The 56,754-nt window shown below is 74.6% G+C and carries 46 protein-coding genes, 4 tRNA genes and 1 pseudogene (1 of these 51 cut by a window edge); 31 read left to right on the plus strand and 20 right to left on the minus strand.

Annotation, left to right across the window (positions count from 1 at the left end; genetic code table 11):
- Positions 1-103: 103 nt before the first annotated feature.
- Positions 104-766, minus strand: a complete 663-nt coding sequence (locus tag ACZ6NC_RS24765) for a TetR/AcrR family transcriptional regulator (RefSeq protein ID WP_465735948.1) — start codon at positions 764-766, stop codon at positions 104-106.
- A gap of 196 nt (positions 767-962) precedes the next feature.
- Between ACZ6NC_RS24765 and ACZ6NC_RS24770 the strand changes: the two genes are divergently transcribed.
- Positions 963-1,532 carry a hypothetical protein gene (locus tag ACZ6NC_RS24770; RefSeq protein ID WP_465735949.1) on the plus strand — a complete coding sequence of 190 codons (570 nt, stop codon included), beginning with the start codon at positions 963-965 and terminating at the stop codon, positions 1,530-1,532.
- A 447-nt stretch (positions 1,533-1,979) separates the two neighbouring features.
- On the opposite strand, the gene ACZ6NC_RS24775 is transcribed toward ACZ6NC_RS24770, so the two are convergent.
- Positions 1,980-2,624, minus strand: coding sequence for a response regulator (locus ACZ6NC_RS24775; protein WP_465735950.1), 645 nt, complete (start codon positions 2,622-2,624; stop codon positions 1,980-1,982).
- Positions 2,625-2,649: 25 nt separating this feature from the next.
- Positions 2,650-3,918 carry a sensor histidine kinase gene (locus ACZ6NC_RS24780; RefSeq protein ID WP_465735951.1) on the minus strand — a complete coding sequence of 423 codons (1,269 nt, stop codon included), beginning with the start codon at positions 3,916-3,918 and terminating at the stop codon, positions 2,650-2,652.
- 328 nt (positions 3,919-4,246) lie between these two features.
- On the opposite strand from ACZ6NC_RS24780, the gene ACZ6NC_RS24785 reads away from it, so the two are divergent.
- The 8 genes and pseudogenes from ACZ6NC_RS24785 (at position 4,247) to ACZ6NC_RS24820 (ending at position 11,122) form a co-directional block, all read left to right on the plus strand.
- Positions 4,247-4,807 (plus strand): GlcG/HbpS family heme-binding protein, encoded by a 561-nt coding sequence (locus tag ACZ6NC_RS24785; protein ID WP_465735952.1) that lies wholly within the window; start codon positions 4,247-4,249, stop codon positions 4,805-4,807.
- Positions 4,808-4,988: 181 nt separating this feature from the next.
- Entirely contained in the window at positions 4,989-5,405 is a 417-nt protein-coding gene (locus ACZ6NC_RS24790; protein ID WP_465736029.1) for a PPOX class F420-dependent oxidoreductase, read from the plus strand.
- A gap of 44 nt (positions 5,406-5,449) precedes the next feature.
- A complete protein-coding gene (locus ACZ6NC_RS24795) occupies positions 5,450-5,872 on the plus strand; it encodes a YunG family protein (protein WP_465735953.1) in 423 nt (140 codons plus the stop codon).
- A 79-nt stretch (positions 5,873-5,951) separates the two neighbouring features.
- Positions 5,952-6,878 (plus strand): annotated as a pseudogene (locus ACZ6NC_RS24800) (NAD(P)-dependent oxidoreductase); the annotation flags it as partial.
- Positions 6,879-6,989: 111 nt separating this feature from the next.
- On the plus strand, positions 6,990-7,547 hold the full coding sequence (locus ACZ6NC_RS24805; RefSeq protein WP_465735954.1) for a GNAT family N-acetyltransferase: 558 nt from the start codon (positions 6,990-6,992) through the stop codon (positions 7,545-7,547).
- 79 nt (positions 7,548-7,626) lie between these two features.
- Positions 7,627-8,178, plus strand: coding sequence for a flavodoxin family protein (locus tag ACZ6NC_RS24810; protein ID WP_465736030.1), 552 nt, complete (start codon positions 7,627-7,629; stop codon positions 8,176-8,178).
- 343 nt (positions 8,179-8,521) lie between these two features.
- The gene (locus tag ACZ6NC_RS24815; RefSeq protein WP_465735955.1) at positions 8,522-9,745 is read left to right on the plus strand and encodes an LPXTG cell wall anchor domain-containing protein; all 1,224 of its coding nucleotides are present in this window, start codon (positions 8,522-8,524) and stop codon (positions 9,743-9,745) included.
- Between the two features lie 150 nt (positions 9,746-9,895).
- Positions 9,896-11,122: a hypothetical protein gene (locus ACZ6NC_RS24820; RefSeq protein WP_465735956.1), complete on the plus strand. Its 1,227-nt coding sequence runs from the start codon at positions 9,896-9,898 to the stop codon at positions 11,120-11,122.
- A 53-nt stretch (positions 11,123-11,175) separates the two neighbouring features.
- Here the strand turns inward: ACZ6NC_RS24820 and ACZ6NC_RS24825 are convergent, their stop codons facing one another.
- Positions 11,176-11,922 carry an aquaporin gene (locus tag ACZ6NC_RS24825; protein ID WP_465735957.1) on the minus strand — a complete coding sequence of 249 codons (747 nt, stop codon included), beginning with the start codon at positions 11,920-11,922 and terminating at the stop codon, positions 11,176-11,178.
- A gap of 197 nt (positions 11,923-12,119) precedes the next feature.
- Between ACZ6NC_RS24825 and ACZ6NC_RS24830 the strand changes: the two genes are divergently transcribed.
- Complete coding sequence (locus ACZ6NC_RS24830; protein ID WP_465735958.1) at positions 12,120-12,896, plus strand: MerR family transcriptional regulator; 777 nt, start codon at positions 12,120-12,122, stop codon at positions 12,894-12,896.
- A 52-nt stretch (positions 12,897-12,948) separates the two neighbouring features.
- Here the strand turns inward: ACZ6NC_RS24830 and ACZ6NC_RS24835 are convergent, their stop codons facing one another.
- On the minus strand, positions 12,949-14,001 hold the full coding sequence (locus ACZ6NC_RS24835; RefSeq protein WP_465735959.1) for a helix-turn-helix domain-containing protein: 1,053 nt from the start codon (positions 13,999-14,001) through the stop codon (positions 12,949-12,951).
- A 236-nt stretch (positions 14,002-14,237) separates the two neighbouring features.
- Between ACZ6NC_RS24835 and ACZ6NC_RS24840 the strand changes: the two genes are divergently transcribed.
- Positions 14,238-14,921, plus strand: a complete 684-nt coding sequence (locus ACZ6NC_RS24840; protein ID WP_465735960.1) for an RNA polymerase sigma factor — start codon at positions 14,238-14,240, stop codon at positions 14,919-14,921.
- Positions 14,918-16,354 (plus strand): hypothetical protein, encoded by a 1,437-nt coding sequence (locus ACZ6NC_RS24845; RefSeq protein ID WP_465735961.1) that lies wholly within the window; start codon positions 14,918-14,920, stop codon positions 16,352-16,354. The genes ACZ6NC_RS24840 and ACZ6NC_RS24845 overlap by 4 nt, the downstream gene beginning before the upstream one ends.
- 165 nt (positions 16,355-16,519) lie before the next feature.
- On the opposite strand, the gene ACZ6NC_RS24850 is transcribed toward ACZ6NC_RS24845, so the two are convergent.
- Together ACZ6NC_RS24850 and ACZ6NC_RS24855 are read right to left on the minus strand one after the other, a co-directional pair.
- Positions 16,520-18,022, minus strand: coding sequence for an aminopeptidase P family protein (locus tag ACZ6NC_RS24850; RefSeq protein WP_465736031.1), 1,503 nt, complete (start codon positions 18,020-18,022; stop codon positions 16,520-16,522).
- Between the two features lie 141 nt (positions 18,023-18,163).
- Entirely contained in the window at positions 18,164-19,669 is a 1,506-nt protein-coding gene (locus tag ACZ6NC_RS24855; protein ID WP_465735962.1) for a PP2C family protein-serine/threonine phosphatase, read from the minus strand.
- A 597-nt stretch (positions 19,670-20,266) separates the two neighbouring features.
- Here ACZ6NC_RS24855 and ACZ6NC_RS24860 point away from each other — a divergent pair.
- Positions 20,267-20,908, plus strand: a complete 642-nt coding sequence (locus tag ACZ6NC_RS24860; RefSeq protein WP_465735963.1) for a bifunctional DNA primase/polymerase — start codon at positions 20,267-20,269, stop codon at positions 20,906-20,908.
- 218 nt (positions 20,909-21,126) lie between these two features.
- Here ACZ6NC_RS24860 and ACZ6NC_RS24865 read toward each other — a convergent pair whose 3' ends face one another.
- From ACZ6NC_RS24865 to ACZ6NC_RS24880, 4 genes are all read right to left on the minus strand, one after another.
- A complete protein-coding gene (locus ACZ6NC_RS24865; protein WP_465735964.1) occupies positions 21,127-22,113 on the minus strand; it encodes a DUF5926 family protein in 987 nt (328 codons plus the stop codon).
- Positions 22,114-22,224: 111 nt separating this feature from the next.
- Positions 22,225-22,626 carry an ATP-binding protein gene (locus ACZ6NC_RS24870; RefSeq protein WP_465735965.1) on the minus strand — a complete coding sequence of 134 codons (402 nt, stop codon included), beginning with the start codon at positions 22,624-22,626 and terminating at the stop codon, positions 22,225-22,227.
- Positions 22,627-23,102: 476 nt separating this feature from the next.
- A complete protein-coding gene (locus ACZ6NC_RS24875; protein ID WP_465735966.1) occupies positions 23,103-23,945 on the minus strand; it encodes a glycerophosphodiester phosphodiesterase family protein in 843 nt (280 codons plus the stop codon).
- Positions 23,946-24,029: 84 nt separating this feature from the next.
- Positions 24,030-25,517 carry a purine-cytosine permease family protein gene (locus tag ACZ6NC_RS24880; protein ID WP_465735967.1) on the minus strand — a complete coding sequence of 496 codons (1,488 nt, stop codon included), beginning with the start codon at positions 25,515-25,517 and terminating at the stop codon, positions 24,030-24,032.
- Between the two features lie 395 nt (positions 25,518-25,912).
- On the opposite strand from ACZ6NC_RS24880, the gene ACZ6NC_RS24885 reads away from it, so the two are divergent.
- The 8 genes from ACZ6NC_RS24885 to ACZ6NC_RS24920 all read left to right on the plus strand — a co-directional run bounded on the left by ACZ6NC_RS24885 (position 25,913) and on the right by ACZ6NC_RS24920 (position 35,294).
- The gene (locus ACZ6NC_RS24885; protein ID WP_465735968.1) at positions 25,913-27,721 is read left to right on the plus strand and encodes a S1C family serine protease; all 1,809 of its coding nucleotides are present in this window, start codon (positions 25,913-25,915) and stop codon (positions 27,719-27,721) included.
- A gap of 68 nt (positions 27,722-27,789) precedes the next feature.
- A tRNA-Ser gene (locus ACZ6NC_RS24890) sits at positions 27,790-27,877 on the plus strand.
- 196 nt (positions 27,878-28,073) lie between these two features.
- On the plus strand, positions 28,074-29,189 hold the full coding sequence (locus ACZ6NC_RS24895; protein WP_465735969.1) for a peptidoglycan-binding protein: 1,116 nt from the start codon (positions 28,074-28,076) through the stop codon (positions 29,187-29,189).
- Positions 29,190-29,284: 95 nt separating this feature from the next.
- Positions 29,285-30,115 carry a MerR family transcriptional regulator gene (locus tag ACZ6NC_RS24900; protein WP_465735970.1) on the plus strand — a complete coding sequence of 277 codons (831 nt, stop codon included), beginning with the start codon at positions 29,285-29,287 and terminating at the stop codon, positions 30,113-30,115.
- A 63-nt stretch (positions 30,116-30,178) separates the two neighbouring features.
- Positions 30,179-31,462 (plus strand): MFS transporter, encoded by a 1,284-nt coding sequence (locus ACZ6NC_RS24905; protein ID WP_465735971.1) that lies wholly within the window; start codon positions 30,179-30,181, stop codon positions 31,460-31,462.
- A 287-nt stretch (positions 31,463-31,749) separates the two neighbouring features.
- A complete protein-coding gene (locus ACZ6NC_RS24910; RefSeq protein WP_465735972.1) occupies positions 31,750-33,114 on the plus strand; it encodes an FAD-binding oxidoreductase in 1,365 nt (454 codons plus the stop codon).
- A gap of 492 nt (positions 33,115-33,606) precedes the next feature.
- Positions 33,607-33,936 (plus strand): hypothetical protein, encoded by a 330-nt coding sequence (locus tag ACZ6NC_RS24915; RefSeq protein ID WP_465735973.1) that lies wholly within the window; start codon positions 33,607-33,609, stop codon positions 33,934-33,936.
- 587 nt (positions 33,937-34,523) lie between these two features.
- Complete coding sequence (locus ACZ6NC_RS24920) at positions 34,524-35,294, plus strand: pyridoxine/pyridoxamine 5'-phosphate oxidase (RefSeq protein WP_465735974.1); 771 nt, start codon at positions 34,524-34,526, stop codon at positions 35,292-35,294.
- A gap of 132 nt (positions 35,295-35,426) precedes the next feature.
- On the opposite strand, the gene ACZ6NC_RS24925 is transcribed toward ACZ6NC_RS24920, so the two are convergent.
- Positions 35,427-36,518: an EamA family transporter gene (locus ACZ6NC_RS24925; RefSeq protein ID WP_465735975.1), complete on the minus strand. Its 1,092-nt coding sequence runs from the start codon at positions 36,516-36,518 to the stop codon at positions 35,427-35,429.
- A gap of 152 nt (positions 36,519-36,670) precedes the next feature.
- On the opposite strand from ACZ6NC_RS24925, the gene ACZ6NC_RS24930 reads away from it, so the two are divergent.
- Together ACZ6NC_RS24930 and ACZ6NC_RS24935 are read left to right on the plus strand one after the other, a co-directional pair.
- Entirely contained in the window at positions 36,671-37,549 is an 879-nt protein-coding gene (locus ACZ6NC_RS24930; protein WP_465735976.1) for a DUF1906 domain-containing protein, read from the plus strand.
- A gap of 78 nt (positions 37,550-37,627) precedes the next feature.
- Positions 37,628-38,941 (plus strand): hypothetical protein, encoded by a 1,314-nt coding sequence (locus tag ACZ6NC_RS24935; protein ID WP_465735977.1) that lies wholly within the window; start codon positions 37,628-37,630, stop codon positions 38,939-38,941.
- 23 nt (positions 38,942-38,964) lie between these two features.
- Here ACZ6NC_RS24935 and ACZ6NC_RS24940 read toward each other — a convergent pair whose 3' ends face one another.
- The gene (locus ACZ6NC_RS24940; RefSeq protein ID WP_465735978.1) at positions 38,965-39,162 is read right to left on the minus strand and encodes a hypothetical protein; all 198 of its coding nucleotides are present in this window, start codon (positions 39,160-39,162) and stop codon (positions 38,965-38,967) included.
- Positions 39,163-39,391: 229 nt separating this feature from the next.
- On the opposite strand from ACZ6NC_RS24940, the gene ACZ6NC_RS24945 reads away from it, so the two are divergent.
- Positions 39,392-41,053, plus strand: a complete 1,662-nt coding sequence (locus tag ACZ6NC_RS24945; protein WP_465735979.1) for a long-chain fatty acid--CoA ligase — start codon at positions 39,392-39,394, stop codon at positions 41,051-41,053.
- Positions 41,054-41,134: 81 nt separating this feature from the next.
- Here ACZ6NC_RS24945 and ACZ6NC_RS24950 read toward each other — a convergent pair whose 3' ends face one another.
- Complete coding sequence (locus tag ACZ6NC_RS24950; RefSeq protein WP_465735980.1) at positions 41,135-44,833, minus strand: hybrid sensor histidine kinase/response regulator; 3,699 nt, start codon at positions 44,831-44,833, stop codon at positions 41,135-41,137.
- 176 nt (positions 44,834-45,009) lie between these two features.
- Between ACZ6NC_RS24950 and ACZ6NC_RS24955 the strand changes: the two genes are divergently transcribed.
- From ACZ6NC_RS24955 to ACZ6NC_RS24965, 3 genes are all read left to right on the plus strand, one after another.
- A tRNA-Ser gene (locus ACZ6NC_RS24955) sits at positions 45,010-45,103 on the plus strand.
- 208 nt (positions 45,104-45,311) lie between these two features.
- Positions 45,312-45,387, plus strand: a tRNA-Arg gene (locus ACZ6NC_RS24960).
- A 31-nt stretch (positions 45,388-45,418) separates the two neighbouring features.
- Positions 45,419-45,494: transfer RNA gene (locus ACZ6NC_RS24965), tRNA-Arg, on the plus strand.
- Positions 45,495-45,551: 57 nt separating this feature from the next.
- Here ACZ6NC_RS24965 and ACZ6NC_RS24970 read toward each other — a convergent pair.
- Both ACZ6NC_RS24970 and ACZ6NC_RS24975 read right to left on the minus strand, forming a co-directional pair.
- Entirely contained in the window at positions 45,552-46,754 is a 1,203-nt protein-coding gene (locus ACZ6NC_RS24970; protein ID WP_465735981.1) for a globin domain-containing protein, read from the minus strand.
- A 10-nt stretch (positions 46,755-46,764) separates the two neighbouring features.
- Entirely contained in the window at positions 46,765-47,181 is a 417-nt protein-coding gene (locus tag ACZ6NC_RS24975; RefSeq protein ID WP_465735982.1) for a globin domain-containing protein, read from the minus strand.
- A gap of 337 nt (positions 47,182-47,518) precedes the next feature.
- On the opposite strand from ACZ6NC_RS24975, the gene ACZ6NC_RS24980 reads away from it, so the two are divergent.
- The 3 genes from ACZ6NC_RS24980 to ACZ6NC_RS24990 all read left to right on the plus strand — a co-directional run bounded on the left by ACZ6NC_RS24980 (position 47,519) and on the right by ACZ6NC_RS24990 (position 53,288).
- Positions 47,519-50,746 carry an Ig-like domain-containing protein gene (locus tag ACZ6NC_RS24980; protein ID WP_465735983.1) on the plus strand — a complete coding sequence of 1,076 codons (3,228 nt, stop codon included), beginning with the start codon at positions 47,519-47,521 and terminating at the stop codon, positions 50,744-50,746.
- A 185-nt stretch (positions 50,747-50,931) separates the two neighbouring features.
- Complete coding sequence (locus tag ACZ6NC_RS24985; RefSeq protein ID WP_465735984.1) at positions 50,932-52,236, plus strand: SPFH domain-containing protein; 1,305 nt, start codon at positions 50,932-50,934, stop codon at positions 52,234-52,236.
- Positions 52,233-53,288 (plus strand): C40 family peptidase, encoded by a 1,056-nt coding sequence (locus ACZ6NC_RS24990; RefSeq protein WP_465735985.1) that lies wholly within the window; start codon positions 52,233-52,235, stop codon positions 53,286-53,288. Before ACZ6NC_RS24985 ends, ACZ6NC_RS24990 begins: the two co-directional genes overlap by 4 nt.
- Before the next feature lie 93 nt (positions 53,289-53,381).
- On the opposite strand, the gene ACZ6NC_RS24995 is transcribed toward ACZ6NC_RS24990, so the two are convergent.
- The gene (locus tag ACZ6NC_RS24995) at positions 53,382-54,344 is read right to left on the minus strand and encodes an aldo/keto reductase (RefSeq protein ID WP_465735986.1); all 963 of its coding nucleotides are present in this window, start codon (positions 54,342-54,344) and stop codon (positions 53,382-53,384) included.
- Between the two features lie 151 nt (positions 54,345-54,495).
- Here ACZ6NC_RS24995 and ACZ6NC_RS25000 point away from each other — a divergent pair, with 151 nt between their 5' ends.
- Positions 54,496-54,696: a hypothetical protein gene (locus ACZ6NC_RS25000; RefSeq protein WP_465735987.1), complete on the plus strand. Its 201-nt coding sequence runs from the start codon at positions 54,496-54,498 to the stop codon at positions 54,694-54,696.
- Between the two features lie 42 nt (positions 54,697-54,738).
- Here the strand turns inward: ACZ6NC_RS25000 and ACZ6NC_RS25005 are convergent, their stop codons facing one another.
- The 3 genes from ACZ6NC_RS25005 to ACZ6NC_RS25015 form a co-directional block, all read right to left on the minus strand.
- A complete protein-coding gene (locus tag ACZ6NC_RS25005) occupies positions 54,739-55,692 on the minus strand; it encodes an endo alpha-1,4 polygalactosaminidase (RefSeq protein WP_465735988.1) in 954 nt (317 codons plus the stop codon).
- Between the two features lie 113 nt (positions 55,693-55,805).
- Positions 55,806-56,489, minus strand: coding sequence for a spherulation-specific family 4 protein (locus tag ACZ6NC_RS25010; RefSeq protein WP_465735989.1), 684 nt, complete (start codon positions 56,487-56,489; stop codon positions 55,806-55,808).
- On the minus strand, positions 56,486-56,754 hold the 3' end of the coding sequence (locus tag ACZ6NC_RS25015) for an NAD-dependent epimerase/dehydratase family protein (RefSeq protein WP_465735990.1). The gene runs 637 nt beyond the window's last position; the window shows 269 of its 906 coding nt (coding positions 638-906); its start codon lies off the right edge, out of view; the stop codon is at positions 56,486-56,488. Before ACZ6NC_RS25015 ends, ACZ6NC_RS25010 begins: the two co-directional genes overlap by 4 nt.

A 56,754-nucleotide genomic window follows, 5' to 3' on the forward strand; every position in this document is an offset into this window, starting at 1 on the left:
GGGGCGTTTCGGGGGGGGCGTGGGGCGAGAGGGGGGGGGGGGGCCGCCCCCCCCCCCCCCCCCCCCCCCCCCCCCCCCCCCCCCCCCGACGACGGCGGCCGCGTCAGCCGTAGAGGCGCAGGAACGCCCTGATGCCGGCGGTGACGCCGGCCGTCAGCTCGGCCTCGGGGAGCTGGATCGCGCCGTAGAAGGTTGCGTCGGCGGCGCCGCTGAACGTCAGCAGGGTGAACTGGGTGGCGGCCAGTTTCGCGTCCTCGACATGCAGCAGCCCCTGGTCGGCGAGGCGGCCGAAGTGCGCGGCGAGGTCGCGCTGGGAGGCGAGCGGGCCCGCGTCCAGCCAGGCGTTCAGCACCTCGGTCGGGATGTTGCCGGCCTCGGCGCGGATCGTCCGGCCGAGCGCGTAGTGGTCGCCCGCGTCGAGGACGGCGCGGGCGCGGTCGAGGGCGAAGGCGGTGAGGTCGGCCTCCAGGTCGACGATCTTGTGCAGATGCCGGTCGGCCAGGCCGGCGATGATCTCGGTCAGCTCGCCGGCCGTCTCCAGGGCGACGGAGAGGAACAGCTTCTCCTTGTCGCCGAAGTGGTTGTAGATGGTGCGCTTGGACACGCCGGCCTCGGCGGCGATCGCGTCCACGCTGGCCCGGGTGTAGCCCTCGCGGCCGAACACCGTGCTCGCCGCGCGGGCGATGGCCCGCCGCTTCTCGGGCATCCGGCGCGAGCCCGTGGCCGGCGCGGGTGCTCCGGAGGTCGCTGAGGTCCCAGGGGTCATCGGACGGTCTCTCCTCGCCTAAGATTGCACTACTCGGTGCAGTTTACTCCCGGAGGGCCGGTCGCGCGGCCGGTGCGCCGGCCGTGGAACTGGCGCGGCACGGCGGCCGTCCAGGGGAGTGCGGAGGAACGGAATCCCTTCCCGGGTTGAACGCCGGGAGAAGACGGAGGTCCCGGTGCAGCCAGGTGGTGCCGAAGTGAACGTCGAGACTCCCGTCGGGCCGCGGCCGACGGCGTCCGCCCTGCCGTCCGGCCCGTCCGCGCACGCCGGGGCGGTGGACCAGGCGGCGGCGGCCGTACGCTGCGAGCGTCTGCTGCAGGACTCGCTGGACGCCGTCCGGCCGCGGCTGACCTGGCGGCACGGGGCCGCCCGGGCGGGTGCGCGGCTGCCGGTGCCCGGGTCCGGTCCTGACGACGCGGCCGTGCACTGGTACGTCGGCCGCAGCCGGGACATCGTCACCATCGTCTCGGCGGCCCGCCGGGCGGCGCTGCCGGACATGGTCGAGACGCAGTGGCGGCGGCGCGGCTGGACCGTCACCTCGGTGAACGCCGGCCGCGAACGGCCCGGCCTCGCCGCGACCACGCCGGACGGCTACCGGCTCGCGCTGGAGTTCGGCGACCTGGGCGAGGCCCGGCTGACGGCGGTCTCGCCGGGGGTGGCCCGGTCGGACCGGTGGTCGGACGGCGGGGCCGAAGTGCCGGGATCCTCGGGTCGCTCGGCCCGGCTGCCGGAGGTGTGCTGCCCGTTCTGGAGTGCCATGGGATGAGACGGGGCGACGGTGCGGGGTGGGGCGGGGGAGGCGCGGAGCGAGTCCCCCCGGACACGCTCCGCACCGCCTCGTCGCACGGCTTCGGCGCGCGTCGCTCCCCCCGACTCCCCGGCCCCCCGCCGTCCCCCCCCCTGGCTCCACCCTCCGGCGAGGGTCGTCCGCACAGGCCTCGGCGAGCCCCCTGTCACCGGAGGCGTCGTTGATCACCACGCTAACAAACCGAGTGGTTGGTTTGTCAATATCGGGATCCACGAAACATCCACAACTCCGGAGCGGGGATCCGGGGCGGGCCGCAGGCGTCCGACCGGCCGTCATCGGCCCTCCGGGAGGCCTCGACAGTGCACCGGCGGCATGCCGCTCCGCACCCGGCGTCACCCGTCCGGGTGGCCGGAATCCGACATTCCGCACGCCCGTTCGGGGCGGCGGAGAGGAGGGCGCGGGGCCTCAGCGAAGCAGCCGGCGCTCCTTGGCCACGGCCACCGCGCCGGCCCGGGTGTCCACGCCCAACTTGTCGTAGATCCGGCCCAGATGGGTCTTCACCGTCGCCTCGCTGATGAACAGTGCGCGGGCGATCTCCCGGTTGCCCAGACCCTGCGCCAGCTGGGCCAGGATCTCCTGCTCCCGCTCGGTGAGCTGCGGCACCGGAGCGCGCATCTGGGCCATCACCCGGGAGGCGACCGGCGGCGACAGGACGGTACGGCCGCGCGCCGCCGCGTGCACCGCGGAGAACAGCTCCTCCGGCCGCTCCGCCTTCAGCAGGTAGCCGGTGGCGCCCGCGCCGATCGCCCGGGTGATGTCGGCGTCGGTGTCGTACGTGGTGAGGACCAGGACGTGCGGAGCGCCGGGCGCGGCGGTGATCCGGCGGGTGGCCTCCACACCGTCGATGCCCTCGCCGAGCTGGAGGTCCATCAGCACGACCTGCGGCGCGAGCCGGGCCGCCAGCGCGACCGCCTCCTCCCCGTTGCTCGCCTCGCCGACCACCTCGATGTCCCCGGCGCTGGCCAGCAGCGCCAGCAGGCCGGCCCGGACCACGGCATGGTCGTCGCAGACCAGCAGGCGGACCGGCGGTGTCGCGGGGGCGGTGCTCATGCGCGTCTCCCGGTCGCTCGCTCGTTCATCGGGGCTCCAGAGGTGCTCGTCGGGGCTCCAGCGGGATGGCGGCCGAGACGACGGTGCCCTCGCCGGGGGTGCTCTCGACGGTCAGGGTGCCACCGAGCTGGCGCAGCCGGGCCCGCATCGCGGGAAGTCCGTGGCCGCGCCCGCTGTCCGGCCGGGCACCGCCGGCCGGCTCGTCGGCCCGGAAGCCCCGGCCGTCGTCGGCGATGTCCAGGACGGCCTGGTCGCCGAGGAAGGAGAGCGTCAGCCCGGCGGCCGAGGCGCCCGCGTGCTCACGGACGTTGGCCAGCGCGCCCTGGGCGATCCGCAGCAGCGCGGACTGGGCGGCGGCCGGCAGCGGCACCGCGGCGCCGTCCAGGTGGAAGCGGACCGGCAGCCCGCTCTCGGCGGACTCCCGCTCGGCGAGCGAACGCAGCGCCTGGTCCAGCGTGCGGCCGTCGGCGAGTTCGGCGGGCGCGAGGTCGTGGACGAAGCGCCGGGCCTCGGCGAGGTTGCGGGCCGCCACCTCGGCGGCGGTGCGGACGTGCGTGCGGGCCGTCACCGGGTCGGCGTCCCAGGTGCGGTCGGCGGCCTGGAGCAGCATCTGCTGGCTGGAGAGGCCCTGCGCCAGGGTGTCGTGGATCTCCATGGCCAGCCGTTCGCGCTCGGCCAGGGTGCCCTCCCGCCGCTCGGTGGCGGCGAGTTCGCGCCGGGTGCGGCGCAGGTCGCGGATCAGCGCGCGCTGCCGCTCGGCCTGCCGCTCCATGAAGAGGAAGACGGCGGTGGCGAGCGCGGCCACGGCGGGCGGCAGTAGGACCAGGTTGGCGTCCACGCCGCCCAACCGGACCTCGCCGACCACCACCAGCAGCGTGAGCGCCGCCACCAGCGGGATCGCCGCCCGGGCGGGCAGGGTGCGCAGGGCCGTGTAGACCAGCGGGACGGCGCACCACGCGAAGCTCGGCGCCAGCAGCACCAGCACCACCCAGAGCGCGACCACCAGGGCCAGCGGCCAGAGCCGGCGGCGCTGCCCCGGGGCGGGCGGGCGGCGGTGCGCCAGCCAGGAGCCGGCCGGCTGGGCGACGGCCAGGGCGAGGCCGAGGCCGATCACCCAGGGGATGCGCGGGCTGCCGGGGTGGTGGCTGAGGTAGCGGCCGAGCGAGGTGGCGAGCAGCAGCAGGAAGGCGGAGTCGAGCAGGACGGCCAGCCGGCCCGCGTCGAGATCACCGGCGGCGGCTCCGGGCGCGGTGGGCGCGGCTCCGGGCGCGGCGGCGGGCTCGGGCTGCTCCACGTGCTCGCTCCTCACTCCGGTTTCCGACTGCGGCGGTTGCCGCGCCACCTGGGCCGGCCAGGACTCCCCCGGCCGGGGCCGGACTGCGCCGGCCCGCGCACGGCCCGGGCTGACCTGCGCCGATCCCTCGATGGTGACCCGTCCGGCCGGGGCACGCATCAGCCGATCGGTTGACGGGTCCGTCATCCATCATGCGCGCGGGCGGCGGCCGGACCGCCGATGTGGGGAGGGGGTCCGCGGCCGGAGGATCGGTACCGAAGCCGCCGAGCCCGATCCGGTCCCCCTGGTTCCGGCCGTGGCCCCCGACCGATCGACGAGGAGCTGGACCATGAAGAAGACCTCCGTGCGCACCCGCGTGCTGACCGGTACCGTCGCCGCCGCCGCGCTGGCGGCCGCCACCGTCGGCGCCGTCTCGGCCAGCGCCGAGACCACCGAGGCCCCGGCCGCCGCCACCGCGGTGAAGGCCGACACCCAGAACAAGAACCTCACCCAGACCACCGGTCTGACCATCGAGGCCGCCACCAGGGCCGCCCAGGCCGCCCTGAACGCGGCCGACAAGGCCGGCCAGCACGTCTCGGTCGCCGTGGTGGACCGGGACGGCGTCACCCGGGTCCTGCTCAAGGGCGACGGGGCCGGCCCGCAGTCGCCGGAGTCCGCCGAGCGCAAGGCGTTCACGGCCGTCTCCTGGAACGCGCCGACCTCCGAGCTGGCCAAGCGCCTCGCCCAGGCGCCGAACCTCAAGGACATCCCCGGCACGCTGTTCCTGGCCGGCGGCGCCCCCGTCCAGGCCAAGGGCGCGCCGATCGCGGCGATCGGCGTCGCGGGCGCGCCCAGCGGCGACCTCGACGAGCAGTTCGCCCAGGCAGGCGTCGCCGAGCTCGCCAAGTAGCGGACGGCCGGCGGGAGGCCGGTGGGCAGCCGGCCGCCGCGCCGGAGCGGGCCCCCGACCGTCCCGGCGCACCGGCCGCCGCGCCCGCCCGCACCGGGTACCGGGCAAACCGGGACCGGGAGTCCTGCCCGGAACCGGCGCGGCGCCGCACCGCAGCGGCCAGGATGAGCGCATGGCACACATGACCGAGGCCGAGTGGCGCTCCTTCCTCTCCGCCGGCACCCGAACCGCCAAGATCGCCACCACCCGGGCCGACGGCCGCCCGCACGTCGCACCCGTCTGGTTCCTGCTGGACGGCGACGAGATCCTCTTCAACACCGGTGCCGACACCGTCAAGGGCCGCACCCTGGCCCGCGACGGCCGGGTGATGATCTGCGTGGACGACGAGCGGCCCCCGTTCTCCTACGTCCTCGTCCAGGGCACCGCCCGGCTCAGCGACGACCTGGCCGAAGTGCGCACCTGGGCCACCCGGATCGCCGCCCGGTACATGGGCGAGCACCGCGCCGAGCAGTACGGGGCCCGCAACGGCGTCCCGGGCGAACTGCTCGTACGGGTGAAGATCGAGAAAGTCGGCGCAGAACAGGGGGTGGCCGACTGAAAAGCCGGGTGCCGCTGTCAGTGGCGCGTGGCAGGCTTCCCGGTATGACGGCGTGGACCCTCAACGACATCGAACGTGCGATCCGCTCCTCCTGGGGTGTCGACACCTGTGCGCCCGAGGACTTGGCCCACTGGCGTCCCGACAATCCCGCCCGCGGCCAGTGCGGGGTGACGGCGATGGTGCTGCACGACCTGCTGGGCGGCGAGCTGATGATGGGCGAGGTGCACGTCGGCGGCGTCCGGACGGACCTGCACTGGTGGAACCGGTTCGCCACCGGCGTCGAGATCGACCTCACCCGCGAGCAGTTCGGCCCGGACGAGCGGGTCGGTCCGGGCCGGCCGGTCGCCCGCCCGCAGCGCCCCGGCCGGCTCCAGGCCCAGTACGAGCTGCTGCGCCACCGGGTGATCGCCGAACTGGAGGCGGGGCTGGCCGCGGTCTCCGCCCTGCCTGAGCGGGCGGTCGCCTGAGCGGGCGGTGCGTCCGGTCCCGGCGCGCGTGAACCCTGGCGCCGGGCCGGCCTGACGTACAGTCGGGCGCGCCGGATCGTGGCCGGACGACGGGGCGACCGGGCGAGGACGGGAGAGTGCGATGTCCGGGACGACGGTCGGGTTCGTGGGGCTCGGCGCGATGGGGCAGGGCATGGCCGCCAGCCTGCTGCGGGCCGGCCACGCCGTCCGGGTCTGGAACCGTTCGCCCAGGTCGGTGGCCGCGCTGGTGGCCCAGGGCGCGGAGGCCGCCGACGGTCCGGCCGACGTGTTCGCCGCCGAGGCGGTGGTCTCCATGCTCGCCAACGACGACGCGGTCGAGCGGCTGCTGCTCGACCCGGCCCTGCTGGCCGGCGCCGCGGCGTCCGTGCACGTCAACATGGCCACGGTCTCGGTGGCGCTCGCGGAGCGCGCCGCGGCCCTGCACGCCGAGCACGGCCTCCGCTACGTCGCCGCGCCCGTGCTCGGCCGGCCTCCGGTGGCGGCGGCCGGCGAGCTCGACATCCTGGCCGCCGGGAGCACCGAGGCGCTCGCCGCCGCGGAGCCGCTGCTCGCCGCGATGGGCCGGCGGACGTGGTACTTCGGCGAGCGCCCGCCGCAGGCCAACACCGCCAAGATCAGCACCAACTTCCTGCTGGCCTGCGCGATCGAGTCGATGGCCGAGGCGTGCAGCCTGGCCGAGGCCAACGGCGTCCGGCCGGCCGACCTGATCGGGATGCTCAGCGGAACGCTCTTCCCCGGGCCGGTCTACTCCGGCTACGGCGCGATGGTCGCCGAGCGCCGCTACGAACCGGCCGGCTTCCGGCTGCCGCTCGGCCTCAAGGACGTCAACCTCGCGCTCACCGCGGGCGCCGACACCCACGTGCCGCTGCCCTTCGGCAGCATCCTGCGGGACGCCTTCCTCGACGCGCTCGCCCACGGGGACGGCGAGAAGGACTGGGCGGCCGTCGCGGCCGTCGCCCGCCGCCGGGCCGGGCTCCCGGCGTAGGGCTTCTCTGACGGTTCCCGCCGCGCGCACGACCTCTGGCGGCCCCCGGATCCCGCGACCGGGCGCGAAAACCCGGTGCCCGCCGCCGCACCGGCTGCCTACGATCGCGGCGTGACGCTCACGCACGAACCCCGCTCCGACGAGCCGTGGCTGGTCCGCACCGACCGGCTGGAGCTGCGCGCGGTCCGCGCCGACGACCTCGCCGCGCTGTTCCGGATCAACACCGACCCCCGGACCTGGGGCCACGTGCCCGAGGGGCGCCACCGGGACGAGGAGGCCACCCGGGCCTGGATCGAACGGGCCGTCGGGCGCTGGGAGTCGGGCGGACTCGGCTACTGGACGGCCCGGCTGCCCGCCGACGGCACGGTGGTCGGCGTCGGCGGCGTCGCGTTCCAGCCCGACTCCGGCTTCTGGAACCTCTACTACCGGCTGGACCCGGCACACTGGGGCCGCGGCTACGCCACCGAGCTGTCCCGGGCGGCCATCGCCGCCGCCCACCGGCACTCGCCCCAGGTGCCGGTGGCGGCCTGGATCCACACCCACAACGCCGGCTCCCGCCGGGTCGCCGCCCGGCTCGGCCTGGCCGACCAGGGCCTGCGCCGCGACCCGACGCTCGGTGACCTGCTGCACCTGTACACGGACCGGCAGGTGCCGCCGGCCGAGTCGTAGACTCGGGCTCTTTGCGAGCTCTCCGCGAGCCGACAGAACCACGGGGGTCCCGATGTCCGAACAGCACGCCGCTGCCGAAGTGCCGCGCAGCTTCCTCTTCCTGGTCGCCGGCTCGCGGGAGGGCGGCAACTCCGAGCAGCTCGCCCGGATCGCCGCCGAGGCGAGCCTGCCGGCCGGCGCGGAGCAGCGCTGGCTGCGGCTGAGCGACCACCCGCTGCCGCCGTTCGAGGACCGCCGGCACACCGGCGACGGCGGCTTCCGCGAGCCGGCCGGGCACGAGCGCACGCTGCTGGACGCCACGCTGGCCGCGACCGACCTGGTCTTCGTCGCGCCGCTGTACTGGTACTCGCTGCCGACCAACGCCAAGCTCTACCTCGACCACTGGTCGGCCTGGCTGCGGGTGCCCGGCGCGGACTTCCGTGCCCGGATGGCCGGCGGCACCCTCTGGGCCGTCACCGCCCTCGCCACCGAGCCCGACAAGGCCGAGCCGCTGATCGGCACCCTGCGGCTCTGCGCGGACTACATGGGCATGCGCTGGGCCGGCGCGCTGCTCGGCAACGGCACCCGCCCGGGGGACGTGCTGAAGGACGAGCGGGCGCTGGTCGCCGCCAAGTCGTTCTTCGCCGGCTGAGCCGCGCGCCCGGCAGGGCGGCCTGCCGCCTGCCCTGCCGCTTGCCCTGCCGCGGCGCTCTGCCGGGCGCCTGTTCGGGACGGCCCCGCCGGGCGTGTACCGGTCACCCTGCGGTCACCTGGCGGTCGGGCGCAAAAGCCATGCACGATGATGGAGTTGGGTCAATCGGACAGGGCGTGGGCGGAGGTGTGTGCGAAGCGTGGCACCCGCCTTCCGGGACGGGTGGCTCCTTCGGTAGTCTCCGTCGGACTTTCAGCTTCGCGGGGGGACTGCTGTTCGGACAGCCCTGCCCTGCCGCGCCCCCGGGCCGCGCCCGGACACTCTCGTGAGGTCTTCCTTGCCCATGTCCATACGTCGCAGTCTTGCCCTCGCCGGCGCCGCCGCGCTCGCGTCCTCGATGGTGCTGGCCGGTGCCCAGGGTGCCGCAGCCGTCGGAACCACCGGCTCCCCGTCCGCCTCGGCCGCGCCGCAGGCCGACAAGGCCGGACACCAGAGCCTCGACCTGTCCGTGCACGGCGTGCCGGACACCTTCATCGCCGGTGGTGACGCCCGCGAGTTCACCTTCAAGATCGACAACTCGACCAAGCACGACTTCGCCCTCATCCCGCTGCTCAAGTTCAAGAACCGCGAGGGCAGCCTGGAGGCGGGCGACCTCAAGGTCGAGTACCAGCTGCCCGGCGGCCAGTGGCTGCCCGGCTCGGTCGCCCCCGGCGGCGGGGACTCCGACGACGACGCGGTGCTCACCCTGCTCGGCGGCGTGGGCCAGGACGGGAACGTCGCCGACGACGCCCTGCAGGTCGTCAACCAGGGCAAGAGCCTCGCCATCAAGGTCCGGGTCTCCTTCACCAAGGACGCCCCGCTCGGCAAGGCCGGCGTGGTGCCCGTGGTGTTCTCCGCCCAGCTCGACGACAAGACCCACGAGCCGGTCGGCGAGGGCCACTTCAGCTGTGACGGCATCCGCGGCGCCGGCTTCACCATCAAGGCTGGCGAGACCAAGCCGAGCCCGACCGGCAAGCCCACCACGGCGAAGCCGACCACCGGCAAGCCGAGCCCGACGGCCACCCACTCGCCGTCCGCGACCGCCACCGCCTCGCCCTCCGCGACGGCCACCGCGACCGCCTCGCCGTCCGCGACCACCACCGCCTCGCCGTCCGCGACCGCCACCGCCTCGCCGTCCGCGACCGCCTCGCCGTCCGCGACGGCCACCGCGACCGCCACCGCCTCGCCGTCCGCGACGGCCACCGGCAGCGCCACCGCCTCGCCGTCGGCCACCACCACGCCGAGCGGGGCCGGTACCAGCTCCGCCCCGGCCCCGGCCACGAGCAGCAGCGACGTGCAGCAGCCGATCGACTTCCCGGTGGCGGTCCCGGCCGTGACCGCGCCGAAGCTCACCCCGGCCGCCGTCACCAAGGCCAAGACCGCCGCCGACAACGCGGACAAGGCGCTGGCCCAGACCGGTGGCGGTGACGACACCACCGCCATCGCGATCGCCGGCGGCGCCGTCCTCGCGGTCGGTGCCGGCACCCTCGTGGTCCTGCGCCGCCGCAAGTCCGCCGCGCAGGGCTGATCCGGCAGGGCTGATCCGGCAGGGCCCGGGCGAACCGCCCGAGCGCCCCTCGGGTGTCCGTCCGCCGGACACCCGAGGGGCGTTTCCGTTTCACCGGGTGAAATAGGATGACCGGCCGAAGGGGGCGGACCGGCGCGGAGAGGTACAGGGGTGCGGGGAGCACGTTCGGCACGGGTCAGGACCGACTACGAGGCCGCCACCGGGCGGATCGCGGGCCTGCCGCTCCGCAGACACCACGTCCTGCTGGTCGCCTGGACGGTGCTCTGGTTCCTGCTGGTCGAGCCCAGCGGCGGCTTCTCCTGGCACTACCTGCGCCAGGGCGAGGAGCTGCTCTTCAGCGGCCAGGCCGACGGCGGGCTCTCGCTCTACGCCCACCACCCCGAGCTGCAGATCGGCCCGGTCAGCCTGGCCGTGGCCCGGCTCTTCGACCCGTTCGCCGCGCACACCGGCCAGGTGCTGGCCGAGGCGGCGATGTCCGGGCTGGGCCTGGTGATGCTGGTCCTGGTCGGCCGCACCGCCGCCTGGTACTACCTCGGCACCGGCACCAACCACCGCCGGCTCCAGCAGCGGCTGCTGATCGCCGGTCTGGCGTTCATCCCGATGTGGGTGGAGGTCTCGGTCCGCTTCGCGCACATGGACGACGTGCTGGCGCTCTTCTTCACCACCCTCGCCGCGCACGCGCTGAGCCGTGGCAAGGCCGTCCAGGTGGCGGTCTACCTGGCGCTGGCGGTGGACTCCAAGCCGTGGGCGCTGGCCTTCGCCCCGCTGGTCCTCGCCCTGCCGCGGCCGGCCTGGCTGCGTACCGCGCTGTGGTTCGGCGGGCTGGTGGCCGTCGCCTGGCTGCCGTTCTACCTGGGCAATCTGGACACGGTGGCCGCCGCCAAGTTCACCATCCCCAACCAGCCGGCTTCTGCGCTGCGCTGGTTCGGGGTGACCGACCCGGCGACCCCGTGGTGGGACCGGCCGACCCAGTTCGCGCTGGGCCTGGGGCTGGGCAGCATCGCCGTCTGGCGCGGCCGCTGGCCGGCCGTCGTGCTGCTGGGGGCGGACGCCCGGATCCTGCTCGACCCCAGCGTCTACACCTACTACACCGCCTCGATCCTGCTCGGCACCCTGCTCTGGGACGCGGTCGGGCAGAAGCGGCTGGTGCCGTGGTGGAGCTGGATCGCGCTGGCCGCGCTGTACGGGGGCACGCTGCTGATCCCGTCGGACGCGGCGCGCGGCCTCGTCCGGCTCGCCTTCGTCGTGGTCTCGGCCGGGTACGTGCTGCTCTGGCCCACCCGGCGGACCCGCCGTCCGCACCGCGGGGGCGGCGAGGCGGCCCGCGGCCGGGGGGGCCGGCGGCGCGAGCGGCCGCTGGTGGGGACGGCTCCGTAAGCAGGCCTCACCCGGCTCGGCGTCAGCCCGCCTTCGCGTCACCGGCCTCCGCGTCAGCCCGCGACGAGGTCGCGCGCGTCGTCCGGCACCGCGGTGGGCCGGGTCGCCCGGGACCGGCCGAACAGCACCGCCGCCAGCGCCAGACCGACCGCCGCCCCGGTCAGTTGGGCCAGCACGAAGCCCGGCACGGAGCCGAACGCTATCCCGGTGTAGCTGTCGGTCAGGGCCCGCCCGAGGGTGACCGCCGGGTTGGCGAACCCGCCCGAGGAGGTGGCCCAGCAGGCCGCCCCGACCCAGAGGCCGACCGCCGCCGGCACCAGCCGCCCGCGCCCGCTGCCGGCCAGCCCGGCCACCACCAGCATCAGCGTCCCGGTGGCCACCACCTCGCCGAGCCAGAGTGCCGTGCCGTCCCGGCCGTGCCCGGACGGCTCGGCGAACGGCCGCCCGAACATCACGTTGGCCAGGCCCGTCCCGGCCGCCGCGCCGGCCGTCTGCGCGGCGGCGTACGCGCCCACCTCGCGCAGGGTCGGCGCCGGTCCGCCGCCGTTGCGGCGGCCGGCCCACCACGCACCCGCCGTCACCAGCGGGTTGAAGTGCCCGCCGGAGACCGGGCCGAGCAGTTCGATCAGCACCGCCAGGGCGAACGCCGAGGCGCCGACGTTGACGAGGAAGCGGACGGCGCCGTCGGAGCTGAGCGCGGCGGCCTGGATGCCCGAGCCGACCACCACGGCGGCCAGCGCCGTCGTGCCGACCGCCTCCGCGGCCAGCCGTCGTACCAGGGGCGCAGAGGTGGTGGTCATGGCGCCCATGGTCCTGGCTGCCGTCCCGGCCCGACAATAGGCGGCTTCGTCCAACCTGCGGCGGTGGTACGGCCCTCTGCTCGGAGAGTCGCACGGGGCTGATGGCCCCCGGTGCACGCGGGGCCCGTGACACTGGGCTTGACCCTCACGCAACGGGAGGCGGGAGGGTCGTGGTCAGCAAGAAGGGAGCAACTCGTATGACCGGCGGATACTCGGTCGGTGAGGTGGCGAAGATCGCCGGAGTCACCGTCCGTACCCTGCACCACTACGACGAGATCGGACTGCTGTCCCCCGGGGGCCGTACCCCGGCCGGCTACCGCCGGTACCAGGACGCTGACCTCGACCGGCTGCAGCGGATCCTGTTCTACCGCGAACTCGGGTTCCCCCTGGAAGAGATCGCGGCCATCCTGGATGACCACTCGGTCACTCCGAGCGAACACCTGCGGCGCCAGCACAGGCTGCTGACCGACCGCATCGCCCACCTCCAGGAGCTGGCCGCGGCCGTCGAACACGCCATGGAGGCAGAGAAGATGGGCATCCAGCTGACCCCGGAGGAGAAGTTCGAGCTCTTCGGCGAGTCCTACAAGGAGGAGTGGGAGACCGAGGCCGAGCAGCGCTGGGGCGACACCGCGGCCTGGACGCAGTCCCAGCAGCGCACCGGCGGCTACGGCAAGGCCGACTGGGAGCGGATCAAGGCCGAGGCGGACGCGCTCAACGCCCGCCTGGTCGAGGCCTTCACCGCCGGCGAGCCCGCCGACGGCGGCCCGGCCATGGACCTCGCCGAGGTCCACCGGCAGCACATCTGCGACAACTTCTACGACTGCACCTTCGAGATCCACCGCGGCATCGCCGGGATGTACGTCGCAGACCCGCGGTTCACCGCCACCTACGAGCAGCTCGCCCCGGGCCTCGCCCAGTGGCTGCACGACGCCATGCTCGCCAACGCGGCCTTCCGCACCGGCGAGTCGGCGTAACGTCCCGGCGGGCCGGCGTAACGTCCCGGCGGGTCGGCACGGCGTCCGGCGCTCAGGCCACCCCGCGGCCGAAGCTGCGGCGGTAGGCGGTGGGGGAGGTGCGCATCACGCGGCCGAAGTGGTGGCGGAAGGTCGCGGCGCTCTCGAAGCCGACGGCGGTGGCGATCTCCTCCACCGAGCCGTCCGGGGATTCGAGCAGCGGCAGGCTGGCCGCGATGCGCTGGGTGACGACCCAGCGCATCGGGCTGGTGCCGTTGCGGGCGGTGAAGTGGCGCAGGTAGGAGCGGTCGGACATCCGGGCGGCGCGGGCCAGCAGGGAGATGGTCAGCGGGGAGGAGAGGTGGTCCAGCGCCCACTGCATGGACCGGGCGATGCCGTCGTCCTCCTCCTCGACCGGCCGGACCGCGGCCTCGATGAACTGGGCCTGGCCGCCGTCCCGGTGCGGCGGCACCACGAAGCGGCGGGCGACGCTGTTGGCCACCTTGGCGCCGTGGTCGCGGCGGACCAGGTGGAGGCAGAGATCGATACCCGCGGCGCTGCCCGCGCTGGTCAGTACGGAGCCACCGTCCACGTAGAGGACATCCGGGTTGACGCGCACCGACGGGTGGCGCTGCTGGAGCAGTTCGGCGTACCGCCAGTGCGTGGTGGCCTCGTGGCCGTCCAGCAGGCCGGCGGCGGCCAGCGCGAAGGCACCCGAGCAGATCGAGACGATCCGGGCGCCGCGTTCGTGCGCCGTGCGCAGCGCGGCGACCAGCCCGGGGGAGACCTCGCCGCTGAAGGCGTTCGGCACCCCGGGGACCACCACGGTGTCGGCGGCGGCGAGCTCGTCGAGGCCGTGATGGGCGGTCAGCGAGAAGCCGCCGACGGCGTGCAGGGCGGTTCCCGGCCGGTCGGCGCAGACCTTCAACCCGTACCAGGGCGCCGCCAGCAGTCCGCTGAGCTCGGGCCGGGCCAGCCCGAACACCTCGACCACCACACCGAGTTCGAACGGCGTCATGCCGTCGAAGGCGTACACCGCGACATCGTGGACCGGCTCCGGCCGCCGCCCGATCGCGACGGCCACCGGCCCGGTCGTCTGCCGGTCGGGCGGCTGCTGTTCGGCCATGGGGAACCCCCTGCTGACGGGTGGCGGGATGGCGGTGAGTGTAGCCGTTGCGGCCAGTGCGGATTTTCTCCGAGGACGACTGCAACCCCGGGCGCCGCCGCACGTCCATCGATATGGGGGGGCGTCCGGAGCCGGAAGAGCGGTACTGGCAGGATTCCCGCAGATCACGATCTTGATCACAGGTCCTGACGGGCCGGCTGGTGCCGGATGCCGTCCTGGGGGAAAGCAGACCGTACATGTCCATGGCCATCGGGCCGATCGCGGGACCCGGGAGGGGCCGTGGCTTCTCCTTCGCCGGGCTGGCCGTTCTCTTCTTCGGCGCTCAGGAGGCCGTCGGCGCGACGGTCGGCGCACGCCCGGAGCAGGAGGCGGCACAACGGCGTTCGGGTTTCCGACTGCTTCGCGGGGGGCGCAAGCAGGCGGCCGAGGAGGAGCGGCCGACCCTGACCGACCTCTACCACGCGCACCGGCTGGGCCTGGTGCGGATGGCGGTCCTCCTGGTCGACCACCAGGACCTGGCCGAGGACGTGGTCCAGGAGGCCTTCACCCAGCTCTACCAGCGGCACGGGGAGCAGCTGGAGGACCTGGACAACGCGCTCGGGTACCTGCGGACCTCCGTGGTCAACGGTGCCCGGTCGATGCTGCGGCGCCGGAAGACGGCCCGCGAGTACGTTCCTCCGCACGAGGCCGATGCGCCGTCGGCCGAGGACCACGCGGTGCTCAACGACGAGCACCGGCGGGTCCTGGTGGCCCTGCAGGAGCTGACCCCCCGCCAGCGCGAGGTACTCGTGCTGCGCTACTGGTCGGACCTGTCGGAGGCGCAGATAGCCGAGACCCTGGGGCTCTCCCGGGGTGCCGTGAAGTCCACCGCCAGCCGGGCATTGGACGCCTTGGAAAAGCATCTGGAGAAGGTTCGATGACCGACAAACTTCCCCGCCGATCCGGCGGCGACGGTGGCGGGCCGGACGACACCCCGATGGAACAGCTGCTCCGCGAGGCGATGAACGCCCGCGCGACGCAGATCACCGCGCACAGCCTCCGCCAGTCCGCCCCGCCGAAGAGCCGGGTGCGCCGGCTGCGGCCGGTGTACATCGCCGCCGTGCCACTGTTCGGCCTGGCCGCCGCGATGGCGTTCGGCGTGCTCGGGTTCCGCGGTGACTCCGTCGCCCGGCAGGAGGACCAGGGCCCGGCCGCCACCGTCACTGCCACTGTCACCGCCACGGTCACGGCGAGCCCGAGCCCCACCGCCGAGCCGACGCCCGCACAGAGCCCGACGGCAGCCACGACCGCCAGCTCGTCCCCGGCGGCCGACCCGGAGGAGGAGGACAAGCCCGCGAGGCCGGCCGGTGCCGCCACGTCGCCCTCCACCCCGACCAGCAGCGCGCCGCCGCAGTCGGCCCCGGTCTCGTACACCTTCCGTGGCGTCAAGTTCAAGGTCCCGGCGGGGTGGAAGGTGGTGCCGCCGGCCCCGGCGGACACCAAGATGTGCGTCCTGAGCCCGGGGGCACCCGCGGGCGCCGAGCAGTCGTGCGTGCCCTACGGCGTGCAGATCGCGTCCTACCTCACCGCGGACGAGGCCGAACACGCGATCTGGCCCACGGCGTTCGACCTGGAGGCAGCGGACGGCTTCAGCCACCAGCCCTACTGCCCGGTCTGGGGCCACCCGTACGTCCCCGACGGTCCCATGAAGGTCGGCACGCCGGTGCGCAGCCGCGACATCGTGGCCGGGCGGCCGATCAACAAGACGCAGTGGCAGGTCACCTGCAAGCCCGGGGACGAGTTCACCGCACAGATGTGGGGACTCAAGACCGACCAGGTCTACATCGTCGCGAACGGTCTCAAGGCGGAGTACCAGCCGGCCCTGGTGTCGATCCTCGACACCATCGACCTCAGCGGCCGTCAGGCCCCGCAGCCGGCAGCGGAGCAGGCCGTCGCGGTCACCGTCGACGGTCTCGTGACGGGCCAGCAGGTGCCGAACGACGGCAGCCCGGTGGCTTTCTCGGTCACCTTCAAGAACACCGGCCAGACCACCTACGGGGCCGTCGTCCCCCAGGTGTTCGCGGAGGCCTACGCCGGCAGCCAGCCGGCGGTGCACGGGACGATGGAGCGCCAGGACGGTGCCGCCTGGACCACCCTGGACATCGCCCAGCCGGCGGCGGGCAAGCCGACCACGGCCGGTGCCTTCGCGCTGGCTCCCGGGCAGAGCGTGACGGTGAAGTACCGGATGAAGCTGACCGGCCAGGACGGTGCCGGGGTGATGCCGGTGACCGCGAACGCGCTGGTGATCCCGGACCAGGGCCCGTTCACCACGGTCGGCACCCGTAGCACCCCGGTCCGGGTGGTCGGCCAGTAGCCGCCCGTCAGGCCCGGTGAGGCGCCGTGAGCAGGTTCTCCCTGGTCACGGCGCCTTTCGCAGGCCGTGGGAAGAATTCTCGGATCCACCTGCAACCCCCGTGGGGCGACGGCCCGGCTCCCCCCGCCGCGGGGGGGAGCCGGGCCGTCGCCGTCGTCACCGGGCTCAGGCCAGCGAGGCCATCCACGCCTCGACGTCCTCGGCGCGGCGGGGGAGGCCGGCCGAGAGGTTCTCGTTGCCGTCGGCGGTGACCAGGATGTCGTCCTCGATCCGGACACCGATGCCGCGGTACTCCTCGGGCACCGTCAGGTCGTCCTGCTGGAAGTACAGGCCGGGCTCGACGGTGAGCACCATGCCGGGCACCAGCAGTGCGTCGACGTGCTCCTCGGTGCGGGAGTGGGCGCAGTCGTGGACGTCCAGGCCGAGCATGTGGCCGGTGCCGTGCAGGGTCCAGCGGCGCTGGAGGCCCAGCTCCAGGACCTTCTCGACGTCGTACGCCGAGGCGTCCAGCAGGCCCCAGGCGAGCAGGCGCTCGGCGAGCACGCGCTGCGAGGCGTCGTGGAAGTCGCGGAAGCGGGCGCCCGGCTTCACGGCCGCGATGCCGGCCTCCTGCGCGTCGTAGACCGCATCGTAGATCTTGCGCTGGAGCTCGTTGAACCGGCCGTCGATCGGCAGCGTGCGGGTGACGTCGGCGGTGTAGAGGGTGTGCGTCTCCACGCCGGCGTCCAGCAGCAGCAGCTCGCCCGGGCGGACCTCGCCGTCGTTGCGCACCCAGTGCAGGGTGGTGGCGTGCGGGCCGGCGGCGCAGATGGAGCCGTAGCCGACGTCGTTGCCCTCGACCCGGGCGCGGCGCCAGAAGGTGCCCTCGATCCAGCGCTCGGACGTGGCGACGGCCTGGCCCAGCTCGCGGACCACGTCGGTGAAGCCGTTGACGGTGGCGGCGCAGGCGGCGCGCAGCTCGCCGACCTCCCACTCGTCCTTGACCAGCCGCAGGCCGCTCAGGAACTCCTTGAACTCGGCGTCCTTGTCGGCGTCCAGCACCTCGGCGAGCGCGGCCTCCAGGCCCGCGTCGTAGCCGCGCACGATGCGGGTCGGGACGGCGCCGCCCTTGGCCCGCTCGGCCAGCTCGTCGGCGGCCTTGCGGACGTCGCGGGCGGGCAGGCCGAGCAGCTGCTGCTGCTCGGTGAGGCTGTGCCGGCGGCCGACCCAGAGCTCGCCGTAGCCGTCCAGCCAGAACTCGCCGTTCTCCCGGTTGGAGCGGGGCAGCAGGTAGAGGCCGAACTCGTGGCCGGCGTCGCCGGTGGGCTCGGCGACCAGCACCGCGTCCTCGGTCTGGTCACCGGTGAGGTGCACGTACTCACTGGCGGCGCGGAAGTCGTAGTCGGTGTCGTTGGCGCGTACCCGCAGGTTGCCGGCCGGGACGACGAGGCGCTCGCCGGGGTAGGCGGCGGAGAGCCGGGCGCGGCGCTCGGCGGCGTACGGGGCCTGGGCGACCGGGGTGAGGCCGTGCAGCTCGGTGTCGGCCCAGCCGGACTTCATCGAGGCGGCCAGCTCGTCGGAGATCTCCGAGTACAGGCCGTTCTTGCGGCCCCCCTTGAACTTCGGCGTCTCGTCGCCGCCGGCGGCCTCGGGGTTCTCGGCCACCGCCGGGGTGCGGTCCTCGGTCACGTACGTCGCCTCCTTGCGCGTGGTGCCGCCCGGGCCGCGTCGGATCGCGACGCGCATGGGCGGCCGTGCGTCCATGGTACGGACGCCCGGCCGCTCGCCTGTTCGGGGCCGTGACAGCTGCCGACAGGCCTTCGGGCAGCCCTAGCCGAAGCGGGCGGCCAGCAGCATCAGGTCGTCGGTGGCGCGCCCGGCGTCCGGGTCGGGGCAGACGGCCAGCAGGTGGGCGCAGAGCCGGTCGGGGTCGATCCGCACGTCGCGCGGGGCGTCGGCGGCGGCCCGGCGCAGGTTGGCCTGCCCGGCGTGCAGGGTCGGGCCGCAGCGGCGGGCCAGGCCCTCGGTGTAGAGCAGCAGGGTGTCGCCGCGCTCGGCGGTGAGCTCGACGCCCGGGGCCTCCCAGCAGGAGAGCATGCCGAGCGGCGCGGAGAGCGAGGTCTCCACGAACTCGGCGCCGTACCGGGTGACCAGCACCGGCGGGCAGTGCCCGGCGCCGGCCAGGGTGATCCGGCGGTCCTCCGGCTCCACCCAGGCGTAGACGGCGGTGGCGCTGCGGGCCGGTTCGGTGGTCTTGAGCAGCAGTTCGAGGTCCCCGAGGACGGAGACCGGGTCCTCGCCCTCCAGTACCGCGTACGCCCGCAGCGCCGCCCGGACCCGGCCCATCGCGGCGGCCGCGCCGGGGGCCGAGCCCGGTCCGGCGCCGGGGCCGTCGCCGGAGACGCTGCCGACGGTCAGGCCGACGGTGCCGTCCGGCAGCGGGATGGCGTCGTACCAGTCGCTGCCGGCCGAGTGGTCCAGGCCGGCCGGGACGAGCCGGGCGGCCAGCTTGAGCCCGGCGGGCTGCGGGAGGCGGTCGGGCAGCAGGCCGCGGCGCAGCGCCTCGGTGGTGCGCCGGACCTTCTCCGCGTCGAGCTGCTTGGCCAGCAGCGGGGCGGCCACCTCGCAGTACCGGCGGGCCAGCTCGCGCTGGCGCTCGGTGGGCCCGGCGGGCTCGTCGTAGAACCAGAGGGCGGCGGCCAGCGGGCCCTCCTCCTCGGTGGCGAGCGGCAGGCCGTAGCAGCCGCCGAGGCCGAGGTGGGCGGCGAGCTCGCGCAGCCGGGCGCCGACCGCGGGGTCGTCGGCGAGGTCGTGGGAGGCGAGCTCGGCCGGGCGGTCGTGCTCGCGCAGCAGCCGGGCGACCAGGCTCTGGTCCGGCGGCACCGTCTCCAGCGAGCCGAGGCTGGCGCGGTCCAGGCCGTGGCCGATGGGCTGGCTGGGGCCGCCGGGCAGCGCGGTGACCAGCAGGGCGCGGCTGGCGCCGAGCAGCGCGGTGCCGGAGGCCAGCACGGTGTCCAGGGTGGCGGTCAGGCCGCGGGCGCGGGCGAGCAGCTCGGTGTGCTCGTGCAGGCTGGTGAAATCGGACAGCAGTCCGGCCAAACGGTCCTGCACGCCGGACGGGGGCGCGGTGCGGGCCTCGGTGACGCCGGCCTGCTCGCCGGCGGGGTCGTTCAGCTCCCCGGCCGGTCCGGTCAGCTCGTCGGCGGGGCCGGTCTGCTCCCCGGCGGGGCCGGTGACGGGGCCGGGGAAGCCCGGATGGTCGAGCACCGAGAGCCCGCTGGCGCCGCAGGGCTCGCCCGGCTCGGAGGACGTCGACGGTGGGTGGGACTCGGTCATGCCGCCACTCCTGACGCGGTGGTACGTGTCATGCGGAACCCCCAGGTACGGCCGGTTGGAGCGAGGACGGCCAAAGGGCGCGTTTCGCCTCGATTCGCTACTACTCGTCATTGATCGTCAGCAATGCCACCACTTCTACACAGGCCATTCGGGGCATGTCCAGATCCGTGACGACGCGGGTGGCCGGTTCCGCCTCCCCCGGAGTCCGCTCGGGGGGCGCGTTCCGTTCGTGCGGGCGCCGGTCGGTGCCGAGGGCATGGAGCGGCCGGAGAACGGGCAGAACCGTGAGGACGGCTCCGGTGGCCGTCCGGATCGTATGCTTTCGCCGCCCGTGGGCCGGGCTGGCCGGAAGTCTCTCACTCGTACGGTGGAACCAACCGCGCCCGGGCGGCGTCCATCCGGTCGCATACGGGATTCTCGTTCCAAGGGCTGTTCTAATCCGCGGCCCTTTTCAGGTCGTGCTCCACACCGTGCTCCACCGCTGCCACGCCGCTCGTCGTGCCCTCCCGCCCCTTTTTTCCGGGCCGGTGCGGCGTATCCCGACGCGGGCCGGCGGGCCCGGAGCGAACCGAGCGGTCACGGAAAGGAACGAGCGCCATGCGTGAGAACCCGAGGAACAGCCGTTCGGAGGCCCGGGCCGCCCGGCTGGCCGAGGCCCTGGCGGCCGCAGTCGACCACCGCTGGCCCGTGGTGCCCGGCACACTGGTGCTCGGCGGCGCCTGTTCCTGCGGTGACCCCGACTGCCCCGTCCCCGGCGCCCACCCGCACGACCCGCCGCTGCTCGCGGCCACCACCGACGCCCGGATGGTGCGGTGGTGGTGGGAGCGGCAGAGCCCGGACGCGCCGGTCCTGGCCGCGACCGGCGGGACCGTCTCGGCGGTCAGCCTGCCGGCGGCGGCCGGCGCCCGGGCGCTCGCCTACCTCGGCGCGCTGCGTCTGCCGCTCGGCCCGGTGCTGGCGCTGCCCGGCCGGTACGCGCTGTTGGTCGCCCCCTACTCGCTGGATGCGCTCGGCGAGATGCTCGCCCAACTCCCTTGGGTGCCGGGCTCGTTGCGCTACCACGGGACGGGCGGCTTCCTGCCGCTGCCGCCCGGCGGCGGGACGGGCGGCCGGGTGCGCTGGGTGCTGGCGCCCCGCCCGGCGGCCGACGGCGGGGTCTGGCTGCCCCAGGTCGGGCCGCTGCTGGGCGAGTTGGTCGAGGCGACGGTCCGGCTGGACAGCGGGCGCTCGGCGTACTGATCGGGCACGGTCGAACCGGATGATCCCCGGGAGCGGTCGAACCGGGTGATCCGGAAAAACAAAGATCCGGCCGCTGGCGACGGGGGATGCACCAGCGACCGGACTCTTTAGACAGTAACAAGGATCCGCGGCCACGCCAATTTCCAAGAGGCCTTCACAGCCAGGAAATTGCGGTCCTGACGGCCAATGTGACGCGTATCACCCGGATCCTGGCGCCTTTAGTTCAGGGTGACCTGACGGTTCACCAGGTTTGCCCGGGCGCGCCGCTCCTCGGCGGTCAGCGGCGTGGTGTCGGCCAGCGTCGCGGCGAGCCGCTCGGCGAACTCGGCGGCCGGCTTCTCGCAGTCGGTGGCCGTCATGGCGAGCGGCAGGTCCCAGACCGGGACGGTCAGGCCGTGCGCGCGGAACGAGCCGACCAGGCGGGTGTCCTCGCCGATCGAGGACCGGTCGGCGGCGGTCAGCCGGGCCAGAGCGTCCAGCAGCTGCTCCTCCGGGACGGTCATCACCCAGCGCAGGTGGTTCTTGTCCGGGGTGCCGCACCAGTACGCCGAGTCGACGCTGTCCAGCTTCTCGGTCGGGATCGCCGAGGCGTTGGCGCGCTCCAGCGAGGCGGCCACCTCGCCGGTGGCGGTCTCGGCGTCCTCCAGCCAGAACTCGAAGCCGGTGTGCACGGTGGGCGCGAAGGCGGCGTCGAGGTCCAGCAGGTCCTGCAGGCGGCGGCCGCCCGGGACGGTGCGGCGGGCCGGCACCGGGGTGCCCGGCTCGGTGGCCAGCGCCAGCTCCAGCGCGTCCGCCAGGTCGCGGCTCAGGTCGCCGGAGGCGGACTGGGTCTGCAGACCGAGCAGGATCGAGCCGTCCTGGCGGCGCAGCGCCGGCCAGGCCAGCGGCAGGACGGTGGCCAGCGTCACCGACGGGACGTCACCGTTGGCGGCCTCGGCCACCCCGGCGGCCAGCGTCAGCGGCGCCGTCGCGGCCGGTACCAGCTCGCGCAGCGCCACCCAGTCGGCCTCACCCGGCAGGCCCTCGAACGGGCGGTGCACCAGCTCCTGCACGGCGTGCGAGGCCTCCCGGCCGTGGCACGCCTTGTACCGGCGGCCCGAACCGCAGGGGCAGTTCTCGCGGGCCCCGACCACGGGGATCTCACCCGTGACGGCGGTGGTGGACTGGCTGCGCTGCGGCGCCTTCTTGGCGGCCTTCTTGCCCATGGTGCGGCTCTCCCGGGGACGGTTGTGTTGTGCTCCGGGCAGCCTACTGACGTTCCCCCGGCACGTGGGCACGCGCCGGGACGCCGAGCGGGGCGGGGGTGTCCTCCAGGGTCAGGCGCTGCGGGCATCACCGCCGGTGCGCCGGGCGTGCCGCGCCCGGGCGGGCAGCGCCGCCCACACCGTCACTTCGCCGGGCGCGTCGCGCACGCCCCAGTCGCTGGCCAGCTGGCCGACGATGCTCAGCCCGCGGCCGCCGCGCGAGGTCAGCGACGGGCTGGCCGGGGACGGCCGGGTCTGCGCCCCGCCGTCGGTCACCTCCAGGGTGAGGATCCCGTCCGCGTGCATCTGCCAGCGGACCAGGACGCCGCCGTCGGCCTCTCCGTCGTCCGGCTGAGCCTGTGGTTGGGCCTGCGCCTTGGCCTTGGTCCTGGTGCCCGGTGCGGCGGCGGCCCCGGAGGGGACGCCGACCAGTACCTGGTCCACCACCTCGGCGCGGGCACTGCGGCCGAGCACGGGCAGCGGGCCGAGTGGCCGGGCGTAACGACAGGCATTGCTCAGCAGTTCGGAAAGGATCAGAACAGCATCATCAATGACCGGTTCCGGTATCTCCCGGTCACCCAGATCTCGACGCAGTCGGCGCCGTGCGACCCCGACACTCGATGGGCCGTGCGGCACTGCCATGGTCGATGAAGTCGGCACTTCACGCGCCACCATCAACGCCACCCCCGGACCTCCTTCAGCGTATGCCGAGGGATGGATGCCCCTTGGTAATGCGTCGGAAACGACCGCGCGGCGATCCCGCGCGGACATTTCAAGGCCCGCGACCCTCGGTACGCGACAGGTGATTCAGCGCTCACCCTCCGTCGTTAAAACGGATAATCTCCGGCACAAAACGATCGTGAAGGGTTTGAGTTCCTATCGGGACGATCAACCGACGATCAGCCGGCGGGCGTGCGTGCGGGCGGGCGTGTGTGCGGACCGGAACGGGATCACCGGCCGAGCTGGGCCAGGACCTCCGCCGGGCGGTTGGTGATGATCGCCGACACCCCGAGCTCCAGGCAGAGCTCCACGTCGTCCGGCTCGTCCACGGTCCAGACGTGCACCTGGTGGCCCAGCTCGCGCAGCCGCGTCACCAGCCGGGGCCTGGCCCGCACCAGGTCGATGCCCGGCCCGGCGATCCGAGCCCGGCCCGGCAGGGGCGCGCCGGGGCGCAGCCGGCCCTGGAGCGCCAGCATCCGCTCGAACAGGAAGACCCGCGGGTACTCCGGCGCGGCGGCGGCCACCCGGGTCAGGGCCAGCGAGGAGAAGCTCATGATCCGGGCCTGCGGGCGGTCGCCCTCGCGGGGCTCGTCGCCCTGCTGCGCCCCGCCGATCTTGAACCGGTCGAGCATCCGCAGCAGCTCGGTCTCCACCCGCCCCCGGAAACGGACCGGGTGCTTGGTCTCGATCGCGAGGTCCACCGGCCGTCCGCAGTCCGCGACCAGCTCCAGCAGGCTCTCCAGCCGCAGCACGCCGCGCAGCTCCGGGTCCTCGCTCGGCACGCCGGTCTTCCACGCGCCGAAGTCGTGCGCCTCCAGCTGCGCCAGCGTCATCGCGGAGACGGTGCCGCGGCCGTCCGACACCCGGCCGATCCGGCGGTCGTGCACGCAGACCAGCTGCCCGTCGGCGGTCACCCGGACGTCGCATTCGACCGCGTCCGCGCCCTCTTCGAGCGCCCGGCGGTAGGCCGCGAGCGTGTGCTCGGGCAGTGCGTGCGAGGAACCGCGATGGGCGATCACCTGGACGGGCGGCGCGGTGCGCGCCGTTGCCGGGGAGAGGTCTGGGCTGGTCACATCGTCCACGATAGGCGGCGGAAGTGACGCGAAAGCGAAGACGGCCCCAACCTGCGGGGCCGTCTTCGGTGGAGCCGTTGCCGGTCAGGCGGCGGGGGTCCCGGCCGGCGCGGACCGGCGGGTCAGTGGGGTGAGCGCCCAGGTGGCCAGGGCCGGCACCAGGAAGCCGGCCAGCGACGCCGAGGTCCACTCCTGCGGCGTGAAGTGCAGCGCCTCCTGGACGGAGGTCCAGAAGTGCGTCCACCAGCCGGCGATCGCGGTCGGCGCGATCAGCTGGTACGCCGCGAAGCCGAGCGCCCACGGCAGCAGCATCAGCCAGCGGGACGGCGCGTCGTCGGCGAGGTTCCAGCCGCGCCGGCCGGCGCCGAGGAAGTAGTCCACCGCCAGCACCGCGAACATCGGCACGAACACCGAGCCGATCAGGCCCAGGAAGGCGTAGTAGGAGTCGGTGAACTCGGTGATCTGCAGTGCCAGCACGGTGATCAGCAGGCCGGTCCCGCCGGTCAGCACCCGGCGGTCCACCTTCGGCAGCAGGTTGTGGACCGACATCGCGGTCGAGTACACGTTGGCGAAGGACTGGTCGGTCTCGCGCAGCACCAGGACCAGCAGGAAGAACCAGCCGGCCCAGACGCCCAGGAACGAGTCGAAGATCCTGGTGGCGTCGCCGTCGGACTGCAGCAGCGCCAACAGCCCGAGCACGTAGCACCAGACCTGGGCGACGGTGTAGCCGGAGAAGCTGCCCCAGAACGCGGCGCGCGGCGTACGCGAGTGCCGGGTGTAGTCGGCGGCCAGCGGCACGAACGAGATCGAGACGGCGATCATCGCGTCGGTGGCCTTCAGGAAGCCGTGCCAGTTGCCCGCGCCCGGGTCCGGCACGCCGTGGCGCCCCAGCTGGACGGTGAAGTACACCATCGCGACCGCCACCGCCGCGGCGACGAAGCGGCGCAGCACCGCGATCGCGCCCAGCGGCCAGATGGTCAGCGCGGTCGTCACCGCACCGGCCAGCACGACGAACACCCAGCGGTAGCCCTCGGTGTGCGCCACGGTCTGCGCGCCCATCGCGATGACCAGCAGCTCGTACACGCCCCAGCCGATGCACTGGACGATGTTCAGCACGGTCGGGACGTACGAGAGCCGCGTCCCGAACAGCCCGCGCAGGTTCGCCATCGCCGGCGCACCGGTGCGCGCCCCGATCAGCGCGGCCACGCCGAGCATCGCCGTGCCGACCACGGTGCCGGCCACGATCGCGGTGACGGCGGCGGCCAGCGACAGCTCGCTGCCGGGCGCGCCCAGCACGGTGGCGGCGGTGGTGAAGCCGATCAGGCTCACGCCCAGGTTCATCCAGAGCGCGAAGTGGTCCCGGAAGCGGAGCGTGCGCGGCGGCGCGGTGTCCAGGACGAGCGGCGCCTCGACCCGCTCGGCCCGCTCCGGACGGTCCAGCACGGCGGTGGAACCGGAGACGGGGGCGGCCGCGTCGGAGTGAGCGGTCGAGGAGTCGACGGCAGGGGACGACCCGGAGAAATCCTTGGACGCGGGTGCGCCCGAAGAAGAGGATGGCGAAGCAGGCGGCATGGCCGATACTCCCTACGCCGGCATTACCCGGACAGGTTCCGGCGGTCTGCGCCCCCTCGACGATCCGTCCACGGAGCCCGTGGCGTACGGTCGATCGGCGCACTCTCAGCCTGGTGGGTCCAAGCTCCCGCGTGTCAGTTTGGAGCGACAGGCTAACCGGCGCGGGGGTGTACGCCAAGGCCAGGCGCCTGCGGTCCGCATCGCGGGACGCCGCGGAGGGCGGCGGGGGCCGCCCTCCGGGGTGCCGGTCGGGGGCCGGTCGGGGGCACCGAAACGGGGCTGCTGTCGGACCGGGCTAAGGATTCTTATGAGTTCTTCAGAAGGGTCCTTACGGCAATCGAATCGAGTGTGCGAAAAACTATGGTTGTTGGTCCTGTCAGCTATGGAGGTCGTCCGTGAGCACCGAGCGCGAGATTGGGTCCACCGGGCCGCAGGGGGAGCAGCCCTCCGGCGGCCAGGGGGTGGTGGGTCCCGCTCATGACGGTCCGGCGCAGTCCGCGTCCGCCGGTCCCGCCCCCGCAGAGGCGCCCGAGGCCGACTACACCCTGACCGACGCCGCGGCGGGTACGCCCGCCGCCCCGGCCGCCGGCGGGTCGACGCCGACGCTGGCGTTCAGCAAGGTGACCGCCCCCGAGCCGGCCGCCGCGCCCGCCCCGGCGCCGGCGCCCGCGCCGGAAGCCGCTCCGGCCGCTCCGGGCGTGACCGACGCCGGTTACATCGACGCCCCGCCGCCGGTCCTGCCGCCCGCCCCGCCCGCGCCCGCCGCCCACGCGGCTCCCGCGGCCCCGGCGCCCGCAGCTCCGGCCGGCAACCCGTACGCGACCCCGGCCGCGCCCGTCGCCCCGGTCGCGGCGGCCACCCCCGGCCACGACCCGTACGGCGCCCCGGCAGCCCCCGGTGCGCCCGCCGCCCCGGGCCAGCACCACCCGTTCGGCGCCGGCCAGCCGCTCGGCGGCTGGGCCATGCACGACGGCACCGCCGGTGGGGCCGGTGGCCCCGGCACGCCCGGTGGCCCCGGCTACCCCGGCGGCCCGCTCGGCTACCCGGGCGAGTACCCCGGCACCCCCGAGCCCGGCGGCCCGCGCAAGAAGCGTGGCGGCCTGATCGCCCTGGTCGCCGCCGTCGCCCTGGTCGCCGGTGTGGCCGGCGGCGCGCTCGGCGTCACCATCGCCGACCGCAACGACAGCAGCGTCTCCGCCTCGGACGACCACCGGAGCACCCCCGTCCAGGCCAGCAACCCGGGCAAGAACGAGCCCGCCCCCGGTTCCGTCGCCGGCATCGCGCAGAAGGCGCTGCCCAGCGTCGTCACCATCAAGGCGCAGGGCAACGGCGAGTCCGGCACCGGCACCGGCTTCGTCTTCGACACCGAGGGCCACATCCTCACCAACAACCACGTCGTCGCCCCCGCCTCCAACGGCGGCAAACTGACCGTCAAGTTCGCCGACGGCACCTCCTACAACGCCTCCGTGCTCGGCCGCGCCGAGGGCTACGACGTCGCCGTGGTCAAGCTCGACAGCCCGCCCAAGGGCAAGCTGACGCCCCTTCCGCTGGCCGACTCCGACAAGGTCAACGTCGGCGACTCCACCATCGCCATCGGTGCCCCGTACGGCCTGGAGTCCACCGTCACCACCGGCATCATCAGCGCCAAGGACCGCCCGGTCGCCTCCGGCGACGAGACCGGCGCCCAGTCCTCGTACATGAACGCCCTGCAGACCGACGCCTCCATCAACCCCGGCAACTCCGGCGGCCCGCTGCTGGACTCCAGCGGCGCGGTGATGGGCATCAACTCGGCGATCCAGTCCAACACCTCCAGCACCGGCCGGGCCGGCAGCATCGGGCTCGGCTTCGCCATCCCGATCAACCAGGCCAAGTGGGTCGCCGAGACGCTGATCAAGACCGGCAAGCCGGTCTACGCCAAGCTCGACGTCCTGCGCAACGACGACTACAAGGGCGACGGCGCCCAGATCCAGACCCGCGACATCCAGGGCACCCCCGCCGTCACCCCCGGCGGCGCCGCCGACAAGGCCGGCCTCAAGCCCGGCGACGTCATCACCAAGCTCGGCGGCAGCCCGATCGAGAACGGCCCCGCCCTGGTCAGCAAGATCTGGACCCACAAGCCCGGCGAGACCGTCGACGTCGAGTACACCCGCAACGGCCAGACCTTCACCACCAAGGTCACCCTCGCCGAACGCGTCGGCGACTGACCGCCCCCCTCCACCCCCGAAACCCGGTGCACCGAACCCCGCCGGACCCGTTAGGCTGACCTCCGCCTGGAGAGCTGCCCGAGCGGCCTAAGGGAACAGTCTTGAAAACTGTCGTGCGGTGACCCCGTACCGTGGGTTCGAATCCCACGCTCTCCGCTGGTAGGAGAACCACCTGCTCAGGGCGGGTGCCGACATCGAGTCGGCACCCGCCCTCGGTGTTTCCGGGGGTGGTGGGGGGTGTCCGTTTCACCTGAACGGGGGGTTTGGGGCGGAGGCGTCCTCTTGTGGGGGCGGGGGTCTCGTTAGTCGGGGGTAAGGGGCAGACCGCCCTGGGCCCGGCGAGGAGAGACTGATGGCCTGGTACCCCGGCGCTGAGAAGATGGAGCTCCAGCCCGAGTCGGACGAGCAGCCGGCGATCGTGCCGACGCAGGTGATCTTCCACAGCATCGCGGCGCCGTGGACGCCGCGGCGCATGTACGAGTACTGGCGGGACTCGACCAATCTGGAGTCGCACTTCGGGGTCGGCTACGACGGGTGCGTGGGCCAGTTCATCGGCACCCGGACCCGGGCCGACGCCAACATGCGGGCCAACCGGCGGTCGGACGGGACGGGGGCGGTGAGTGTCGAGTCGGCCAGCAACGACCGGCACACCGATCCGTGGACGGACGCGCAGGTCGCGGCGCTGGTCGCGCTCGGGGTCTGGCTGCACCGGGAGCACGGGATCCCGGTGCGGGTCTGCCGCAGCGCGGACGACCCGGGCTTCGGGTACCACCGGCTCTTCCCCGACTGGTCGGACGGCGGCACCGCCTGCCCCGGCGATGCGCGGGTGCAGCAGTTCCGGGACGTGGTGCTGCCCGGTATCGCCGCGGGTGCGGGCGGGGCGGGCACGCCGCTGCCGCCGCCGCGGTCGGACAGCGGGCCGGCCCGGTACCGGGTGACCATCAACGGCCTGGAGTACGGGTACGGCGCCCACGGCCCGCAGGTCCGGGAGGTGGGGGAGGCGCTGGTGGCGTCGGGGCACGGCTCGCACTACACATCCGGGCCGGACGAGGACTGGCGGGACGCCGACACCCTCAACTACCAGGACTACCAGCGCAGTCTGGGCTACTCGGGTACCGCCGCGGACGGCGTTCCGGGCGAGGAGTCGCTGCGCCGGCTGCTCGGCCGGCTGCCCTCGCCGAACCGGGTCTCGCTGGCCCACATCGTCACGGCGGCGCGGACCGACCCCGGTGCCGAGCAGGGGCACCAGACCTACGGCGGCGAGGTCCGGATCGTCGAACAGGCGCTGGCCGACGAGGGGTTCCTGGAGCAGCGCTGGGTCGACGGCTCGCTCGGCACCAGGACGGTGCAGGCGTACGCGGCGTTCCAGCGCAGCCTCGGCTACGCGGGCTCGGACGCGAACGGCATCCCGGGGCAGCGCAGCCTGCGGGAGCTGGGGCAGCGGCGGGGGTTCGACGTGACCGAGTGAGGCGGCGCGAGGCTGGCGGCGGCGGGGGCCGGCGCCGGGAGGCGGAACGCGGTGCTTGACCATGACACGGTGTGAGGGCCTGCACTGGAGGAATCATGTTCAACATCGGAGACTTCGCCAAACACGGCCGGGTGTCGGTCCGCATGCTGCGCCACTACGACGCGATCGGGCTGCTGCGCCCGGCGCGTGTCGACCCGGCCAGCGGCTACCGCTCCTACGAGGCCGCCCAACTCGCCCGGCTCAACCGCGTCATCGCGCTCAAGGACCTCGGCTTCACGCTCCAGCAGGTCCTTGCCGTCCTGGACGACCGGGTGGACGCGGCCGAGCTGCGCGGGATGCTGCGGCTGCGGCGGGCCGAACTCGCGGCGGCGATGGCGGCGGACGCCCAGCGGCTGGCCCGGGTCGAGGCGAGGCTCCGGACGATCGAGAGCGAGGGAACGATGTCTGCGCACGACGTGGTGGTGAAGCGGGTGCCGTCGGTCCGGGTTGCGGAGCTGACGGCCGTCGCGGCGGGTTACGAGCCGGAGGACATCGGGCCGGTGATCGGCCCGCTGTTCGCCGAGCTCTGCCGCCGGCTGGCGGAGGCCGGGGTGGCGGAGGCCGGTCCGTCGCTGGCCCGGTACGAGGACGTGCCGGACGGGGACGGCGCGGTGCTGATCCGGGTGGCGGTCCCCGTCTCGGCGCCCCTGGCCGGGGAGGGGGAGTACGGCTTCGCGGTGGTCGACCTGCCGGAGATCGCCGAGGCGGCGACCATCGTGCACCGCGGGTCGATGGACGACGCGGTGGGCGCCTTCCAGACGCTGGCCCGCTTCATCGACGAGAACGGCTACCGCTCCACGGGGTACGCCCGGGAGCTGTACCTGGAGTGCCCGGACGCCCAGGCGGACTGGGTGACGGAGCTCCAGGAGCCGGTGGTCCGCGCGTAGTTCACGCGGGCCGCCGGCGGCGGCTTGCCCTCGACCAGGTCGAGGGTCCTACGGTCGGCGGGCATGGGGACGACCACCACTGAAACCACGCCCGCCGGCACCGCCGACATCGCCGGCACCGCCGCCGCACCGGTACGGCGGACCGCGCTCCCCGGGCCGTACCTGCTCTGGCTGGCCGGTGCCCAGGCCGGCCTGCTGGGCGACGCCGCGCTCTACTTCGCACTGGGCTGGGCCGCCTCCGCCCACGGCGGGGGTGCGGCGGGTCTGGTGCTGACCGCGATCACGCTGGCACGCACCGTCCTGGTGCTGCTGGGCGGCGCGGTGGCGGACCGGTTCGGCGCGCGCCGGGTGATGGTCGCCGGGGACGCGGTGATGCTGGCCGCCACGCTGGCGCTGGCGGGGGCCGCGTCCGGTTGGGGCACGCCGCTCTGGCTGTTGGTCGCGGCGGCCGCCGTCATCGGCACGGTGGACGCGTTCTACCTCCCGGCGAGCGGTTCGATGCCGAGCCGCCTGGTGGGCGCCGGGCAGCTGCCGCGGGCGCTCGCGCTGCGGCAGGCGGGCGGGCAGATCGCCGCGCTGCTCGGGGCACCGCTCGGCGGCGTGCTGGTCGCGGCGGGCGGGCTGTCCGGGGCGGCGCTGGCGGACGCGGTGAGCTTCGGCATCGTCCTGCTGGTGCTGCTGCGGGTCCGGCCGCAGGATGACGAGGTGGGGCAGGACGGGCGGGGGCCGGGCCGGGCCGCGGACTCCACGGGGCTGCTGCGCGAGGCGGCCGACGGGGTCCGGCTGGCGCTGGCCGACCCGCTGCTGCGGGCGGCGCTGCTGTTGACCGGGGCCGCCGCCGGGGCGCTGCTGCCGGTGGTCTCGCTGCTGGCGCCGCTGCTCGCCCGGACGCACGGCTGGGGCGCCGGGGCCGCCGCGCTGGTGGCCGGCGGACAGGGCGCTGGAGTGCTGGTGGTGGCCGGTCTGGTCTCCTGGCGGGGCGCCCTGCGGCGGGCCGGGGTCGGGGCGGCGGCCGGTCTCTGCACGGCGTCGGCGGGGATCGCGGTGCTGGCCTGGGCGCCCGGAGTGGTGGCGGCGGTCGCCGGCGGCGTGGTGGCCGGAGCCGGTTCGGGCCTCTTCGCCTGCCACCTCGGGCCGCTGGTCCTGGGCGGGGCTCCGGTCGGCCATCTCTCCCGGGTGCAGGCCCTGTTGACGCTGGTGCAGAGCGCCGCCCTGGTGCTGTCGACGGGCCTGCTCGGTGTCCTCGCCGACGCGGCCGGCGCCCGCTGGCCCACGGCGCTCTGCGCGCTCGCGACCGGCGCGGCCGGGCTCGCCGCGCTGGCCTCGGCCGCACTGCGCCGGGCCTGACGGGCGCCGCTGCTCGGGGTCGCTGCGTGGGGCCGCTGCGTGCGCCGCTGCATGGGGCGCTGCATGCCCCGGCGGAGTCGGGCGGGCGGAGGGCCGGGCCGGAGCGGCGTACTTGCCGGTCGTCCGGCCGCCGGGCAGAGTGCGGGCAGGGGCGTAGGGCGGCGCGCGATCGCGCGGCCCGCGTCCGGGCACCTGCGGCCGCCGGGCGGCGTACGGCGTCGGGCGGCGCGCGTGGCAGAGCGGCGTATCGCCGGACGGCGTGCGCCGGGTGGTGATCGGAGGCGGCGATGAGTGATCTGACGGACCGGCTGGCACAGGGGCTCCCGCCCGGCGCACTCGCGGTGGACCCGGATGTGATGGCCGCCTACAGCCACGACATGGCGGGGTTCTGCGAGGCCGGAACCCCGGCGGTGGTGGTCTTCCCGGAGACGGTCGAGCAGGTGCAGCACATCCTGCGGACCGCCACCGAGCTGCGCGTCCCGGTGGTGCCGCAGGGTGCCCGGACGGGGCTCTCCGGCGCGGCCAACGCCGTCGACGGCTGCATCGTGCTGTCGATGGTCAGGATGAACCGCATTCTGGAGCTCGATCCGGTGAACCGGATCGCGGTGGTCGAGCCGGGTGTGGTGAACGCCGAACTGTCGCGGGCAGCTGGAGAGTTGGGGCTCGCCTACCCGCCGGACCCGTCCAGCTGGGAGTCCTGCACGATCGGCGGCAACATCGGCACCGGCGCGGGCGGGCTCTGCTGCGTCAAGTACGGCGTCACCAGCGAGTACGTGCTCGGGCTGGACGTGGTGCTGGCGGACGGGCGGCTGCTCTCCACGGGGCGCCGGACGGCCAAGGGGGTCGCCGGCTACGACCTGACCCGGTTGCTGGTCGGTTCGGAGGGCACGCTGGGGGTGGTGGTCCGGGCGGTGGTGTCCCTGCGGCCCGCGCCCGCACCGCAGTTGGCGTTGGCGGCGGAGTTTCCGAGCGCGGACGCGGCGGGCGACGCGGTCTGTGAGGTGATGGCGCGCGGGCTCGCGCCGTCGCTGATGGAGCTGATGGACTCGGTGTCCGTACGGGCGGTCAACGAACTGGGGCAGATGGGGCTGCCGGAGTCGACGCAGGCGCTGCTGCTGGTGGCGTTCGACGGGGCGGACCCGGCGGCCGAGCTGGCGGTGGTGGGGGAGATCTGCCGGGCGGCGGGCGCGACGGAGGTGGTGCCGGCCGACGACCAGACCGAGTCCGACATGCTGCTGGAGGCCAGGCGGCTGGCGCTGCCGGCGCTGGACCGGCTGGGTACCACGATGATCGACGACGTGGCGGTGCCGCGCTCCCGGCTGGCCGAGATGCTGAACGGCGTGGCCGGAATCGCCGAGCGGCACGAGCTGACCATCGGGGTGGTGAGCCATGCGGGGGACGGCAACACGCACCCGATCGTCATCTTCGACGCCACCGATCCCGAGGAGACGGCCCGGGCTCAGCGGTCGTTCGACGAGATCATGGCGCTGGGGCTGGAGTTGGGCGGCACGATCACCGGGGAGCACGGGGTCGGGCTGCTGAAGCGGGAGTGGCTGGCGCGCGAACTGGGGCCGGTGGCGATGGAGCTCCAGCGGCAGCTGAAGGCGGTCTTCGACCCGTTGGGCATCCTCAATCCCGGGAAGGCGGTCTGATGGTCGGCTTTTCGTGCTTTGCCCGCCCTGATCGGGGGATTTTCCCGTCGGCAGCTGCCACGGGCTGAAGGCCGTCACCGTCGACTAAATAAGATTGTTGGAATAGTCGCAGGATGGCTGGATATATCGACATGGGTCGGTCGCGCCACCTTGAGGAGGAGTGACTGCGGGAGGTCCGCGCCAGGTGGTGCGCCGGGTTCTCTGCATGCTCCCCGTGCGCTGTTTCCGATGGCGCCGACGCCTGCCATCGATCGGGCGAAATCCCAGGTCAGTGGCGGTGTGTCGAAGCGTTTTCCGTTGGGCCGTCGGTTATTCCTCGCCGCCCTGGATATCACGCTAACGGGCGAAACTGCCGCTGGGAGGTGGTGCTTTGTCGATTTGTTGCGGAAGTCTGTCCCTCGGCGTCGCAGCCTGCTGGTGTTCGTCTGGCCGGCGAACTCCCGCACACAATGCATGAATACCCGATTGACAGCTTTTTCTTGGAGGCAACTCATGGCTCGCATCCGCAATCGCCGACTGGCCGGTCTTCTGGTCGCCGCCCCGCTCGCGGCCGGTCTGCTGCTCGCCGGGGCCGGCTCCGCCGCCGCCGACAACGGCGCGGCGGCCAACGACGGCTCCAACAGCGGCGTGGTGTCGAACGTCGGTACGGGCAACGTCTTCGGCTCGGTCGACGGCAACTACGTCTCCACCCAGCAGACGGCCACCGGCTCCGGCGCCTCGAACCAGGCCAACACCCTCGCGGTGAAGGACAACTCGGGTGTCATCCTGGCCGGCCAGTCCAACAAGAACGTCAACCTCGTCTTCGCCCCGGTCTTCCACTGACCGGAACGGGTACCACCGCCGGCGGGGGCGCCGGGGGTGGGTGACCGCGGGTGAGCTGAGCACTCGCGGCGGGGCTCGAAGCGACACGACTCGAAAAATGCAGGGAACGACCGGGCAGCGGAAAGGGTCACCGCCAACCGGCCTCGTGGGCGGCACCGATCGACGGTGCCGCCCACGAGTGCGTCCGGGGGCCGGTCCTTCCGGCACGCGCCGGCGCCGGCCGGGGGCCGCCCGCCCGAGCCGCCCGCCCGGACCGGGTCCACCGGCCCCGGGGCAGGCACGGGCGCCGACGCGAACGCGGGCCCGGCCGCCGATCCGACAGTCGACCCGACCGCGTCATCGGCCGCCGATCCGACCGCGTCATCGACCGTCGTGCCGACCGCGTCATCGGCCGCCGATCCGACCGCCGATCCGACCGCTTCATCAGCCGCCGACCCGACCGCCCGCGGACCCCGGCGAGCCAGGGCGCGCGCGGAGTCGTCACCCCTCGGCGGTACGGTTGCGCTCCGACAGCGCACCCCGCGCCCGGGCCCCCGCGGCCCGTCCGGCGAGGGGCTGCGACCGCGGCAACCGGAGGGAAGGGCGCGATGGCAGCGGAGGAGGAGGGCCTGACCGGCCCGGGCGAGGCCATGCCCGCACCGGGACCGGAGTCGAGGCCGGCGCCGAGGTCCGAGCCCAGGCCCGAGCCCAGGTCCGTACCCGAGCTGCTGCTCGGCCGCCCGCCGATGGCCCGCCCACTGCCCTCCTTCGACGCCGAGGCGGCCCCGGCCGAGCCCGGCCCGCTCTTCGTCGACTGGCTCGCCACCGCCCTCGCGGCCGGCGTGCTGGACCCGCAGGTCGCCACCCTCTCCACGGTCGACGCCGACGGCCTGCCGGACGCCCGGGTGCTGGTGCTGCGCGACGTGGACGCGGCCGGCACCGGCTGGGTCTTCTCGGCCGCCGCCGACAGCCCGAAGGGTCGTCAGCTCGCCGACCATCCGGCCGCCGCGCTCACTCTCTACTGGCCGCCGCTGGGCCGCCAGGTCCGGGTCCGGGGCACCGTCGAGCGCGCCGCCGACCAGGTCGCCGGCGCCGAGTTCGCCACCCGCTCCCCGGCCGCCCGGGTCGGCGCGCTGGTCGGCCGGCAGAGCGAGCCGCTGGCCTCCCTGGCCGAGTACGACGAGGCGGTCGCGGTCGCCCGCCGCCGTCTGGAGGCCACCCCGGACGCGGTGGCCGCCGGGCACGCCGTCTACACGCTGTGGGCGCACGAGGTGGAGTTCTGGCAGGGCGACGCGGACCGCCGGCACGTCCGGCTGCGCTACACCCGGACGGGTCCGGTCCGCACCCCTGAGTGGTCTCGGACGCTGCTCTGGCCGTAGCCGTTCGTCGGTGAGGCGCCGACCGGGACCGGTCCGCGCCTCACCGGGCGCCGGCCGGCCCGCCGCCCGGCGCAGGCCGCCCGGCCGACCAGCCGCTCACCCGGTGCCCCCGCGCACCCCGCCGGGTCCGGCTCAGCGCCGACCGGTCAGCGTGGCCCCGACGCTGGCGGCCACCACGCAGCCGATCCCGGCCAGCTGCGCCGCACCGAGCAGCTGGCCCAGCACCACCAGCCCGACCAGCGCACTGACCGCCGGCTCCAGGCTCACCATCACGCTGAACACCCGCTGCGGCATCCGTCGCAGCGCCGTCATCTCCAGCGCGTACGGGATCACCGGCAGCAGCAGGGACACCCCGGCCACCGAGAGCAGCAGCGTCAGCGGCGAGGCACCGGGTGCGGTCAGCCCGTCCCAGGCCTGGCCGAGCCCGAACGGCGCCAGCGTCAGCGCGCCCACCGTCATCGAGACGGCGAGCCCCTGGAAGCCCTGGAACGCGGCGCCGACCTTGTCCGTGAACAGGATGTACGCGGCGTAGCAGGCGGCCGCCCCGAAGGCGTACACCAGGCCGACCGGGTCCAGCGAGGACCCGCCGCCCTCGCCGAGCAGCGTCAGCAGCGCCACGCCGCCGGCCGCCAGCAGCGCCCAGACCAGGTGGCTGGCCCGGCGCGCGAAGACGAGCGCCACCGTCAGCGGCCCGAGGAACTCGATGGTCGCGGCGGTGCCCATCGGCAGCCGGTCGATCGCCCCGGCGAACAGCAGCGTCATTCCGGCGGAGGCCATGCCGAGCAGGCCGGCGGCGGCCAGGTCGCGCGGACGGCGCCCGCGCAGCCGGGGCCGGGTGACGGCGAGCAGGATCACCGCCGCGAAGCCCAGCCGGAGGAAGGTCGTGCCGCTGACCCCGAGCGGGCCGAACAGCGGCTTGGAGAGCGCGATGCCGAGCTGGACCAGGAACATCGCGGCCAGACAGAGGAGCGGCGCCGGGATCCTCCCCCAGCCTTCGGCCGGGGGGTCCCCCATCGGGCGCCGCAGGAACTTCGGGAACCGCCGGCCGGTGGGCCGGCCGGGGGCCGTGCCTGGTGGCGTCTCGGAGCCGGGCGCCCCGCCTCGTCGCCAGCTGCCCCGCTCGCCGGCGGGCTCGCCCTGGGGGGCGGGCGGCATGGCAAGGGCCTCGGCGACGGCGGAGGCCGGCGTCGGGGCGATGGTTTCACTGGGGTGGGGCGTGGGCATGCTGGCGAGTTTGCCGTAAGGAGTCAGGTGGGGGCAAGCTCGTTACAAAAATCGGGACGGATGCGGACGGGTGCGACCGAAAGGGTGAGCTTCTCCGGCGTCCGCGGCGCGGTTGCCGCATTCGTCCGATGGTCCGTCAGTATCAAGGCCGGGTGCGCTATCTCCGCCCGGCGGCCCTGTCCGCCGCCTCCCTCGTCCTCCTGCTGGCCATCGACGGGACGGACGTGAGCGCCGAGGCGACCGCCCCGGTGGCCGCCGCCGTGCCCCGCATCCGGGCCACCGTCCTGCCCGACCTGGCCGGGCCCCCCAACGTCCGCACCCGCGACCTCTACAGCGGTGCCGCCTTCGACGCCTGCACCGCCCCACCGCTCGACACCCTCCGCGCCTGGCGCGGCACCTCGCCGTACGGCGCGCTCGGCATCTACACCAGCGGCGCCCAGCGCGGCTGCGCCCAGCCGAGGCTCACCGCCGAGTGGGTCCGCCAGGCGCGGGCGATGGGCTGGCGGTTCCTCCCCGTCCACGTCGGCCTCCAGGCGCCGTGCAGCGAACTCAAGGGCAAGCCGAGCCGCATCGACCCGGCCCGGGCCGCCCAGCAGGGCCGGGACGAGGCGGCAGAGGCGGTCCGCGGCCTCAAGGCCGTCGGGCTGGGCAAGGGCAGCCCGGTCTTCCTCGACATCGAGGCGTACCCGCTGCACGACCCGGTCTGCGGCCAGGCCGTCGTCGACTTCGCCCTCGGCTGGACCCAGGGCCTGCACAACGCCGGCTACCGGTCCGGCTTCTACTCCAGCCTCGACTCCGGCATCGCCGACCTCGCCGCCGCCGCCCGCGCCGGCAGCTCCCCGCTGCCCGACACCCTCTGGTACGCCCGCTGGAACGACCAGGCCGACACGGCCGGCGGCGGTGCCCTCACCCCCGACCTCTGGGCCGACCGCCAGCGCGTCCACCAGTACCACGGCAACGTCGAGGAGACGTACGGCGGCGCCACGCTCACCATCGACCGCGATCAGGTCGACGCCCCGCTGGCGGGCTGACGCCCCGGCAGCCGTGGGCGGATAGGGTGTCCCGTCGACTCGAGCAGGCAGAGCTCGATCACGGGGAGGGGTACGGGCGTGTCGGAAGGTCAGGGGTACTACGGCGGCGCGGGCGGGCACGGCGCCGCGCCGCAGCCGAACCCGTACGCGCAGGGGGGTCAGCAGCCCGGCCCGTACGCGCAGGGCGGGGCGAACCCGTATGCGCAGGGCAACCCGTACGGGCAGGGCGTGCCGCAGCCGAACCCGTACGGGCAGCCGAACCCCTACGCACAGGGCACCCCGCAGCCCGGCCCGTACGCGCAGCCCGCCCCCTACGCGCAGCCGATCCCCGCTCAGCCCACGCCAATGCCAATGCCAATGCCGACGCCCGCTCGGCCCGCGCCCGCGCCCGCGCCCGCGCCCGCCGCGCCGCCTGTCGCACCCCTGGACGTCGGCCACCTCGGCCCGGGGCCCCGCCGCAGCCGGACCGCCGTGCTGATCCAGTTCACCCTTCAGTGGATCTACGCGCCGCTCTGGATCGCCGCGCTGGTCGCCCTGCTCGTGATCCTGCTCTGGAGCGGGGCCAGCGGCCCGTCCGCGCCCAAGTCCGACGCTTGGCTGAAGGTCAATCGCACCTTCATCCCGCCGCGCCGCCTGAAGGCCGAACTCTCCGGCCGTCCGGAGGTCTGGGAGCGCTACCTCACGCCCATCCTCGAACGGCGGATCCGCGCCGCCGAGGCGAAGCACGCCGCCGGCGACGGTGAGGTCCGCGACGATTTCACCCGGGTGATGTCCCTCAAGTTCCCGGTGCGCCTCTACCGGGGTCTCGGTGCGGCCGGCGTGGCGCGGCTCGCCGAACGGTACGGCTGGCAGGGCAAGCCCGTCCTCGACCCGGACCGGATCTGGATCCACCGCACCTTCCCCGTCCCGGCCCCGGCGTACGCCCCCGGACCGCAGGACCCGCCGGCCGCCCCCGGCACGCCGTGGGGCCCGCGGCCGACCCGCCCGGCCGTGCTGCTGCCGTTCATGTTCGTGCTGCAGTTCGTCTACGTGCCGGTGTTCGGCCTGCTCACCCTGCTGACCTTCCGGGCGAACCGCCCCGAGCCGGACTACTGGAACCGCTGGGGCGCCCGCTGGACGGTCGGCCCGTGCGTCTTCCGGGCCGAGTTCACCGGCAGCGCCGCCGCCTGGGAGCGCCACATCCGCCGCGTCCTGGCCCGCCGAACCGGTCCCCAGGCCGGCGCCTCGACCCCGCTCCTGCCGCGCCGGACCGAGATCAACCTGGCCACCTACCGCGGGGCCGGGGCTCAGCAGGTCGTGCGTATCGCCGCCGAACAGGGCTACGTCCTGGACCCGGCCTACACGCCGGAGCCCCAGCACTGCGTCCGCCTCTACCGCCCCGGTCAGGCCTGACCCGGCCTCACCCGGCCTGCCCGCTACTCCTTCAGAGCGAGCGTCAGCCAGCCGAGCCCCCCGCAGTCCTGGCAGGTCTCCGAGATGTGCCCCGTGCCCGACCGGTCCGCCCGCACCCCCAGCCGTGCCCGCATCCGCACCCCGCCGGAACAGCAGGGGCATGGCACCCGGAACCCGCCCGCCCCCCGGTCGGCCCGGCGGTCCTCATCTCTGCCACTCATGCCCATCAGTATCGCCCGCCCCTGCCGCCCCGACGTGCTGCAGCCGGATGCGCCCGGGCGTCCCCGCGCGGGGAGCGGGGTGCCGCGGTGAATCCGTGATCCGTGCAACGGAGCCGGAATGCTGACATCGGGGAGGGTGGAGAGGCACAATCGGGCTCGACTGCCCGCGTTACCGACGAGTAGTGGCGCCGCAGTCGCAGCCGCAGTGCCGCCCGGTCAAGGAGGACCCGTGTTCAGCACGATGCAGGACGTACCGCTCACCGTCGCCCGGATCCTGACCCACGGGGCCACCATCCACGGGCGGTCGACGGTCACCACCTGGGACGGCACTGGCCCGGTGGTCCGGACGTACGCCGAGGTCGGGGCGCGGGCCGCGCGGCTGGCGTGTGCGCTGCGGGACGAGCTCGGAGTGACCGGGGACGACCGGGTCGCAACTCTGATGTGGAATAACTCCGAACATCTGGAGGCGTACCTCGCGGTGCCGTCGATGGGCGCGGTGCTGCACACGCTGAACCTGCGGCTCCCGGCGCACCAGCTGTCGTTCATCATCAACCACGCCGCCGACCGCGTGATCATCGCCAACGGCACCGTGCTCCCCCTGCTGGCCGCCGTCCTCCCGGAGCTCGGCCCGACGCTCAAGCACATCGTGGTCAGCGGCCCCGGCGACCGGTCGGTGCTGGCGGGCTTCGCGGGCACCGTGCACGACTACGAGGAGCTGATCGCCGGCCGGCCGGCCGAGTACCCCTGGCTGACCGACATCGACGAGCGCCAGGCCGCCGTGCTCTGCTACACCTCCGGCACCACCGGCGACCCGAAGGGCGTGCTCTACAGCCACCGTTCGGTCTACCTGCACTGTCTCCAGGTCAACACCGGCGACAACTTCGCCTTCACCCCGCGGGACATCGCGCTGCCGGTCGTCCCGATGTTCCACGTGAACGCCTGGGGCATCCCGCACGCCGCCTTCATGTCGGGCGCCGGCCTGCTGATGCCGGACCGCTTCCTCCAGCCGAAGCCGATGGCCGAGATGATCGCCCGGGTGAAGCCCACCGTCAGTGCCGCCGTGCCGACGATCTGGAGCGGCCTGCTGGACGAGCTGGACGCGGGCGACTACGACACCTCCAGCCTGCGGATGGTGGTCATCGGCGGCTCGGCCTGCCCGCCGTCGCTGATGCAGGGGTTCGACGAGCGCCACGGCATCCGGGTCGTGCACGCCTGGGGGATGACGGAGACCTCGCCGCTCGGCTCCTTCGCCCAGCCGCCCGGCGGGCTCACCCCGGAGGAGGAGTGGCCGTACCGGGTCACCCAGGGCATCTTCCCGGCCTCGGTCGAGGCCCGGCTGATCGGCCCGGCCGGCGAGCGGATGCCGCACGACGGCGTCGCGGCGGGCGAGCTGGAGGTGCGCGGGCCGTGGATCGCCGGCGCCTACTACGGCGGCGCCGGCCACGACCCGGAGCGCCCGGAGGACAAGTTCTCCGAGGACGGCTGGCTGCGCACGGGTGACGTCGGCACCATCACCGCGGACGGCTACCTGACCCTGACCGACCGGGCCAAGGACGTGATCAAGTCCGGCGGCGAGTGGATCTCCTCGGTCGACCTGGAGAACCAGCTGATGGCCCACCCCGAGGTCGCCGAGGCGGCCGTGGTGGCCGTGCCGGACGAGAAGTGGGGCGAGCGGCCGCTGGCCACCGTCGTGCTGCGGCCGGGGGCCACGGCCGGCCTGAGGGAGCTGCGCGCCTTCCTCGCCGGGCGGATCGCCTCCTGGCAGCTGCCGGAGCGCTGGGCGATCGTCGAGTCGGTGCCGAAGACCTCGGTCGGCAAGTTCGACAAGAAGGTGATCCGCGCCCACTACGCCGCGGACGAGCTGGACGTCACGGTGCTCGGCAAGGAGTAGCCGACGGAGTCGGCCGGGAGTACAGCTGAGGGCCGGTCACCCCGCACGGGGTGACCGGCCCTCAGGCACGTCCGCCGGCGCTCACCCGGCGGCCGGGACGCCCGCCTCGCCCATGGCGCCGATCCGCCCGAGCAGGTCGACGATCCGCGACTGCACGTCCGCGGTGGTCGAGCGCTCGGCGAGGAAGAGCACCGTCTCGCCGGTGCGCAGCCGGGGCAGTTCGCGCGGGTCGAGGTCCACCGAGGTGTAGACGACCAGCGGGGTGCGGTGCAGCCGGTCGTTGGTGCGCAGCCAGTCGAGCAGGCCGACCCGGCGGCGCCGGATCTGGAAGAGGTCCATCACCACCAGGTTCGGCTGCACGCTGCTGGCCCGGGAGACGGCGTCGTTCTCGTCCACGGCGTGCTCGACGTGCATGCCGCGCCGTTCCAGGCTGCTGATCATGGCGGCGGCGATGTCCGGGTCGCCCTCGACCAGCAGGACGCGCGGGGCGTGGTGCTCGCCGTCGCGCGGGGCGAGCGCGCGCAGCAGGACGGCCGGGTCGGCGCCGTACGCGGCGTCCCGGGTGGCCTGGCCGAGGCCGGCGGTGACCAGCACCGGGACCCGGCTGTTGAGCGCGGCGGTGCGCAGCGACTGCAGCGCGGTCCGGGTGATCGGGCCGGTCAGCGGGTCGACGAAGAGCGCGGCGGGGAAGCCGGAGACCTGGGCGTCCACCTCCTCGCGGGAGCGGACGATCACCGGGTGGTAGCCGCGGTCCTGGAGGGCCTGCCTGGTGGCCGGGTCGGGCTCGGGCCAGACCAGCAGGCGGCGCGGGCCGCCGTCCCCGCCGGGGGCGGGCAGCGCGGGGTGCTCGGCGGGGTCGTCGTGACCGGCGGCAGGAAGCTCGGCCATCGGCCGCGGCGCGGGCCGGGCCTCCGGTACGGCGGGCAGTTGCGGCGCGCCGGCCGGCCGGGCCGGGGCGGGGGCCTCCGGGGCGAGGGCGGACGGGCCACCCGGCACACCCGGAGCCTGGAGCGGACGCGGCGGCGCCAGCTCGGCGAGGCCGGTGCCGACGGGCCGCGGTCCGTCGCCCTGGCCGGCCGTGGCCGGACCCTCCGACCCGGGGGCGGGCAGCGCGGGCCGGGCGGGGGCCAGTGCGGTGGAGGCGGCGCCGGGGGCGGAAGGCTCCTGGGCCTCTGCGCCGGGGCCGGGCGGGACGGCCAGCCGGCGGCGGCGGCCGGTCGGTGCGGCGGCGGTTGGTTCGGGCAGCGCGGGTGCGGGCCCGGCGGGCAGCGCGTGCTCCAGACCGGGGTAGACGGTGCCGGGGTCGGGGACGCCGGGGAGGGCGAACCCGCCGGAGGAGTCCTCGTTGGCCGGCAGCGCCCGGCGCCGCCGGGACGGCTTCGGGGTCTGGCCGCCGTCGGCCTGGCCGCTCTCCGGGCCGACCGGCGTGCCGTCGGCCGGGGTCCCCTGGGCCTGGGACCCGTCGACCGGAGTGCCGGTGGCCGGGGTGCCGTCCACGGGAGTCCCGCCCGCCGGCGTGCCGGGGGCCTCGGTCTCGGCCGCGGGTGCCGGCCCGAGCGCGAGCGGGCCGCGCGGACCGGCCGTGCCCGCCTCGGCGGCGCGGTGGTTCTCCGGGCGGTCGCCGGCGGTGTCGAGACCGTCGACCGGCACGGCGTACGCGGTGCCGGACCTTCCGTCGTCCTTGCCCCACGGGTCGGTCGGCTGGGCGGTCGGGCCGCCGAGGCCCTGACGCCCGTATGCGGGGTCGTTGCCGGTGCCGTGCCACTGGTCGGGGACGGCCCGCTCGACCCGCGCCGGGGCGTGCGGCCACTGGTCGGGCGCTCCTGCGGGAGCGTCACCCGCCGGAGCGGGAGGCGCGGCGGGGGGCGCGGGCGGCTGCTCGGTGGCCGGTCGGCCGCGGCGCCCGCGCCGCTCGGCCACCGGCTCCTCGGCGGGCTGCTCGTCCGCCCGCTGCTCCGCCACCGGCTTGGGGCCCTCGCTGGTCGGCGCCGCCTCGGCGTCGTCCTCGGGGTGCCGCGCGGTGGGCAGCTGCGGGATGCCCGGCAGGTCGGGCAGGACGGCGGAGTCGGTCTCCTTGGGACGGTCCGACCGCCCCTCGGCCGACGCGCGCTCGGCGGCGGCCTTCGCCGCGACCGGGTCCAACGGCAGCTCGACGACGTACGTGGTGCCGGCCTTGCCGGGCAGTTCGTGCGGCTGGAGCACACCGCCGTGCCGCTCGACCACCGCGCGGGCGATCGGCAGGTGGACGGGGCTGCCGCCGCGGCCGGGGCCGCGGATCTCGACCCGGGCGACGTCGCCGCGCTGGGCGGCGGCGAGCACCACCATCGGCGCGTCGCCGTCGGTGGGCGGCAGCGTCGCCCCGGCGGCGATGCCGGGCCCGGGGGCGGCCAGGCCGGGGGAGGGGAGGGCTGGCGGGGCGTCCAGCGAAAGCGCCACCCCGCTGACGTCGGCGACCAGGTGGGCCAGCGCCTGGGCGAGCCGCTGCTCGTCGGCGATCACCTCGACGGCGGCGGCGTGTACGGAGAACCGCACCCGGCCGGCGCCGACCAGCTCGCCGGCGTGCTCGACGGCCCGCCGGACCACCTTGTCCAGGGCGACCGGGACGCGCTCGGGGGCCTTCCGGCCGCCCTTGCCGTCGCCCTTGTCCCCGTCCCTGCCGTCGCCCGGACCACCCGGTCCGGAGCCCGGTCCCGACCCGGACGAAGCCTCGCCCGCCTCGGAGCGCTGGTGGGCGAGCACACCGTCGATCAGCTTGCCGAACCGGCGGCACTCGTCGGCCAGCCGCCGCAGCGTCCAGTTGGCCTCGGGCCAGAGCTGGCCGGCCGGGTCGGCGGCGAGCGCGTCGATCCGCCGGTGCAGCGCGGTCAGCGCGCCGCCCAGCTCGCTCTCCAGGACGGCGGTGAGGTGTTCGTTGCGGGCGACGAGGGCCAGCTCGCGGCTGCGGTCGGTGAAGGTCATCACCGCGCCGACCAGCTGGTCGCCGTCCCGGACGGGGGCGGTGGTGAGGTCGACGGTGACCGGCCGGCCGTCCTTGCGCCAGAGCACGGTGCCGCGCACCCGGTGCTTGCGCCCGGAGGTGAGGGTGTCCAGCAGCGCGGACTCCTCCAGTGACAGCGGGGTGCCGTCGGCCCGGGAGTGCTGGATCAGCGGGTGCAGCTCGCGCCCGCCCAGCTCGCTCGCCCGGTACTCCAGGATGTGCGCGGCGGCCGGGTTGACCAGCACGCAGCGGCCTTCGAGGTCCACGCCGAGCACGCCCTCGGCGGCGGCGCGCAGGATCATCTCGGTCTGCTTGTGCTGGCGCCGCAGCTCCGCCTCGACACCGAGCCGGCTGGAGAGGTCGCGGACCAGCAGCAGGAGCAGGTCGCTGCCGGAGGAGGACCGGGAACTCTCGCGGTACGGGTCGTAGGGGACGAGCGGCGAGAGCGCGTAGCCGCGGCCCTCACCGGAGGCGCCGTCGTCGGCGAAGTCGTTGCCGGAGACCTCGACCGGGAAGGTCGTGCCGTCGGTGCGACGGGCGGTCATCCGAACGGGGCGGTCGAGGGCGTCGTCCTCGCGCGGGGTCGGCCGCATCGAGCCGGGGATCCGGCTCGGGTCGAACTCGGGCAAGAGGTCGAGTACGCCCATGCCGACCAGCGAGGTGCCGGGCGCTTGGAGCGCCTGGACGGCTGCGTTGTTGGCATCGACGACGGTCCCGTTGCTGTTCACCAGCAGCAACGCGTCGGGCAGGGCGTCGAGTATGGCGGCGAGGCGAGCAGCGCCTCGGATCGGCCTGCTGCTCACGTCGACAGGTCTCCTCGGCTCAGGGCAGCTCCTCCGGAGACGGCAGTATCTCATTCTTCTTTGCGGCGGGGACGACCCGCCTAGTAACGTTGTCGGTGGTTGGTGCCGAGCCCTTGGGTTGTGGCATCATCACTGGCACACGGAGCGGGTCCGCCACGCGGGCGCGGTTCATGTGGGGAGGCTTCGCCTAGTCCGGTCTATGGCGCCGCACTGCTAATGCGGTTTGGGTCTTAAAGCCCATCGAGGGTTCAAATCCCTCAGCCTCCGCCAGTCGCGAGCCCCGTCGACGTTCACGTCGGCGGGGCTTTTCGCATGTCCGGGCCGGATGCGTCGGGGTGCCTCCGGCAGGCGGCCCGGACAGGGCCGGCGCGGGCCCGGCACGGTGCCCGGGGGTGCCCGGATCAATCGATTTCGCCCCGCGTCGCAGGTCATGTAATGTTGTCCCCGCACCGCCCCGGTGGCACCTTCACCAGGGCGAGCGCTCATAGCTCAACGGATAGAGCACTTGACTACGGATCAAGAGGTTGCAGGTTCGAATCCTGCTGAGCGCACCAAACCCCGCAAGACCGGGTCCGCCCGGCACTTGCGCTCATAGCTCAACGGATAGAGCACTTGACTACGGATCAAGAGGTTGCAGGTTCGAATCCTGCTGAGCGCACCAGAGAGAAGCCCCCGGCCACCGGCCGGGGGCTTCTCCCGTTTCCGGCGCCGCCGCGGCTCAGCCCAGCTCGGTGCGGTTGATCCAGGGCACGTCCCGCTGGTCCAGGAACCAGTCGGAGGAGGTCAGCGGCCGGGTCCGGTTGAAGGTCACCGGCACCGGGTCGTGCCGGATCCGGCCGGGGTCGGCGCCGAGGCCGGCCAGCAGCTCGGCGAGTGCCGGGGCGAGGTCCGGCGGCCCGCTGAGGTGGACGTCCCAGCCGGACCAGTTGCCGTGCCGCAACAGCATGTCGTGGACCATCCCGATCGCGTCGTCCCGCCTGTTCCCCGGCGCGGGGGCGGCGAGCAGCACCCGGAGCCGGTCGTGCCGGGCGAGCAGCCGCTCGGCGGCGGCCAGGTCGTACTGCTCGGTCTCCGAGCGGGCGGCGAGCACCACGGTGACGTGGCGGGTGGCCCGTTCGGCGGCGAGCTGTTCCAGCAGCGCCAGGGTCTGCCCCCAGCCGGTGCCGCCGGCCACCGCCAGCAGCGGCCGGTGCGAGCCCGGGTCGAGTACGGCGTCGCCGAGCGCGGGCCCCAGCCGCAGCAGTTCGCCCGGGACGACGTCGTCGACCAGCGCGGTGCTGAGCAGCCCGCCGGCCACCCGGCGGACGTGCACGTCGAGGCTGCCGTCCGGCCGCGGGGCGTTGGCGATCGAGTACGGGCGCCACACCCTCGGTGCCCGGGGACTGCTGAGGGTGAGGTACTGGCCGGGGACGAACGGGTACGGGCGCATCGGGGCGAGGGTGAGCACGGTGATGTCGGCGGCGGCGCGGCGCCGGACGGCCACCTCGGCCTCCCACCAGGCGGGGGCGTCGACCGGGACGTCGGCGGCGGCCTCGGTCATCACCTGGGCGATCACCGTGAACGCCTCGGTCCACGCCTTCTCGGTCTCGGGCGTCCAGGAGTGGCCGGAGAAGTGCCGCACGGCGGCGATCAGGCTGGCCCCGACGGCGGGGTAGTGCTCGGGCGCGGCCTGGAACTTGCGGTGATCGCGCCCGAGCGCCCGGAGGTATCCGGTGAGCTGTTCGGCACTCTCCAGCCGCAGCACGATCTGGGTGAGTGCGGCGAAGAGCCGGTCCCGCTGCTCGGCCATCTCGGCGGGGAAGAACGCCCGCACCCCCGGGTTGTGGGTGAACAGGTGGGCGTAGAAGTACTTGGCCATGTGGTCGGCGCGGCGCTCGACGACCGCGAAGCTGGCGCGGATGACCGCGGGGTCGAAGGGCACCGCGACCCGGCTAGGCGGACTGCGCGATGGTGAGGGCCTCGCCCATGGTGTCGGCGACGACGCCGTAGACGGCGGTCCAGGAGGCCTCGGCCTCCGGGGTCCAGGCGTCCCCGGCGAAGTGGGCCAGGGTGGCCAGCAGGCTCGCGCCGACGGCGGGGAAGTGGTCGGCGGCTGCCCCGTACCCGGCGTGCCGGGCGCCGAGGTCGCGCAGGATGCCGACCAGCGTGTCGGTGTCCTCCAGGTGGGTGACCAGCGCGCCGAGGGCGGCCCAGAGCCGGTCCTGCTGCTCGTCCAGGTGCTCGGCGAAGAGGCCGCGGACACCGGGATTGTGCTCGAACAGATGCTGGTAGAAGTACCCGGCGACGGCGGGGCCTTGGGGTTCGACGACCGCGAAACTGCTCTTGACGAGAACGGGGTCAATAGTCACGGGCCCCGACTCTACTGAGCGGCCGGGTAATTCGAACAGGGCGGCCCGGTGAATAGTCAGGTACCGGACAGCCGCATCCGGTTGGAATCACCGGTATTCGCCGGTATTCGCCTCGATATGCCGCCTAATGGATGAAATACATCCCTTTCGGGTACATCCTGTCCTGCCGGTCGGATGACCGCCAATCGGGTGGGATGCGACCAAGAGCACAGGTGTCGCAGTATGACCGGCCCAGGATCGTGATTCCGTTTTGTCAGATCTTGTGCCCAGACTGCCGGCCGCTGATCGCCGGTCACCGGCCACCGGCCCCTGGCAGCCGATCCCGAAGGAGAGCCGGATGAGCCGACAGTTTCCCCACGACGCCGCCCTGTCCGCCCCGGCCCCACACCGGCGCGGCGCCCGGGCAGGAGGGGTGCGAAGGCTCCGGCCGGCGGCGGCCGGCGCTTCGGCGGCCCTGGCCGCCGGCCTGCTGATCGGCTGGAACCCGCCGCTCTCCGCGGCCCAGCAGTCCCCTGACACCTGGTCGGGAGAGCACCGCGCCGTCCTGCCCTCCGGTCTCGCCGTCCAGCTCGATTTCTCCGCCGCTCCCGGCGTGGCTGCCGCGGCCGAACCGGGAGAATTGGCCGACCGGGCCGGAGGAGGCCGGGCAGCCGCCCTCTATACGGACGGAGTCCGGCCCGGAGATCCCGCACAGGCCTTCCGGATCGCGGCGGACCGTCCGCAGACGGATGGTTCCTGGCGCACCGTCGGAACCCTTCGGCTCGGCTTTTCCCGGCCGGTCCGGAATCCCCGGCTGCACCTCAGCGGACTCACCGGAATGGCCGCCGGGAAAGGCGGCACCACCAGCACCGCGACCCGGCTGACGCTCACCGGCGGCTCGCCGAGCGCCCCCACCCTGGTCAACCGCACCGACTGGCCCGGCTGGACGGTCGACGGCAACGCCCTCGCCCCCGCCGGGGCGGACGGCAGCACCGACGCCGCGGCAGGGTCCGCCGCCGAGGGCAGCCTGGAACTGGCAGGCACGTTCCGAACCGCCGTCTTCCGGGTCGAGCAGCGCTCCACCGCCCGGGCCGGCTCCACCACGGCACCGCAGCCGCTGAACCTGGCGTCCACCATCACCCTGGACGAGGGCGTCGGGACCGCCCCGCAGGGCTACGGCAACGCCTCCCACCTGCTCTCCGACCTCTTCCTCGGCGCGGACGCCACCACTGCGGCCCGGCTCGCCCGGCGGCCCGCCGCCATCGCGCGGGGGGCGGCCGACGAGCCGCTGGTCCAGCTCGACCACGGCGCCGCGCGGCGCAGTGTCTGGTCCAACCCGGCACCGCCGCAGCTCCAGCCCGGGCGCGGCGAGTACCAGGGCGCCGACCCGGCCGTCAGCTATCCGGCGGAGGCGGCGATCGGCCGCTACTACCGGCTCACCGTCCCGGTCGCGGTGAGCGGCGCGCCCGCCACCCTGGCCGGCTGGATCGACTTCGACCGCAACGGGCGGTTCGACCCCGTCGAGCGGGTGCAGACCGAGATCCCGGAGGGCGCCGACAGCGCCACCCTGGAGTGGACCGTCCCCACCAACGCCGCCTCCGGGGAGAGCTGGGCCCGGCTGCGGATCGGCCGGGACGCGGCGCAGCTGGTGCAGGCCGGCGGCTTCGCCGACTCCGGGCAGGTCTCCGACCAGCGGATCCGGCTGACCGTCGGCGCCGCCCGGCCCGAGATCGTGACCCCGGTCGACGGCACCGTGGTCTCCGACGCCCGCCCGCAGGTGCGCGGCGAGGGCGCGGTGGCCGGTGCGACGGTCGAGGTCCGGGACGGCGACGCGGTGGTCTGCAAGGCGCGGGTCGAGAGGGGCGGCGACTGGTCCTGCCGGCCGGGCAGCCCGCTCGGCGCGGGGGCGCACAGCCTCACCCCGGTCGAGACCACCAGCGGCGGTGTGGTGCTGCGCGGCGAACCGGTCCGGATCACCGTGAGGACCGCGCCGCCGGCCGCCCCCGTGCTCAGCCTCCCCGAATACACCAATGACCCGGGGCTCCAGCTGACCGGCACCGGGGAGCCGGGCAGCACCGTCTCGGTCTCCGACCAGCCGGCCGGGGCCCGCGGCGGCGCCACCGCCGAACTGTGCAGCACGGCGGTTCGGCCGGACGGCGGCTGGTCCTGCCTGCCGGTCGAGAACCTGCCGGACGGGCGGCACCAGCTCACCCCGGCCGCCGTCGACGCCGCCGGGAACCGGACGCCGGGGCGGCCTGCCGCACTGGTGGTCGACACCGTCCCGCCGGACCGGCCGGTGCTGACGACACCGGCCGCCGGCGAGACCGTCCGGGCCGCCCGGCCGAAGCTCGCCGGGCGGGCGGAGCCGGGGGCCCAGGTGACCGTCGCCGCCCGGTCGGGCAGCGCGGCCTCGGCCGAGCGGATCGTCGCCTGCGGGGTCACCGCCGCCGCGGACGGCAGCTGGAGCTGCACGGCCGCCCGGGACCTGGCGGACGGCGAGCAGTGGCTGGTCGTCACGGCGACCGACCGGGCGGGCAACGGGACGGCGGCCGACGCGGTCACCGTCCGGGTCGCGGCGGCCGGGGCTCCGGCGGCGTCGCCGGGGGCGGGTCCGGTGGCTCCGAGTCCCGAGGCCCCGAGTCCGGTGGCTCCGACGACGGCGGCTTCGGTGGCGGCGTCGCCTGCCGCGCCCGCGGTGCCTGTTCTTCCGTCACCTGTCGTGCCGTCATCGGCGGCGCCGACGGTGCCTTCGCCGACGGTGGCTTCACCGACGGCTCACTCGCCGGCTGTTCCGTCGCCCTCCGTATCCACCAGTCCGGCGACGGCGCCTTCGGCGTCCTCGTCGCCCTCGGTGTCCTCGATGCCCTCGGCGTCCGTGCCAACGGTCTCGCCCACGGTGCCGGTCCCGCCGACTCCGTCGATCCCGTCGATTCCGTCCGTTCCGTCCGTCCCCGGCCCCGAGGCCGCGTTGGAACCCGTCCTGCCAGGCCTGCTGCCGATCGTCGTCCCGGCTGTCGTGGACCCGGCCGTCGGTCCGTCGGTGCCCGTAGCCCCGGCCACCACCCCGGTCGGCGCAAAGCCGAGCCCGAGCCCGAGCCCGAGCCCGAGCCCGAGTCTCAGACCCAGCCCGAGCCCGAGCCCGAGCCCGAGTCTCAGACCCAGCCCGAGCCCGAGCCCGAGCCCGAGCCCGAGCCCGAGTCTCAGACCCAGCCCGAGCCCGACCGTTAGCTCGTCCGCATCCCTGTCCGCATCTCCGTCCGCCCCGCCGGCGTCCCCGTCCGTGTCCCCGTCGTCCGCGCCCTCGTCGGCCCCGGCCGCCACCGTGGTCGCCGCCCCGGCGGTCGCGCCCAACGCGGTGGAGGCCGTGCCCGGTGGGCAGGTGTCCGCCGAGACCTCCCGGGCGCTGGCCGCGCCGCCGGCCGGGCAGTCCGTCGGGGCCGCGGCGGAGGCGTCGCAGGCGGCGTCCGACCGGCCGCGGTCGGACGGCTGGCGTGGCGGCCTTGCCGGTGTCCTGCTCCTGCTCGCCGGGGTCGGGCTGATCACCCGCCGGGTCTTCGCCCGCGGCCCCGGCGCGCGGCGGCGCTGAACCACCCCGACCATCCGCTCATGTGCCTGCGCGTCAGGTCCGGCTTCGGATGATTCGTCAGGAAATGTCGACACGCACTATCTCAAATGTCGCATTTGATGACGTATGAACTTAGCCTGACTCTGGCACTGCCCGTCAGATCCGGGCCGCCCGTTGCGCGACACACTGAACCCGAGGATCCGTGCATGGACGTCACCCGCGATTCTTCGCAGCGACCCGACAACGCGCCCAAGGCGCTGCCTCCGGCCTTGCCGGAACGTTCCGCCTCCGGCTCCAGCCCGCTGGCCAGGAGGGCGGTCACCAGGACGCCGGCGAGCGCGGCGACCGCGGCGACCGCGGCGCCCAAGACCGCCAAGCCGGTCGACGGCGGCCCGGCCACCATGCCGCTGGCGGTGGTCCCCAGCCCGGCGGCCACACCCGTCGACCTGCGGGACCCGCTGGAGACGGCGGGCCCGGAGACCGTGGAGGTCCCGGAGGCCACCCCGGCCGGCGCGGTCATCGCCACCACCTCCCGCCGCCCCCCGCGTGCCGACCAGGCGCTGCGCGAGCACGGCGCCACGGCGCTGCCCGGCTGGATCGCCCTGCTGGCGGTGCTGGTCGGCCTGGCGGCCGTCCTGCTGGTGCTGCTGCACGACGGCGTCGTCCCGTACTGGGACGCGCTGCCCGACGTGCGCAGCACCGCCGCCCGGGCTGGCGGCCGGGCCGAGGTGGACGCCCGGTCGGTCACCGTCCTCACCGCCGCCGGCCTGCTGGTCGTCCTCTCGCTGGCCGGGCTGCTGGCCAACGCGGGCGGCGAGACCCGGGTGCTCAGCCGTTGGGGCAGCTACCGCGGCACCGTCCGGCGGACCGGCCTGGTCTGGGTCAACCCGCTGCTGCGCCGCCGCCGGGTGGACGTTCGGCTGCGGCACTGGCGCAGCGAGCTGGTCAAGGTGGTCGACCGGACGGGCACGCCGATCGTCGTCCGGCTGCTGATCGTCTGGCGGGTCAAGGACACCGCCCGCGCGTTGCTGGCGATCGAGGACCACGAGAGCTACCTGCGCGAGCAGGTGCAGGCGGTGCTGACCCGCACCGCGTCCACGCTGCCGTGCGACAGCAACGCGGCACCCGGCCCGGCGCTGCGCGACGGCCAGTGGTTCGCCGACGAGCTGACCCGGGCGCTGGCCGCCGAGGTCGCCCCGGCGGGCCTGGAGGTGTACTCGGTGCAGCCGCTGGCGTTGGACTACGCGCCCGAGGTCGCCGAGTCGATGCGCCGCCGCCGGCTGGCCGATCTGGACGCGGGCCTGCGCACGGTGCTGGTGGACGACGCGGTGGAGGCGGCGGCGCTCGCCGTCCGCCGGCTGGAGCGCGCCACCGCGCACGAACTGGACGAGGCCGCCCGCAGCGCCCTGATGGAGCAGCTGCTGGTCGCCTTCGTCGCCCCGGCCGGAGTGGCCGCCTCGGTACCGCCCCCGGCCGCCCGGGCCGGGCGCAAGGAAGGACGACCGGCATGAAGATAGCCACCGGCTCGGAAGCCGACTTCGGGACCGGCTTCGGGACCGACGTCGACGCGGAGTTCGCCGAGTTCGCCGAGTTCGACGCGGAGTTCGCCGGCTTTGACGCCGACGCCGCGCTGATCGGCTTCGAGGAGAGCCTCGGCAGCATCCCCGCGATCACGGGTTGCACCTGCCCGAACTGCACGGCCCGGCCGCGCACCACGCGCCCCTCCGGGGCGTCCGGTGGCGGACGAATACACCGAGCCGTGCGAGGTACCTGCCTGGCCACCACCGTGCTGGCCGGCGCCGGCGTGGTGGGCCTGACGGCCGGAGCCGGGTCCGCGCACGCCGCGGCCGGCAAGCAGGGCTGGGACGGCTCCAAGTACTGGTTCAAGAACGCCAAGGGCGAGTGGCGGTACACCAGCCACTACGACGTCTACGCCGGCCGCACCGGGGAGCCCGTTCAACCCTCTGCCCAGCCCGGCGGATCCGGCGCTTCGGCCGGTACGGCGGGCGCCTCCAACGGCGCGGCCGCGTCCTCCGGGATGCGGCAGGGCTGGGACGGCTCCAAGTACTGGTTCAAGAACAGCGGCGGCGAGTGGCGGTACACCAGCCACTACGACATCTACCTGAGCCGCACCGGCCAGTCCGGCGGTGGCGCTTCGCCCGCCGAGCCGGCCTCGGCACCGGACGGCGCGCCGGACTCCGGCAGCGTCGAGGTGGCGGTCGACTACGCGCTCGCCCAGCTCGGCAAGCCGTACGTTTGGGGCGGCAACGGCCCGTCCGGCTACGACTGCTCGGGGCTGGTCCAGCAGGCGTACCAGCGCAGCGGGATCAGCCTGCCGCGGGTGGCCGACGACCAGTACGCGGCCACCACCCCGATCAGCGCGGGGCAGCTGCGCCGCGGTGACCTGGTGTTCTGGTCGGACACCGGCCGCGCCTCCGGCATCCACCACGTGGGGATCTACCTGGGCGGCGGCAAGTTCGTCGAGGCGCCCCGGCCGGGCAAGACGGTCCGGGTCTCGACCATCAGCAGCGGCTTCTACCCGACCCATTTCGGCCGCCCGTAGCGACACGGCCGCACGGTGGGAACAGCGGCCCCCGACGGATCCGATCCGTCGGGGGCCGCTGCCGCGGTGCGGCAGCCGGCGGTCGGCGCGCGCTCAGGCGGAGGCGGTGTTCAGCAGGGTGAGCTGCTCCGGGGTGAGCCGCAGGGAGGCGGCGGCCAGCAGCGGGGGGAGCTGCTCGACCGTGCGGGCGCTGGCGATCGGGGCGGCGACCGTCGGACGGGCGGCCAGCCAGGCCAGGGCGACGGTGGCGAGCTCGGCGCCGTGCTCGGCGGCGACGGTGTCCAGCGCCTCCAGGACCTTGGGGCCGCGCGGGTCGGCCAGGTAGCGGGAGGCACCCTCGGAGCGGGCGCTCGCGACCTCGCCGCCGGGGCGGTACTTGCCGGTGAGGAAGCCGGAGGCGAGTGCGTAGTAAGGGACGGTGGCGAGGCCGTGGTCGGCGACCACGTCGGCCAGCGCGCCCTCGAAGCTGGCGCGGGAGACCAGGTTGTAGTGCGGCTGGACGGCGACGTACTTGGCCAGGTTCTCGCGCTCGGCGAAGGCCAGTGCCTCGGCGAGCCGCTCGGCGCCGATGTTGGAGGCGGCGATCTCGCGGACCTTGCCCTCCTTCACCAGCTCGTTCAGCGCGGTGGCGAACTCCTCGACCGGGGTGTCGTCGTCCTGGTGGGTGTAGTAGAGGTCGATGCGGTCGGTGCCCAGGCGGCGCAGCGAGCCCTCGACCGAGGACTTGATGTTGGCCGCGCCCAGGCCGCGGGCCTCGGGGTGGAGGCCGACCTTGGTGGCGATCACCAGGTCGTCGCGGTTGCCCCGGCTGCGGATCCAGTTGCCGATGATGGTCTCGGACTCGCCGCCGGCGTTGCCGGGCACCCAGGAGGAGTAGGTGTCGGCGGTGTCGACGAAGTTGCCGCCGGCGGCCGCGTAGGCGTCGAGGACGGCGAAGGACTGCTGTTCGTCGGCCGTCCAGCCGAAGACGTTGCCGCCGAGGGAGAGCGGGTGCACGGCGAGGTCGGAGGTGCCAAGCCGGACCCGGCCGGGGGCGTCACTGTGGTTTCCGGTCATGCGGGGACTCAACCGGATCGGGTGGGCGGGCATTCCGTGATCCCGACGGACTTCACAGGCCCGTCGCACGTGTGTCGCACAGGTGGGGGGAACGGACCGGAGGTGGGTCCGGGGTGTCGGCGGGGTCCGTGGATTCGTTAGAGTCCGTGCCATGGCTGACAACGACTACGACTCCGCCGGCAGCACCCAGATGTTCCGGGCGTTCGTCGACGAGAGCCCGGCACCGCAGGCACCGGGCTCCGTCTCCACCTACGGCAGCAGCAGCGGCGGCAGCCGGACCGGCATGATCGCGGTGATCGCCGTCGTCGCGCTGGCCGTTCTGGGCGCCGTCATCTGGCTGGCGGTCAAGTAACCCTCTCGACGGAGTGCCTGGCGGACTGCCCGCTCTGCTGGTTCAGCAGGGCTTCCGCCAGGCGTCCAGTTCGAGCTTCTTCTGCATCGAGCTGAAGCCGAGGGCTCTGGTCCGCTCGCAGAACTTCTCCGTGCCGAGCTTGTACTCGACATGGAAGACCGCCTTGCCCGCCTGGATGAACGGCGAGAGCCGGGCGCACTCGTCGAACTGGGCGCACTCCTCGTTCACGGCGAAGTCGAAGTCGGGCAGCAGGGCCGGGATCTGCTCCAGGTCGTTCTTCAGGCCGATCGCCATGCCGCGCTCGTGCGCGAGCCCGGCCAGCATGCGGTTGTACTTGAGCTGGTCGTCGGCGGTGAGCGGGAAGCCGCTGTTCTGGTTGTAGGCCTCGATGGTGTCCGGCTCGACGGCGTCGAAGCCCTTGCTTCGGCACATGTCGAAGCGGGTCGCCATCAGCGGCTTCAGCTGGTCGAGCTTGCGGATGTCGAACCACTTCTCGCCCTTCCAGCCGTTGCTGTCGCCCTGGAGGGCCTTGGCGAAGGCCTTGGAGTCGGGGCGGAAGTCCTCCCAGGAGCCGGCGTTGATGTAGCAGATCACCTTGCGGCCCTTGGCGTGCAGGGCGGCGACGGTCGCGGCGTCGGTCTCGAAGCCGTCGATGTCGTAGACCGGGACGTCCACCGACTGGTCGACGCCGCCGCCGAGTTGCCACTGCCAGGCGAGGCCGGGGGCGGGCTGCCAGCGGGTGCCGGTGGGCTGCGGCGGGGTGCCGGGTGTGGACGGCGTGCCAGGGGTGTCCGGGGTCCCCGGTGTGCCGGGGGTCGTCGCGGGTGCGGACGAGGTGCCCGGGACGGGGGCGGCGGTGGCCGCGGGCGGCTGGGCGCCGGTGGCGTCGGCCGAGGGGTCGTCCTCGTCCTCCGAACCCGAGCTGCTGCACGAGGTCGCCAGCAGGGCGGTGGTCAGGGCGAGTGCGGCCAGCAGGGGCCGGGTGCGGCGGGTCACGGTAGTCGGACTCCGGGTCGGATCAGGTCGGCTCGGCGACGGTGCGTGCGGCGGTGGCGTGGGCGGCGACGGGACGGGGACCGTCGGGCGGTCGTTCGGACGGGTGGGGGCGGTCAGACCGCCAGGCCGTGCGGCAGGGTGCTCCAGGGGTTCTCCCCGGCACCCGGGACGGCGCAGCCGACACCGGCCCGTCGGGCGGCGATCAGGGCGACGGCGTCCCGGGCCTGGTCGGCGGGCACGTCGTACACGAGGTGGCAGAACCGGGCGGCGGCGTGGCGCCCGGTCCAGAGCGGCAGGGTCATCTCCCGGTACGCCGTCCAGTCGCCCTCGAAGGTGACCAGCAGGTCGGCGAGGCCGACCTCGGCGTAGCCGGGGTCGGGGTGGTCGCCGTGGCCGAACACCACGGTGGCGCAGCCGGCGGCACGGGCCGCGGTGGCGAGGCGCCGGTAGTGGGCCAGCGCGCCCGGGTGGGTGGCGACCTGGTCGAGGTAGACGCCGGTGATGCCGTGGCGCTGACGGTACGTCAGGATGTCGTTCACCACGGCGGCGTGTGGCCGGCGTCCGTAGTCGGTGTCGGCGTAGCCGAGCAGCGGGAGGCCGGCCTTGCGCAGCTCGTCGGCGGCCTCGGCGAAGACGTTGTCGGGGGCGTCGCCGGGGCCGTCGGCGAGGTTGAGCACGACGGCGGCGATCCGGTCGGGGTCGGCGGCGGCGACCGCCTGCCAGGCCGCCGGGTCCACCGCGGGGTGGACGTACAGCGGCACCAGCAGGCGGCCGTCGGGCAGGATCGCGCCGGTCACGCGGTGACCAGTGGTTCGGTGCTGAGCCAGAGGTCGCGCAGGGTTTCGGCGAGGCGGGTCTCCGGGTGCCAGCCGAGCTCCCGGGCGGCGGCCGAGACGTCGGCCTGCTGCCAGGAGACGGCGGCCGAGCGCTCGGAGCCGGCGCCGCTCTCGTCGATCCGGCCGGTGAAGCCGGCCGCCGTGACCAGGCCGTCGGCGATCGCCCGGACCGGCTGGGCCCGGCCGGAGGCCAGGTTGAGCACCCGGGGCAGCGGGCGCTCGGCGG

The sequence above is a fragment of the Kitasatospora sp. NPDC041988 genome, from assembly GCF_055588525.1.

What these genes read in the sequence shown, in the direction of transcription:
- ACZ6NC_RS24765 (WP_465735948.1), bottom strand. Translation starts at nt 766, where the DNA reads ATGACCCCTGGGACCTCAGCGACCTCCGGAGCACCCGCGCCGGCCACG.
- ACZ6NC_RS24775 (WP_465735950.1), bottom strand. Translation starts at nt 2,624, where the DNA reads ATGAGCACCGCCCCCGCGACACCGCCGGTCCGCCTGCTGGTCTGCGAC.
- ACZ6NC_RS24785 (WP_465735952.1), top strand. Translation starts at nt 4,247, where the DNA reads ATGAAGAAGACCTCCGTGCGCACCCGCGTGCTGACCGGTACCGTCGCC.
- ACZ6NC_RS24790 (WP_465736029.1), top strand. Translation starts at nt 4,989, where the DNA reads ATGACCGAGGCCGAGTGGCGCTCCTTCCTCTCCGCCGGCACCCGAACC.
- ACZ6NC_RS24795 (WP_465735953.1), top strand. Translation starts at nt 5,450, where the DNA reads ATGACGGCGTGGACCCTCAACGACATCGAACGTGCGATCCGCTCCTCC.
- ACZ6NC_RS24815 (WP_465735955.1), top strand. Translation starts at nt 8,522, where the DNA reads ATGTCCATACGTCGCAGTCTTGCCCTCGCCGGCGCCGCCGCGCTCGCG.
- ACZ6NC_RS24825 (WP_465735957.1), bottom strand. Translation starts at nt 11,922, where the DNA reads ATGACCACCACCTCTGCGCCCCTGGTACGACGGCTGGCCGCGGAGGCG.
- ACZ6NC_RS24830 (WP_465735958.1), top strand. Translation starts at nt 12,120, where the DNA reads ATGACCGGCGGATACTCGGTCGGTGAGGTGGCGAAGATCGCCGGAGTC.
- ACZ6NC_RS24835 (WP_465735959.1), bottom strand. Translation starts at nt 14,001, where the DNA reads ATGGCCGAACAGCAGCCGCCCGACCGGCAGACGACCGGGCCGGTGGCC.
- ACZ6NC_RS24840 (WP_465735960.1), top strand. Translation starts at nt 14,238, where the DNA reads ATGTCCATGGCCATCGGGCCGATCGCGGGACCCGGGAGGGGCCGTGGC.
- ACZ6NC_RS24845 (WP_465735961.1), top strand. Translation starts at nt 14,918, where the DNA reads ATGACCGACAAACTTCCCCGCCGATCCGGCGGCGACGGTGGCGGGCCG.
- ACZ6NC_RS24855 (WP_465735962.1), bottom strand. Translation starts at nt 19,669, where the DNA reads ATGACCGAGTCCCACCCACCGTCGACGTCCTCCGAGCCGGGCGAGCCC.
- ACZ6NC_RS24860 (WP_465735963.1), top strand. Translation starts at nt 20,267, where the DNA reads ATGCGTGAGAACCCGAGGAACAGCCGTTCGGAGGCCCGGGCCGCCCGG.
- ACZ6NC_RS24865 (WP_465735964.1), bottom strand. Translation starts at nt 22,113, where the DNA reads ATGGGCAAGAAGGCCGCCAAGAAGGCGCCGCAGCGCAGCCAGTCCACC.
- ACZ6NC_RS24880 (WP_465735967.1), bottom strand. Translation starts at nt 25,517, where the DNA reads ATGCCGCCTGCTTCGCCATCCTCTTCTTCGGGCGCACCCGCGTCCAAG.
- ACZ6NC_RS24895 (WP_465735969.1), top strand. Translation starts at nt 28,074, where the DNA reads ATGGCCTGGTACCCCGGCGCTGAGAAGATGGAGCTCCAGCCCGAGTCG.
- ACZ6NC_RS24900 (WP_465735970.1), top strand. Translation starts at nt 29,285, where the DNA reads ATGTTCAACATCGGAGACTTCGCCAAACACGGCCGGGTGTCGGTCCGC.
- ACZ6NC_RS24905 (WP_465735971.1), top strand. Translation starts at nt 30,179, where the DNA reads ATGGGGACGACCACCACTGAAACCACGCCCGCCGGCACCGCCGACATC.
- ACZ6NC_RS24910 (WP_465735972.1), top strand. Translation starts at nt 31,750, where the DNA reads ATGAGTGATCTGACGGACCGGCTGGCACAGGGGCTCCCGCCCGGCGCA.
- ACZ6NC_RS24915 (WP_465735973.1), top strand. Translation starts at nt 33,607, where the DNA reads ATGGCTCGCATCCGCAATCGCCGACTGGCCGGTCTTCTGGTCGCCGCC.
- ACZ6NC_RS24920 (WP_465735974.1), top strand. Translation starts at nt 34,524, where the DNA reads ATGGCAGCGGAGGAGGAGGGCCTGACCGGCCCGGGCGAGGCCATGCCC.
- ACZ6NC_RS24925 (WP_465735975.1), bottom strand. Translation starts at nt 36,518, where the DNA reads ATGCCCACGCCCCACCCCAGTGAAACCATCGCCCCGACGCCGGCCTCC.
- ACZ6NC_RS24940 (WP_465735978.1), bottom strand. Translation starts at nt 39,162, where the DNA reads ATGAGTGGCAGAGATGAGGACCGCCGGGCCGACCGGGGGGCGGGCGGG.
- ACZ6NC_RS24980 (WP_465735983.1), top strand. Translation starts at nt 47,519, where the DNA reads ATGAGCCGACAGTTTCCCCACGACGCCGCCCTGTCCGCCCCGGCCCCA.
- ACZ6NC_RS24985 (WP_465735984.1), top strand. Translation starts at nt 50,932, where the DNA reads ATGGACGTCACCCGCGATTCTTCGCAGCGACCCGACAACGCGCCCAAG.
- ACZ6NC_RS24990 (WP_465735985.1), top strand. Translation starts at nt 52,233, where the DNA reads ATGAAGATAGCCACCGGCTCGGAAGCCGACTTCGGGACCGGCTTCGGG.
- ACZ6NC_RS24995 (WP_465735986.1), bottom strand. Translation starts at nt 54,344, where the DNA reads ATGACCGGAAACCACAGTGACGCCCCCGGCCGGGTCCGGCTTGGCACC.
- ACZ6NC_RS25000 (WP_465735987.1), top strand. Translation starts at nt 54,496, where the DNA reads ATGGCTGACAACGACTACGACTCCGCCGGCAGCACCCAGATGTTCCGG.